Origin of the sequence: Chryseobacterium sp. CP-77 (assembly GCF_036362765.1) — a bacterium.
Lineage (GTDB): Bacteria > Bacteroidota > Bacteroidia > Flavobacteriales > Weeksellaceae > Chryseobacterium > Chryseobacterium cupriresistens.
The window spans coordinates 2,998,916-3,056,586 of the sequence record NZ_CP143637.1; the positions used below are offsets into that span (position 1 = coordinate 2,998,916).

Annotated in this window: 33 protein-coding genes, 2 tRNA genes and 3 rRNA genes (2 of these 38 running past the window's edge); 11 read left to right on the forward strand and 27 right to left on the reverse strand. The window is 37.9% G+C overall.

What is annotated here, in order from left to right; all coding sequences use genetic code 11:
* From V0410_RS13370 to V0410_RS13385, 4 genes are all read right to left on the reverse strand, one after another.
* On the reverse strand, positions 1-1,375 hold the 5' portion of the coding sequence (locus tag V0410_RS13370) for an alkaline phosphatase (protein WP_330744015.1). 452 nt of this gene lie to the left of the window's left edge; only the first 1,375 of its 1,827 coding nucleotides appear in the window; its start codon is at positions 1,373-1,375; its stop codon lies beyond the left edge, outside the window.
* A 112-nt stretch (positions 1,376-1,487) separates the two neighbouring features.
* Positions 1,488-2,996 carry a RagB/SusD family nutrient uptake outer membrane protein gene (locus tag V0410_RS13375; RefSeq protein ID WP_330744017.1) on the reverse strand — a complete coding sequence of 503 codons (1,509 nt, stop codon included), beginning with the start codon at positions 2,994-2,996 and terminating at the stop codon, positions 1,488-1,490.
* Between the two features lie 25 nt (positions 2,997-3,021).
* Complete coding sequence (locus V0410_RS13380; protein ID WP_330744018.1) at positions 3,022-5,910, reverse strand: SusC/RagA family TonB-linked outer membrane protein; 2,889 nt, start codon at positions 5,908-5,910, stop codon at positions 3,022-3,024.
* 297 nt (positions 5,911-6,207) lie between these two features.
* On the reverse strand, positions 6,208-6,903 hold the full coding sequence (locus V0410_RS13385; RefSeq protein WP_330744020.1) for a hypothetical protein: 696 nt from the start codon (positions 6,901-6,903) through the stop codon (positions 6,208-6,210).
* Positions 6,904-7,154: 251 nt separating this feature from the next.
* Between V0410_RS13385 and V0410_RS13390 the strand changes: the two genes are divergently transcribed.
* From V0410_RS13390 to V0410_RS13435, 10 genes are all read left to right on the forward strand, one after another.
* Positions 7,155-7,949 carry an SDR family oxidoreductase gene (locus V0410_RS13390; protein ID WP_330744022.1) on the forward strand — a complete coding sequence of 265 codons (795 nt, stop codon included), beginning with the start codon at positions 7,155-7,157 and terminating at the stop codon, positions 7,947-7,949.
* Positions 7,950-8,071: 122 nt separating this feature from the next.
* On the forward strand, positions 8,072-9,676 hold the full coding sequence (locus tag V0410_RS13395; RefSeq protein WP_120232918.1) for an autotransporter assembly complex protein TamA: 1,605 nt from the start codon (positions 8,072-8,074) through the stop codon (positions 9,674-9,676).
* Between the two features lie 324 nt (positions 9,677-10,000).
* Positions 10,001-13,159: a SusC/RagA family TonB-linked outer membrane protein gene (locus V0410_RS13400; RefSeq protein WP_330744024.1), complete on the forward strand. Its 3,159-nt coding sequence runs from the start codon at positions 10,001-10,003 to the stop codon at positions 13,157-13,159.
* A gap of 20 nt (positions 13,160-13,179) precedes the next feature.
* The gene (locus V0410_RS13405; protein ID WP_330744026.1) at positions 13,180-14,700 is read left to right on the forward strand and encodes a SusD/RagB family nutrient-binding outer membrane lipoprotein; all 1,521 of its coding nucleotides are present in this window, start codon (positions 13,180-13,182) and stop codon (positions 14,698-14,700) included.
* 83 nt (positions 14,701-14,783) lie between these two features.
* Entirely contained in the window at positions 14,784-17,129 is a 2,346-nt protein-coding gene (locus V0410_RS13410) for a phosphocholine-specific phospholipase C (RefSeq protein ID WP_330744027.1), read from the forward strand.
* Between the two features lie 173 nt (positions 17,130-17,302).
* Positions 17,303-17,881 (forward strand): hypothetical protein, encoded by a 579-nt coding sequence (locus V0410_RS13415; protein ID WP_330744028.1) that lies wholly within the window; start codon positions 17,303-17,305, stop codon positions 17,879-17,881.
* Between the two features lie 104 nt (positions 17,882-17,985).
* On the forward strand, positions 17,986-18,786 hold the full coding sequence (locus tag V0410_RS13420) for a WxL protein host-binding domain-containing protein (RefSeq protein WP_330744030.1): 801 nt from the start codon (positions 17,986-17,988) through the stop codon (positions 18,784-18,786).
* Positions 18,779-21,532, forward strand: coding sequence for a COG1470 family protein (locus tag V0410_RS13425; RefSeq protein WP_330744033.1), 2,754 nt, complete (start codon positions 18,779-18,781; stop codon positions 21,530-21,532). The genes V0410_RS13420 and V0410_RS13425 overlap by 8 nt, the downstream gene beginning before the upstream one ends.
* Complete coding sequence (locus tag V0410_RS13430) at positions 21,529-22,062, forward strand: hypothetical protein (RefSeq protein ID WP_330744035.1); 534 nt, start codon at positions 21,529-21,531, stop codon at positions 22,060-22,062. The genes V0410_RS13425 and V0410_RS13430 overlap by 4 nt, the downstream gene beginning before the upstream one ends.
* Positions 22,063-22,069: 7 nt before the next feature.
* Positions 22,070-22,636, forward strand: a complete 567-nt coding sequence (locus tag V0410_RS13435) for a hypothetical protein (RefSeq protein WP_330744037.1) — start codon at positions 22,070-22,072, stop codon at positions 22,634-22,636.
* A 136-nt stretch (positions 22,637-22,772) separates the two neighbouring features.
* Here V0410_RS13435 and V0410_RS13440 read toward each other — a convergent pair whose 3' ends face one another.
* Together V0410_RS13440 and V0410_RS13445 are read right to left on the reverse strand one after the other, a co-directional pair.
* Positions 22,773-24,668 (reverse strand): SusD/RagB family nutrient-binding outer membrane lipoprotein, encoded by a 1,896-nt coding sequence (locus tag V0410_RS13440; RefSeq protein ID WP_330744039.1) that lies wholly within the window; start codon positions 24,666-24,668, stop codon positions 22,773-22,775.
* 15 nt (positions 24,669-24,683) lie between these two features.
* Positions 24,684-27,581: a SusC/RagA family TonB-linked outer membrane protein gene (locus tag V0410_RS13445; RefSeq protein WP_330744041.1), complete on the reverse strand. Its 2,898-nt coding sequence runs from the start codon at positions 27,579-27,581 to the stop codon at positions 24,684-24,686.
* Between the two features lie 1,081 nt (positions 27,582-28,662).
* On the opposite strand from V0410_RS13445, the gene V0410_RS13450 reads away from it, so the two are divergent.
* Positions 28,663-29,658, forward strand: a complete 996-nt coding sequence (locus tag V0410_RS13450) for an IS110 family transposase (RefSeq protein ID WP_330744043.1) — start codon at positions 28,663-28,665, stop codon at positions 29,656-29,658.
* 486 nt (positions 29,659-30,144) lie between these two features.
* Here the strand turns inward: V0410_RS13450 and rrf are convergent.
* From rrf to V0410_RS13555, 21 genes are all read right to left on the reverse strand, one after another.
* Positions 30,145-30,252 (reverse strand): 5S ribosomal RNA (rrf, locus tag V0410_RS13455).
* Positions 30,253-30,388: 136 nt separating this feature from the next.
* Positions 30,389-33,143: ribosomal RNA gene (locus V0410_RS13460) — 23S ribosomal RNA — on the reverse strand.
* 153 nt (positions 33,144-33,296) lie between these two features.
* A tRNA-Ala gene (locus tag V0410_RS13465) sits at positions 33,297-33,370 on the reverse strand.
* 81 nt (positions 33,371-33,451) lie between these two features.
* Positions 33,452-33,525 (reverse strand) — tRNA-Ile (locus V0410_RS13470).
* Positions 33,526-33,746: 221 nt separating this feature from the next.
* Positions 33,747-35,263: ribosomal RNA gene (locus tag V0410_RS13475) — 16S ribosomal RNA — on the reverse strand.
* The 16S, 23S and 5S rRNA genes sit together here with 2 tRNA genes alongside, the layout of an rRNA operon.
* A 585-nt stretch (positions 35,264-35,848) precedes the next feature.
* Positions 35,849-36,529 (reverse strand): hypothetical protein, encoded by a 681-nt coding sequence (locus V0410_RS13480; RefSeq protein ID WP_330744045.1) that lies wholly within the window; start codon positions 36,527-36,529, stop codon positions 35,849-35,851.
* 5 nt (positions 36,530-36,534) lie between these two features.
* A complete protein-coding gene (gene rfbD / locus V0410_RS13485) occupies positions 36,535-37,398 on the reverse strand; it encodes a dTDP-4-dehydrorhamnose reductase (protein WP_330744047.1) in 864 nt (287 codons plus the stop codon).
* A 47-nt stretch (positions 37,399-37,445) separates the two neighbouring features.
* Positions 37,446-37,931 carry an acyl-CoA thioesterase gene (locus tag V0410_RS13490; protein ID WP_110009820.1) on the reverse strand — a complete coding sequence of 162 codons (486 nt, stop codon included), beginning with the start codon at positions 37,929-37,931 and terminating at the stop codon, positions 37,446-37,448.
* Between the two features lie 70 nt (positions 37,932-38,001).
* Positions 38,002-38,505 (reverse strand): OmpH family outer membrane protein, encoded by a 504-nt coding sequence (locus tag V0410_RS13495; protein WP_110009821.1) that lies wholly within the window; start codon positions 38,503-38,505, stop codon positions 38,002-38,004.
* 65 nt (positions 38,506-38,570) lie between these two features.
* Entirely contained in the window at positions 38,571-39,125 is a 555-nt protein-coding gene (locus tag V0410_RS13500) for an OmpH family outer membrane protein (RefSeq protein ID WP_110009822.1), read from the reverse strand.
* A 9-nt stretch (positions 39,126-39,134) separates the two neighbouring features.
* Entirely contained in the window at positions 39,135-41,669 is a 2,535-nt protein-coding gene (gene bamA, locus V0410_RS13505) for an outer membrane protein assembly factor BamA (RefSeq protein ID WP_330744054.1), read from the reverse strand.
* 28 nt (positions 41,670-41,697) lie between these two features.
* A complete protein-coding gene (locus tag V0410_RS13510; RefSeq protein ID WP_110009824.1) occupies positions 41,698-42,447 on the reverse strand; it encodes an isoprenyl transferase in 750 nt (249 codons plus the stop codon).
* Position 42,448: 1 nt separating this feature from the next.
* The gene (gene porG / locus V0410_RS13515) at positions 42,449-43,339 is read right to left on the reverse strand and encodes a type IX secretion system protein PorG (RefSeq protein ID WP_330744056.1); all 891 of its coding nucleotides are present in this window, start codon (positions 43,337-43,339) and stop codon (positions 42,449-42,451) included.
* 213 nt (positions 43,340-43,552) lie between these two features.
* Positions 43,553-46,057, reverse strand: coding sequence for a polysaccharide biosynthesis tyrosine autokinase (locus V0410_RS13520; RefSeq protein ID WP_330744059.1), 2,505 nt, complete (start codon positions 46,055-46,057; stop codon positions 43,553-43,555).
* A gap of 2 nt (positions 46,058-46,059) precedes the next feature.
* Complete coding sequence (locus tag V0410_RS13525; RefSeq protein ID WP_110009827.1) at positions 46,060-46,944, reverse strand: polysaccharide biosynthesis/export family protein; 885 nt, start codon at positions 46,942-46,944, stop codon at positions 46,060-46,062.
* A 36-nt stretch (positions 46,945-46,980) separates the two neighbouring features.
* A complete protein-coding gene (locus tag V0410_RS13530) occupies positions 46,981-48,099 on the reverse strand; it encodes a glycosyltransferase family 4 protein (RefSeq protein WP_227942575.1) in 1,119 nt (372 codons plus the stop codon).
* Positions 48,100-48,202: 103 nt separating this feature from the next.
* The gene (locus V0410_RS13535; RefSeq protein WP_330744064.1) at positions 48,203-49,204 is read right to left on the reverse strand and encodes a glycosyltransferase family 2 protein; all 1,002 of its coding nucleotides are present in this window, start codon (positions 49,202-49,204) and stop codon (positions 48,203-48,205) included.
* 3 nt (positions 49,205-49,207) lie between these two features.
* Positions 49,208-50,278 (reverse strand): formimidoylglutamase, encoded by a 1,071-nt coding sequence (locus tag V0410_RS13540; protein ID WP_330744067.1) that lies wholly within the window; start codon positions 50,276-50,278, stop codon positions 49,208-49,210.
* A gap of 147 nt (positions 50,279-50,425) precedes the next feature.
* A complete protein-coding gene (gene topA, locus V0410_RS13545) occupies positions 50,426-53,002 on the reverse strand; it encodes a type I DNA topoisomerase (protein WP_330744069.1) in 2,577 nt (858 codons plus the stop codon).
* A 271-nt stretch (positions 53,003-53,273) separates the two neighbouring features.
* A complete protein-coding gene (locus V0410_RS13550; RefSeq protein WP_330744071.1) occupies positions 53,274-56,690 on the reverse strand; it encodes a T9SS type A sorting domain-containing protein in 3,417 nt (1,138 codons plus the stop codon).
* A gap of 206 nt (positions 56,691-56,896) precedes the next feature.
* On the reverse strand, positions 56,897-57,671 hold the 3' portion of the coding sequence (locus tag V0410_RS13555; protein WP_330744073.1) for an EpsG family protein. The gene runs 365 nt beyond the window's last position; 775 of the gene's 1,140 nt are visible here — the last part of the coding sequence; its start codon lies beyond the right edge, outside the window — the gene reads right to left on this strand; it ends in the stop codon at positions 56,897-56,899.

The following is a 57,671-nucleotide window of genomic DNA, read 5'->3' on the forward strand; positions in this document are numbered from 1 at the left end:
GATCAATAACCAGCGTACGGTTATTGATTTTCGTTACTGATTTCAAATCCTGATAGAGATCGATTCCGGCATCTTTAAATTTCTGCATATTTTCCTGAGACAATCCACTTGTAGGGCCACCGATCAGGATTTTCGTTTTTGAAGCTGCAAAATCTTTCAGAATAGGTTCCGAACTGTTTCTGTTATCCGAATGAGCGTAGAAATCAGCTGGCGTTGCATCTGTAACATCTCCGGTGGAAATCAGGCCTGAAACCATTCCTTTTTCAGCAATGATATCAGGGATTTGTGCCAGTGCTTTTCCCATGTTGTCAACTCCGACAAAAGTGTTTTTGGTTTTCACTCCTGTTGCGAACGCTGTAGAACCCGGTGCTGAATCTGTAATATAGGCATTGGATGAATTGGTCTTGGAAAGCCCTGTGGATTTCATATTGAAAACATTCAGTTTCCCTTTATTAGCTGTAAAGGCAGCATAATATTGTGGTAAAGAAGTTCCGTCCGGAATAAGAAGGATGACATTCTTTACTTTTTTCTCCACACCATCTGACTGATACGTTGGAGTATAAGTGGCATATTCCTTTGTATTCTTATAAAAATTTTTCGGAATCGTGTTCATGAATTTTTTAAGATCCGGAATATGATCGGTATTGATATAATCTACTCCCAAATCCATCAGATTTACCCATGCATTCGGAAAATCCGGAGCTCCGTAAAAACGAACAGGTTTTTGCTTCACATGAGCTTTGTCAACCACACTTTTAATTTTTGCGGTTTCTTCATCCCTTGGAATTCCTTTCCCGTTCCATTTTACCAATCCCGGAAGATCTGCACTGAACATTCCGATTCTTTTCAACTGATCTGCAGAATAATTTTGGTCAATATCTCCGTCAAAGTAAAGATAGTTGGGATAGCTCTTAAAATCTGCAGGCTGAGGTCTTCCTCCGGTAATGACAATTTTAATTCCGGTGTTCCCGGTAATCTCCGGGTATTTTTCCAGTGTACTCACTAAAGCTGCCAGTGAAGTTTTATAATCCTGCTTAATATCAATCAGCAACTGAAGTTTCTTACCAGCATCAGGATAGACATTTCCTTTGTTCAGCTTAATCTGTTTTGAAATATTATCGAGATAAAGACTTTCCAGTGTTCTGTCCGGAGAAAGTTCTTTTTCAGTATGAGCAACCCAAAGCTGGCCTTTTACCGGAAAAACATCTGCTTCTATAGAACCGAAATTGGCATAATATGCCTGCCAGAAAGGGATATCCTGCATATAGTCATTATGCGAATGCGCATTCCCTACATTATACTTTAAATAATTCTGTGCCTGATTTTCAGAAAAAACAGCCAGGGCCAGTACAGCCCATATTTTTGATAGTTTCATTCGTTTAACGTTATTATTTTACAGACCAGATGGAAAGGCCTGCCTTTGAAAAAACTATATCATCACAGAAAGTTCTGCAATGATATAGCGGCTTGTAGATAAAGATTAAATTTTACCAGCCTTCATTTTGTTTAATGATCCCATGACTGTTTACGATTTCAGCCTGTGGAACTGCCCAAACATTATGTACAGCCGGATTAAAGTTTCTTGCGGCCCAGACTACCTGTCCGTTGATACCATGCAGAGGTTTAGCATAAGCCGCCTGCGCATCTCCCCAACGTACAAGGTCTCTGTGTCTGTCTGCCCATTCACCCGCCAGCTCGCAACGTCTTTCATGTTTAAGATCAGCCATTGTACATCCGTTTTTAGCAGATAAACCTGCACGTGCTCTGATCATATTGATCTCCTGATCAGCAGATTTTCCCTGCATCAGTAAAGCTTCTGCTTTGATCAGGATCACCTCAGCGTAACGCATGATCGGAACGGCAAGGTCTGTACACGGATAATCTCCGTTGGCACTCACGTGACCACTTTTCAACTCATATTTGAAGGCATCCATATATTTATTGAACTGATATCCGGTAAGGGAATTGGTAGAAGCGTATGTTCTTTCTTTTCCGTTGAAGGTAAATTTATCTCCAATTTTCAGAATGGTAGCACTTCTTCTAAGGTCTCCGGTTTCATATTCATCAAATAACTCTTTTGTTGGCTGGAAATATCCCCATCCGTTATATTCTCCCCAGCCTTTATTTTCAAGCATTACCCCCGGAAGAATACTTCCCCAGGCAGTAAACTTTGTAGTTCCGGGAACAGACCAGATGTATTCTGAGCTGTAGTTATTTTCAGCTTTAAAAACATCTGCAAAATTACCTAATAAGGCTCTGTTTCCTTTGGTCATTACTTCATTAGCCCAGAATTCTGCATTCTTCCAGTCTTTCATAAACAGGTATACTTTTGCTAACAATGCCCAGGCTGCCGCTTTATGAGGTCTTCCGTAATCCTTTGCAGGAAGTTCTGCCTGTGCAGGTAATAATTCAGCAGCTCTTTTCAGGTCATTGACAATGTACGTGTAATTTTCCATTACGTTGGCTGCTCTTGGAATCGGGTTAGGATCAGGATCTTTTGAACGGTCGATGATAGGAACACCTGCTTTTTCATTTCCATAAGAATAGGCAAGTTCAAAATACATTCTGCTGCTCATGAACAGAGCTTCTCCCAGATATTTATTTTTTGTTGCCTGAGAGGTTTGAATATTATCAACGTTACGGATCACACGGTTCGCAACTCCAATCACATTATATCTTTTGTTCCATTGGGTTTCAAGATCACCTGCCGCGATATAATTGCTGCTGAAGTTTTTGGCGTTATCCGCCTCACTTTTTGCTCTTCCGGTTACCATATCATCACTGGCATTGATAAACCAGAACAAACCTCTGCCGTAAAATTCACCATCGAATAAAGGCTTGTACATCGCGTTTGCCCCGGTAATAAGATCGTTTTCTGTTTTCCAGAAGCTGGCTTCGGTAGGTGTTCCTTCAGGTTGAACATCCAGTTCGCCTGTACATGACAAAAGCATTACGGATATTCCTGATACTAACAATATTTTATTGAAAAATTTCATTTTTTTACTTTTTGTTGGTTAAAAATTATAATCCGATCTCTACTCCGAAGATGAATGAGCGTGCCTGGGGATATCTTCCGGTATCAACTCCGTAAGAGTTCATTCCTACTTCAGGATCAAATCCTGTATATTTCGTTATGGTAAACAGGTTGTTGGTGGTTACATACACTCTCACTTTGTTTACATCCAGTTTATGGTACAATTCTTTTGGTAATGAATATCCGATGGTAAGGTTTTTCAGCCTTAGGTAAGATCCGTCTTCCACATAGAAATCTGATACTTTGGAATAATTACCACTCGGATCACCGTGTACAAGTCTTGGGATATCGGTATTCGTATTCTGAGGCGTCCATGCATTCAGGATATCTCTGTCCATATTATAGTTTTGTCCCGTTCCGCCCGGATTCAAAGAAATAAACTTCATTCCGTTGAAAATTTTATTTCCGTAAACGCCCTGGAAGAATAAATTCAGATCAAAGTTTTTCCAGGTCATGTTGTATGAAAAGCCATAGGAGAACTTAGGATATGGACTTCCAAGATTAACAAAGTCATTATTATTAAGCACTCCGGTATTTCCTTCTTTTTTCAGGAATTTGATATCTCCCGGCTTGGCATTGGGCTGGATAAGATTTCCGTTGGCATCTTTATAATTGTTGATTTCTTCCTGAGTCTGGAAAATTCCTCCGGTCTTATAACCATAGAAAGAATACAAAGGATCGCCTACTTTCACACGGGTTGGCTTTAATACACCTCTTACTCCGTTATCATTGATAAAGATCTCATCCACATTGGCAAGCTGCTTCACCGTATTTTTTAGTTGACTCATCGTAGCTCCTATTGAGAACGTGAAATCACCTGAAACTACTTTGTTATAATTAATTCCCAATTCGTATCCTTTATCCTGGAATAATCCGGCATTCACATACTGATTATTATACGTTGCCGTACTTGGTAAGCTTACATTGAAGATCTGATCTTTGGAATTTTTCACGAAATAATCGAACTGTAGGGAAAGGCTGTTGTGAAGGAATGAAGCATCTACTCCAAAGTTGGTTTGCTCAGATTTCCCCCATTTCAGATCGGGATTCGGACGTGTGGTTGCGTAATAAGCAATATTCTGAGAAGGATCCTGACCGAAAATGACATTATTATCTCTGGTCATCAACGGATTCACAGCCTGTGGTGAAATTCCTCCAAGATTCCCCAAAATACCATAACTTCCTCTCAGTTTCAGACTTGAAAGCCATGAAATCTCCTTCATAAAGTTTTCTTTCGAAACCACCCATGCACCGGAAACCGCATAGTAATTGGCAAATCTGTTCTGTTTTGCTACGAGTGAAGAACCATCACGTCTTCCCAATAAACTTACAATATATTTCCCTGCAAAGTCATAGTTTACTCTCGCCAGATAAGAAACTAAAGATTGTTTGAATCTGTAACTGGAAACATCTTTATTGGTATCCGCAGCATTCTGAAGGTGCTGGAAAACCTCAGCTTCACTTCTGAAGTCATACGATTTTGCCACAAAACCATCATCAATCGTTTTCTGAAAAGTAAATCCTCCAAGGAAATCGAAATTATGCTGTCCTGCTGAGATTTTATAGGTTAACAATTGTTCTGCAAGTGCTGTAGATGAATTATTGGATTGGTATTCCAGATTATTGGTATCAAAAATTTTTCCTACTTCAAGTACTCTGTATGTAAAGTTTTTTACATCCCCCAGCTTAAAAGTCTGTGAGAAATTGGAACGGAATTTTAAATCTTTTGCCAGTGTAATTTCAGCATAAGGATTAATTAAAATCTCGTGGGTAGGATTTCTGATGCTGATTCTTTTAAGATAAGCAACAGGATTGATCATATCTCCGTAACCACCTGCCACATCAATCGGCAGTCCTGAAAAAGCACCGCTGGGTGTATAGACCGGAACATTGGGCGGATAGTACATAGCCGCCACCAAAGCACCTGTATATCCACTTTTGGTATCAGCTGTATTGCCGTCAGAATAGTTATAGTACATATTTTCTCCGATCGTCAGCCAGTCTTTTACTTTATGTTCAGAATTGACTCTGAAATTGTATCGTTTTGCCTGAGTATTCAATAAAATTCCCTCAAGACTTCTGTGGTTCATGCCCACAAAATATCTGGACTTTTCACTTCCACCACTCAGATTTACATTGTATTCCTGAATAGTTCCTGTTCTGAAAATTTCTTTCATCCAGTCTGTTCTGGTAATTCTTCCGTCCGGATATTGATTAGGATTAAAAGCCATGGGTAAACTTCCCAGTTTCCCAGCATTTTCATAGGCTTTGTACATCACATCCTGAAATTCTGCCGCATTCAGGGATTCTTTCAGCCTCCATGCCTGGTTTACACCGTACTTAACATCAAAATCTACTGTTAGATTCCCTTTCTTCCCTTTTTTAGTGGTAATCAGAATAACCCCGCCGGAAGATCTTGCTCCATAAATGGCCGCAGAGGCATCTTTAAGTACAGAAATATCCTGAATATCATTCGGATTGATAGAGGGTGTTCCGTTGAAAACCACTCCATCCACCACATACAAAGGTGTTTCTCCATTGATTCCTCCCAGACCACGAATATTGACCTTCGGTGCTCCGTTAGGATCTCCACCTTCGTTCACTACAGTTACTCCGGGAGCTTTCCCCTGAAGAACTTCTCCTACTCCGGATAAAGATCTGGAGGTTAGCTTATCCAGCGAAGCCTCCGAAACGGCTCCGGAAACTTTACTTTTTTTCTGTGTTCCATAGCCGACAACAACAATTTCGTCGATGGATTTTTCTTTTAAGCTGTCTTTTTTCTGAGCGAGGAACATCGGTGAAGCCGATATTGCACCAATAAGTAATACCCTTCCCGTTAAATACGTTACGGATACAGGGATTTTAAATACATTCATGATCTCCTTTTTGATTAGGTGCAAAATTAGATCAGTCTGCTTCCATGCCTCATTAAGGTTTTCTTATGTTTTTATTAAGAAATTTTAGATTTTTTCAGGTACCATCTACCACAAAATAAAATTAAAACCCTGTTTTTCAGAAACATATGTAATTAAAAGTAATCATTCCTCCGATGATGAATAATGAATTAATATTAAGTTTGTCTTAAATTTATTCCATGATAGAATAAAAAAACGCATTCAGCGGTTTGAACGAAAAATATTTTAAGAATCTAATTCTTAAAACACAAACTATACTTATTTTTCTGTATAAAAGTTAACTGTTTTTTTCACAAGATTCAACTTAACAATCCCACTTCTTATACCCATAAAAATATTCTCTTCATCAAATACTACGACAGAATTTGGATACAGATTATCCCAAAACTGTTTTCTGAAAATAAGAGTTGCTTTTTCATCCGCTACCTTATAAAAGCCATGGTAAGAGGCAATATAAATACTGTCATCAAATACGGCTACAGCTTCTAAGGCATCCCCAAAAGATTCGATTTTATTATAAGTGAAAGCTGAATCTTTATTTAATTCATACAAACTTCCCCAAATCCCTGAGCCTTCTGTGAAATAAATTTTATTTTGGAATCTGAAAATATCAACAATGTTTCCAAATTTTATTTTCACAACTTTGTCTTTATCTTCCTTAGGCTGAAAGTATAATGCTCCCCCAAATTCCCCTTTGTTTTCTCCAATCAATTTTCCATCTTCGATTTCTAATTCAGAATCTTTTTTGTAATAGCTGGTTTTTTCCACAACCAATCTACCATTATCTTTTTTGACAGCATAACAGTCTTTAGAATGAATAAGAACGAACCATTCTGGAGATTCTACTTTTGGAATAGAATGTTCAGTGAAATTCTCCGGAATTTTAATTTCTTGTCCTGTACAATAAAAGCTAAAATTGAGTATGAATAATATTAGCAGTTCTTTTTTCATCATTAATTTAAAACGTAATTAATTACTAAATTTTACCGGAGTTAAAATATAATAACTTTTCCAACACTGATGGATTATTTCTAAATATTTTAAATCAGTTAGAGAATACATCCAACTTTAAAGCTTTATCCATAACAAAGTTCATTTTTCTTTTTTTACATTTGCTGAAAATAGATTTTACTTTTGAACACAGACCATTAAAAACGTCTCCCTGGTATCAGAAGAAATAAAACATTAAAAATCATACGAATTCAATGACCATCATTATAACAGGAACCTCATCAGGAATCGGGTTTGCTTTGGCAGAATATTTTGGTAAAAAAGGACATAAAGTATACGGATTAAGCAGAAAACATACAGAAAGCCAATACTTCAAATCTATCCCAACTGATGTGACAGACAATACTGCAGTTCAAAATGCTGTAGCTGAGGTTTTAAAAACAGAAAGCAAAATTGATGTTCTGATCAACAATGCCGGAATGGGAATGGTAGGTGCAGTGGAAGATTCTACGAAAGAAGATATTCTGAAGCTTTTCAGCCTGAATCTTGCCGGACCTGTGCAGATGATGAGTGCCGTACTCCCGAATATGCGTGCGCACAAATTTGGAAAAATCATCAATGTTTCCAGTATCGGAAGTGAAATGGGTCTGCCTTTCCGTGGATTTTATTCGGCTTCCAAATCCGCATTGGATAAAGTAACTGAAGCGATGAGATATGAAGTTTACCCATGGAATATTGACGTATGCTCTCTGCATCTGGGAGATATTAAAACCAATATTGCAGACAACAGAGTCATTGCACAGGTCTCCCAGCCTTATAAAAATGTTTTTGACAAAGTATATGCGCTGATGAATTCTCACGTGAATGACGGAACAGAGCCTTTGGAAGTGGCAGAATACATTGAAAAACTTTTAGCAAAAAATAAATGGAAAGCGCATTATTATTTTGGTAAATTCGGACAGAAAATCGGGGTTCCTTTAAAATGGATTCTTCCGCAGGGAACTTATGAGAATTTGATGAAGAAGTATAATAAACTGGATAAAAATTAGTTGATTGATAAGGCGCATTGTCATTCTGAACACTGACTGAAAGTCTGCGAACGTAGTTCAGAAATGCAGTGAAGAATCTTTTGTATTTTATAGAGATTCCCCTTCATATTCAGAAGAATAAATTGAAATTACTTTTAAAAATATTTTTTGTACTGTTCTGCGTTTTTACACAAGCGCAGAAAAAGCAGTATTGGCTGATTGATACGGAAACCAAGGTCAGGAAAAAAGTAAAAGATTCTACTTCTGCCGTAAAGTTTCTGGATTCCTTAGCCCAGAGTAATTATTTCTTCACTCAACTGAAAGACGTAAAAGTAAAAGGTGACAGCACAGAAATTTTCTACGATAAAGGAAAGAATTTCAACGAAACGTATGTCAACCTTACAGATTCTCTTGTTCAGAAATTAAAAATCCAGAAAGATTTTTTCACTAAAAATTTAGACTCAACCAAGAAAAGTATCAACAAGACTTATATTGATGAAGGGTATTCTTTCAGCAGGATCAAATCTAAATACAAAGGTCAGAAAAACGGCTATCCGATCGTAGAGCTTGACATCAACAAGAATGATAAAAGAACAATCAACGGATTCGTAGTAAAAGGATACGAAAAAGTCCCCAAAAGATTCATCAAAAACCTTGAAAAGGAGTTTAAAGGTAAAAACTATGATGACAAAAACCTTTTAGCCATCAACAAAACCTTTCAGAGTCATCCTTTTCTGACCCTTGAACGGCAGCCTCAGACTTTATTTACAAAAGATTCCACCAGTATTTACCTGTTTCTGGAAAAGAAAAAGACAAATACCTTCGATGGGGTAATCGGCTTCGGGAATGATAAAACTTCCAAGTTTACCTTAAACGGGACAATGAATGTCAATTTCAGGAATATGTTCAATGGTTTTGAAACTGTGAATTTATACTGGCAGAGAAACCCTGATAAAGGACAGACTTTCGATCTTAGAGTAGATATTCCGTACCTTTTCAAATCGAATGTCGGGATGGATACAAAAGTAAATATCTATCGTCAGGATTCTACGTTTGCCAATGTAAAATTCCTGCCTGCCTTTTATTACCACATCAACAACCGGAATAAAATAGGTCTGAGGGCAACTCTCGAAACCTCTACTATTATTGATACGCTATACGTTCAGGGAAAAGACTACAACAAAAAAGGGATCGGGATATGGTATGAAATGACTGAGCCTACAGATATTGACCTTTTCCTTTACAAAACAAGGATCAATGCCGGATATGATTTCTTAACAACCACTTATTCAAAAGATAATATTAAAGCCAATCAAAATCAGTTTTATTTCTTTGGAGAACATAATTATCATATTTCAGGAAATCACTTTCTGAACATCAAAGCGGAGGGTGCCATGATGGATTCTAAAATAGAATTCTCTGCCAATGAATTATACCGTTTCGGGGGCTGGAATTCCATGCGGGGATTCAATGAAAACTCGCTCGCCGCCGACTTCTATTATTACGGAAGTTTGGAATACAGATATCTGATTGGTAACCAGGCTTTTTTTGATGTCTTTGGCCAATATGGTCAGCTCAACAATAAATCTTTAAATGTAAAACCCAAGCTCTACAGTGTCGGGCTCGGTTTCAATTTCTTCATTCCTATCGGTTTGATGAGCTTCCAGCTGTCTAATGGTAATGAGTTCGGAAATCCTTTTAAATTTAATGATATTAAAATCCACTGGGGAATTCTGAGCAGGTTTTAGAAATAGAAAGGAAGAGGGAAGCTTGAGGCTGGATGTTATCGAAGTAACAGTTTTACTATCCTATTATTATTAGAAGGCTTTTCTTCAAAAATTTATTACTGAGGGGCTTCAAGAAGTTAAAACCACCATAAAACTTCCAGCCTCCCTCCTCTCCCAGCTTCCTAACTATATTTATATAATAAAGCAAAAGTCTCCATACAAAAGACATTTTCTATTTTACTTTTCTATTAATTCTTCATGTTAAAAAATATTAAATCGTATTTTTATTTTAATACATCATTAAAGTACAGGTAACAGTGCTCTGCTAAATTTGCCTTCAAAAAAATGAAGAAAACTCTAGCCACTTTTGCCGTTTTTTTACTTCCTCTTTATTTTTCTGCACAGGAAATCAATATTTCAGGAAATGTAAAATCAGAAAACGGTTCTAGTGTTTCCGGTGTGAACATCACCGACAAAAACACAGGAAAGACTGCTACTACAGATGAAAATGGTAATTTCACTATTTCTGCAAACCCAAAAGATATTCTTGAATTTTTTGCTCCTGATTTTTCTGTTTATACCGTTGAGGTTTCTTCCAAAAAACAGTATTCCGTTGTCTTAAAAAAGCAAAACGAAAAACAGATTGAAGGCGTTGTGATTACCGCATTAGGGATTGCCAAAAAGAAGGAGAAAATCGGATATGCTACTCAGGAAGTGGGAACGAAACAGTTTGAAACTATTACTACGCCGAGTATCGGGAACTTATTTTCCGGACAGGTTGCTGGTCTGAATGTTTCCAATCCAACGGGAATGCAGCAGGCGCCACAGTTTACATTGAGAGGAAACTCCAATCTTGTTTTTGTGATTGATGGTGTGATTGTGGAAAAAGAGGTTTTCCAGAATTTAGACCCTAACAATATTGAAAACATCAACGTCCTGAAAGGTGCTACCGCTTCTGCTTTATATGGTTCAAGAGGTCGCTACGGAGCTGTTTTGATCACCACAAAAAATGCTAAAAAGAAAGGTTTCTCTGTAGAATTTTCCCAGAACACCATGATTACGGCAGGGTTTACCAATCTCCCGAAAACCCAGACTGAATATGGTAACGGTTCCCATGGAAAATATGAATTCTGGGACGGAGCTGATGGCGGCGTGAATGACGGAGATATGATCTGGGGACCCAAATTCGTTCCCGGTTTACAGATTGCACAGTGGAACAGCCCCATCAGAGATAAAGTAACAGGGCAGGTAGTTCCGTGGTATGGAGCTGTAACAGGAACTCAGTATGATGATAAATCAAGGTATGAAAGAGTTCCGATTGACTGGAAGTACCATGATAACTTAAATACTTTTTTAAAACCTGCGGTTATCAACAATAATAACTTTGCGATCAGCTACAGAAATAACAAAGACGTATACAGATTCTCGGGGAATTTCATGAATTATGATGACAGGGTTCCGAATTCATACCTTCAGAAATACGGAATCAACTTCTCTTCTGAAAACCATCTTGGTGAGAAGTTAATCTTTGATACAAAATTCAACTTCAATCAGGCCTTCACCCCTAATATTCCCAACTACGATTACAACCCAAGCGGACATATGTACACCATCCTGATCTGGATGGGAGGCGATGTAGACGGAAAGGCTCTGAAAAATCACATGTGGATTCCCGGAAAGGAAGGAAGAGCACAGGCCAACTGGAACTATGCCTGGTACAACAACCCATGGTTCGGAGCTGAGTATTATAAAAATCAGAACAGAACCGATATTATCAATGCACAGACAGGCTTAGAGTATAAAGCAACACAGGATCTATCGGTAAAAGGGAAAATATCTCTTGTGGAAAACCACAGTAAAACGGAAATATTAAGCCCTTATTCTTACTTCAATTATAGTGCGCCGAGAAGCGGAGGTTATATTTTGAAAGATAATAAGACATGGAACCTGAACTATGATGTTTTAGCCACTTATAAGAAAAAAATATCTGAAAACTTTGATTTTACGATCAATGCCGGAGGTTCCGCCTTCTATTATAAAAACAACAACAATGAAAGGTCTACGGACGGATTAAAAATTCCTGAAGTGTATACCTTCGAAAACTCTATCGGAGCGCTGAAAAATTATACCTACCTGAAGGAAAAACTGATTTACAGTGCTTATTCTACCATTGATATCGGATTGTATAATGCTTTCTTCATCAATATTTCCGGGCGTAATGACTGGTCTTCCACACTGCCTAAAGCCAACAGGTCTTACTTCTATCCTTCTGCTTCCATCAGTGCGGTTATTTCAAACCTGGTAAAATTGCCGGAATCTATTAATCTGTTGAAGCTTTCCGCTTCCTGGGCAAAAGTAGCCTATGACTTCCAGCCTTATTCCATCAGAAATTATTATCTGAATAACCAGGGAATCACATTCAACGGAAATCCGACTTATTATTATCCAACGACTCTGAATGTGGAAAACTCTTTGAAGCCCGAGCAGACAAAATCTTATGAATTAGGGGTAAGCGCAGGTTTCCTGAATAACAGGATTACTTTGGACGCTACTTATTTCAGAACTTTGGATTATAATAATATCCTTCAGTTCCCTGCCGCAGAATCATCCGGTTTCACCTCACAATATGTAAACGGGAATGAATATACCACAAAAGGTTTTGAAATCACTCTTGGTATGATTCCGGTAAAAACAGCGGATTTCAGTTGGAAAACCTTAATCAACTGGAGTACTTATGAGCAAAAGCTGACTTCTATTTATGATAATATGCCCAACTACCAGAACATTAAGTTAGGGGAAAGAATGGACAGCTATTATGATTATACCTGGCAAAAATCTCCGGACGGGAAAGTCATTCTTGATGCCAATTCAGGAATGCCGACAAGAGCTAATGCTCCGACTAACTTAGGACACTTCAATCCGGACTGGACTTTCGGTTTCAATAACTCCTTTAAATATAAAAAATTCACTTTAAATATCGGAATTGACGGAAGCATTGGAGGGATAATGAGATCGCAGGTCGTAGAAAAAATGTGGTGGGGCGGAAAACATCCTAATTCTATAGCGTACAGAGATCTTGAATACGCGAATCCGGGAACCTATTATTTTGTACCGGATGGAGTCAACTACAATCCTGCAACCGGTCTTTATACTCCGCACACGAAAGCCATCAGCTTCCAGGACTGGGCACAGAATTATCCATATCAGGCAAGAGTAACGCAGGATGAAAGTGAAGAATTTGCCAACGTTTTCGACAGAACCTTCGTTAAGCTGAGATCGGTAGTGCTGGAATACGATTTCTCTTCATTACTGAATCCGAAAGGAATGGTAAAAGGTTTCACGGCCAATATTTCTGCTTATAATTTAGCGATGTGGAAAAAATCAAAGAACCTTTACTCCGATCCTGATTTCCAGATCAGATCAGGCAGAAGCGGAGATGTCGCTAATGATATCCAGGATCCATCCAGCAGATGGTTTGGAATCGGTTTTAATCTTAAGTTTTAACTAAAAAGTACGTCAAGACAATGAAAAATACTATAAACAAAATGAAAGCGCAAAAAGGTAAAACGGCAAAATGGCTGATGAAATCTCTGTTTGCTGCAGGATTCCTTACCTTGGCTTCATGCGAATCCAACCTTGATACCATCAATGAAAATCCTAATGACCAGGCCAGCATTGATCCTAAATACCTTTTGACCTACGTAGAAAAATACACTTTCCAGGTAAATGGAGATAATATGTATGCCTCAAGGATGATGATTGGTACCGATGGTGAAAATTCATATCAGTATATGAAATGGAATGATGCTTCTTTTGAAGTTTATACCAAAGGGCTGTTAAATACAGGGAAGATGATGCAGGAAGCAGAGAAAAGAGGAAATAAAAATTATCTGGCCATCGGAAAATTCTTGAGAGCCTATCATTTCTTCAATATCAGTTTAAAAGTCGGAAGCGCTCCTTATTCTGAAGCAGCCAAAGGTGAATCCGGAATTACACAGCCTAAATATGATTCACAGGAAGCCATCATGTCCGGAATTTTATCAGAGCTCAAAGAAGCTAATGATCTTATTAATACCAGCGACAAAATTGAAGGTGACATTGTATACAACGGAGATGCTTTAAAGTGGAAAAAACTGATCAACTCCTTCCGCCTGAAAATTCTTATTACTTTATCTAAAAAAACCACAGTAGGCAATTATAATATCGCTACAGAATTTGCTTCCATTGCAGGAAGCCAGTCTATCATGACTTCCATTGCTGATAACGGTGAACTTAAGTTTGCTGATGCTGCAGACAGCCGATACACCATGTTTAACAACAGTGGATATGGTTCTAGTTTGTATATGGCAGATTATTTTATCAATATGTTCAAAGACAGGCATGACCCGCGTCTGTTCACCTTTGCGGCACAAACTACCGGAGCGAAGGAAGCCGGAAAAGCAATTACAGATTATACAGGATATAACGGAGGAAATCCTACTTCTCCCTATTCTGATAATGCTGCTTTGATCACTGCAAAAAATATTTCTAAAGTAAACGACCGTTTTTATAAAGACCCTACTAACGAACCTGCTTCTGTACTAAGTTATTCAGAACTTGAGTTTATCCTGGCTGAAGCTGCGGCCAGAGGATGGATTTCCGGATCTGCCAAAACACATTACGACAATGCTGTTAAGGCAAGTTTCAATTTTTATCAGACTTATGTAAAAAATCCGGGACAATATTTCTCAGGCTTTGATGTAAACCAATATCTTGCAACTCCTTTGGTAGTGTATAATGATGCTGATCCTTTACAGACACAGCTCGAAAAGATCATGACTCAAAAATACATGACGATGTTCCATCAGGCACAGTGGACTTCTTATTATGATTATCTGAGAACTGGCTATCCAAATTATCCTTTAAAAACAGGAGTTCCGGCGCCTTTCAGGTTCAGATATCCGCAGTCTGAATATAATTACAACAGCAATAATTTAAAAGCTGCTTTAAACGCTCAGTACGGAGGAAATGATAATATCAACTCCAAACCCTGGTGGTTACAATAAAAATCTGATTATTTTTATATAAAAACAAAGAAACCGCAGGAAAATCCTATTAACTTGCGGTTTCTTTCTTATTACGATTGAACATGAACAGAAGAGAATTTTTAGAAAAATCAAGTCTTTTATTAGCGGGATTAGGAACGTCAGGAGTTCTGCATCCTTCCATTTTAAAAGCTTTAGCCATTGATCCGGCTGCCCAGTCTACATTTTATGATGCAGAACATGTTGTGATCCTGATGCAGGAGAACCGTTCATTTGATCATGCTTTTGGCGCTCTTAAGGGAGTAAGGGGCTTTTTAGATAAAAGAGCTTTTGTAAAACAGGATGGACATTCCGTCTTTTTCCAAAAAAATGACGAAGGGAAATATGCTTCTCCCGCCCGCCTGGATTTAAGAAATACAAAATCTACCTGGATGAGCTCTTTGCCTCATTCATGGGCAGATCAGCAGAAAGCACTGAACAAAGGGAAATTCGATCAGTGGCTTCAGGCAAAAGCCTCAGGAAATAAAGATTATAAAAATATCCCGCTGACATTAGGGTATTACAACCGTGAAGACCTTCCGTTTTATTATCAGCTGGCAGACGCCTTTACCATATTCGACCAGTATTTCTGCTCTTCACTCACCGGAACAACTCCCAACAGGCTATTCCTTTGGTCCGGAACATTAAGGGAACAGCAAAACGGAAAAGTAAAAGCCAATGTTGTTAATGAAAACATTGACTATGATAAAGCAAGGCAGGCCAAATGGAAAACCTTCCCTGAGATTTTGGAAGAACAGAATGTTTCATGGAGAATTTATCAGAACGAAATCAGTCTTCCAAAAGGAATGTCCGGCGAGCAGGAGGCCTGGTTAAGTAATTTTACGGATAACCCGATTGAGTGGTTTTCAAGATTCAATGTTAAGTTTTCAAAAGGATATTATGAAAACATTCCCAATATCATAAACTATCTGAAAAAGGAAATTGAAAAAAATCCTGATCAGAAAAAAAGACTGGAAGCCATGCTGGCTGAAGTTCAGGAAGATCAGGTGAAGTACCATCCTGACAATTATTCAAAACTTTCAAATGAAGAGAAAAACCTGCACGAAAAAGCTTTCACCACCAATGTACATGATCCTGATTACTGGAAACTGGAGATCGGAAAAGATGAAAATGGTGAAAGGCTTGTCGTTCCCGAGGGTGATGTATTATTCCAGTTCCGTAAAGATGTGGAAGAGAAAAAGCTTCCATTGGTTTCCTGGCTGGTAGCTCCGGAACATTTTTCTGATCATCCGGGATCACCATGGTACGGAGCCTGGTATATTTCTGAGGTTTTGAATATTCTCACCAAAGATCCTGAAACCTGGAAAAAAACAATTTTCATCATCAATTACGATGAAAATGACGGGTATTTTGATCATGTACTTCCTTTTGCCCCGCCGGTAAATCCAAGTCAGCCTGTTGATATGAACGGAAAAGAAGGGGTGGAATATGTGGATAAAACTCAGGAATATATGAGCAATCCTTCTTTGAAAACCTATGAAAAAGTAGAAGGAACTGTCGGATTGGGTTACCGAGTCCCTATGATCATCGCTTCTCCCTGGACGAAAGGAGGTTTCGTAAACTCTGAAGTATCGGATCACACTTCTGTACTGCAGTTTCTGGAGAATTTTATTATGAAAAAATTCAAAAAGAATGTTCATGTTGACAATATCAGCGACTGGAGAAGAGCAGTATGCGGTGATCTTACATCGGCTTTCAATTCTTCCAGTGTAAAAGTTCCTCAGATGGATTATCTTGATCAGAAGGATTATGCTAAAACCATCAATGCTGCCAAAAATAAACCGGTTCCCAACCTGAAATGGTATTCGGAAAATGAACTGAATGAAAATTTACTTGATATTCAGGAAAGAGGCTTGAAACCATCCAATCCGCTGCCCTATCATTTCCATGTCAATCTGGAAGGGGAACAGATAAAAATGACCAATTTAAAAGAGAATGGAGTTCCGCTTTTGGTATATGACAGAACTCAATTCGACAATAATAATTATCATTTTTCATATGCTTTATATGCAAAGCAAACGCTATCCCATACTGTGCATCCGGGAGCTTATGATTATGAAATTTTCGGTCCCAATGGCTTTTTCAGAAAATTTAAGGGAGATAAAACTGCAGAAACAGAGGTGATCTTGACGAATATGGTCTCAAAAAATCAGATTGAATTAATCATCAGAAATCATAAAAAGGAAAATTTTTCCATCCGTCTGGAAGATCTTTACACAAGAAGTGAAAGAACAGTTTCTGTACAAAAAACGGAAGAAAAAATCATTATTGATCTTGATAAATATAAAGGCTGGTATGATTTGAAGCTAAAATTAGACGATCATCTGTGGCACTTTGCCGGAAGAATAGAAACCGGAAAAGTTTCCGTTTCTGATCCGCATTGGGCTTAAAAACGCTTATAATATTGATAAAATACTGCACAAAGTTGTGCAGTATTTTTTTTGAGTTATTTCATCTTATAATGCATTACATATGATAAATAAGCAGTTATAAAAAAATTGTGGTATATTTTTTTCAAAACATGTTGAATTTTATTATCTTCACTTTACTAATTAACAGTGTCATGAAAAAACTAAATTTAACTATTGCAGCGTCATTATTTGCGTTTGCTCTATGCGGGAATCTGAGTGCCCAAGACCTCGCTACAGATAACCATACGGTTACCATTTCTATTCCCGAAGTTGCATTGGTAGATATTGAGCCATCAGCAACAAAAAATATTACCCTTGGATTTACAGCACCTACTGAAGCAGGAAATCCCATTATTCCAGCTGCAGCCAACACGACTTTGTGGCTTAATTATTCTTCTATCAAATCTGTGGCAGATCCTACCCGTAATGTAAGTGTAAAAATGAATGCTATCATTCCTGGAGTAGATCTTCAGGTAACTGCTGCTGCCGCCACAGGAGCAGGAGCCGGGACACTGGGAACATCTGCAGGTCTACTAACATTAAGCGCTGCTGACCAGACAATCATTTCTGGAATTGGGAGTGCTTACACTGGAAACGGAGCTAATAACGGTCACAATCTTACCTATGCAATCGCTGCAGGAAGCGGCCCCGGAGGCGTAGCAGCTTACGCAGATTTAGAGGCAACAGCCACTGTAGCAGCTACTGTTACTTATACGATATCAGATAATTAGAATTTAAATAAGGTTCTATAACTGTCCTTCAAAAGCAAGGAGAAATTGTTACTCAGTTTCTTCCTGGTTTTGTATTATTAATGTTTTAACTCCAAACTAATATCATGATAAAGCGTATCCTTATCCTGATTACCCTGATTTTGCAGTTCAGCTTTTTACATGCCGGTATTGTGATTCTCAACGGGCTTACGCATTCTTACAAAATAGAAAACGGAAAGGTGTATAAAGGAAAAGTTGCTATTGAAAACACAGGCAGCAACCCTCAAAGTGTAAAAATATTTTTACAGGATTACACCTACCATGCCGATGGAACCATCAATTATACAGTATTACGTACCAATAAACGCAGTAATGGAGAATGGCTGAAGCTTAATACCAATCTTGTTACGCTTAAAGGTAAAGAAAAGACTGAGATATTCTATGAAATAACGGTTCCCAATCAGGCAATGGATCCGGGAAGTTATTGGAGTGTGATTATTGTAGAGCCGGTAGAAGAGATAAAACCCAGCGACGGTAAGCCGGGAGTAAGTATCACTTCTGTTATACGATATGCCATTCAGGTCATTACAGATTTTGAAACAGAAAAGGCCCAGCCGGACCTTAAGTTTGAAAGTGTAAAGGTGGAAAAACAGGAGGGAAAACAAACTGTAAAGGTAGCAATAGCCAATAATGGCAATCTTTACTGTAAACCTACAGCTTCCATTGAAATCTATAACCGCAAAACGGGTGAAAAAGTGGGAACTTATTCGAGTTTAACCATGGGTCTTTTGCCAGACACCTCCAAAACATTTTACATTGATATCAGTAAATTACCCCCTGATAAATACAAAGCAGCTATTATAGCTACGGATGAAGAAGAGAATGCTTTTGCTCTCAATGTGGAATTAGAAGTAAAGAATGATTAGAAATTGGACTTTATTTATTATCATATCACTATTCCCGGTATTTATTTTTTCCCAGGAGCAACCCAACCGGTTGATCAGTAAAAAAGATAGTTTAATGCCGGGAATGTCTACTTCTATTCCCTTCACCTTAGAAAATAATTCGAAGGAAACCAAAACATATGATATTTCAGTTGTCACATCAACTTCCTCAATTAATCCTATTTTACCAAAAGGAGAATTTCAGATTTTTCCGTATGAAACATCAGTATATCTGGTTCCTCTACGCATCGCAACAGAAACAGGACAGGGTACTTATTCTGTAACTCTGAACATTATGGACCGCAGTAATGGAACAACATTTACAAAAAATTCAAAAATCGTAGTTTCCGGAAACAGAAAGCTTCTGGTTACTGCGTTGAATACCCCTGAATTTGTAAGGGCAGGAGAAACAATACGTGCTTCTTTCCTTTTGAAAAATAATGGTAATGTTACAGAAAGCATTGTTCTTGAAAGTAAAAATGCTGTAGTTGATAACGAATCATCCCTGGTTCTTGCACCCAATGAATCACAAATTATTACGATTCACAAAATAACAAGTCCTGAACTTAGCCAAAATGAATTTCAGAACCTAAATCTTTCGGTACACCCGAAGAGCCACCCCAAAGAAATTCAGGATGTCTACGCAACTACTCAGGTAATTTCAGTAAAGCCATCTGAAAACGATATTTATCACAGACTTCCTGTTGCCCTCTCCCTATCTTTTATCGGAATGCAGAATATGGGAGTTTATAATGATGGTTTTCAAGGTGAAATCTATGGTAAAGGAACACTGGATAAGGATCATAAAAACCAGATCGAATTCAGAGCGGTTACACACAATCCTGTAGAACTTAATACATTCACCCAATATGAAGAGTATTTTGTGAATTATAAAAGGGATAAATTGTTTATTCATCTTGGTGATAAAACCTATTCTTCGTCCTATCTTACAGAATTTGCAAGATATGGCCGGGGGGCAGAAATCCGCTATGATTTTAATAAAGTAAGCTTTGGGGGATTCTACAATCATCCCAGATTCTTCAGAGATATTAAAGATGAATTTAATATGTATTCAGCTTTTAAAATCCGGAGAGAGTCCGAAATTTCTGTAGGTTATCTCTACAAAACTCCGAGGAAGGAAGAAATCAGATTTGGAGATGTAAGACTTGATTCAGATGCTCATCTACCATATGCTAAAGGAAAATTCAAAGTTTCAAAAAATATCAATCTTTCCGGAGAACTGGCATATAGTACAACGAAGAACACTGATGGAACAGCTTATTTATTACAGGCAGAAGCTGTATTTAAAAAACTAAACGGAAGTCTGATGTATATGAAAGCCAGCCCTGATTTTGCCGGATATTTTACCAATACCAATACCTTTAACGGTAATATTTATTATAACATCACCAAAAAAATCAGCGTATTTGCCAATTATATGCAGGATGCCAAAAATTTCCAGAGAGATACATTGTTACTGGCTGCCCCGTACAGAAAGTATTTTCAATATGGGGTACAATACAAATATTTTCCTACTGGTTCCATCATCCTGAATAACGGTTATCAAACTTATAAAGACCGTTTGGAACCAAAACAGTTTGATTATTACGAACGTTATTTCAAGGTGAGTATTAATCAGCAAATAGGAGTTTTCCAGGTCAATCTGGATGGACAATTCGGTAAAACAGATAATTATCTGACCGGATTTAGTGGAAATTCCAGTTTTTATTCTGCAAATCTTTCATTTCAAAAATTCAGAACGTCATTTAACATCTTCGGAAGTTATGCTATAAGCTCAAGATATCAGCTTCAAAACCAGAGAAGTCTTTATTACGGAGCGAGAATCTTCAGTCAGTTTTCCAATAAGACCAGCTTAAGTATCTTTTATCAGAACAATTACATGCCCGAGGAATATTTTAAAGACAGAAATCTGTTTGAGCTTCTTTTCCATCAGCAGCTGTTTCCGGGGAACGAACTTGATCTTTCCGGAAGGTATTCACTACAAAGAGGAGAAATCGGAGATAAAGATTTTATATTTTCCATGCGTTATACCTGGCGCCCCAACATTCCTGTACAGAAAATTGCCGAGTATATTTCACTGTCCGGAAATATCAGCGGCTCAGGATTAAAAAAAACAGAAGGAATAAGACTAATGCTTGGAAGTTATCTGTCTGTTACGGATAAGGATGGAAATTATATGTTTAAAAATGTTGTTCCCGGCAACTATTTTCTTGAAATAGACCGCTCCACGACAGAAATCAATGATATTCCAACCCAGACTTTTCCTGCAGCGCTTTCATTACTTAATAAGGAAAATACTTTTAATTTCGGGTTAACAACAGCGGCGACTGTTCAGGGGCATGTTAAGTTCCTGGAAACCGGAGATAAAGATCAAAATGATTTTGGCCAGCTGCCATCTGCCAAAGGAAAGAAGAAAAAAGAAAGTATCATTGTAGAAGCTTCCAATAATGATCAGACTTTCCGCAAAGTATGCTCCATAGGAGAAGATTTTGATTTCACCTATTTGCGTCCGGGAGACTGGACTGTTAAGGTTTACCGAAATGGACTGGATAAGCGTTATAAAATTTCAACGGACAAATTTATATTTACTTTACAGCCTTCGGAAACAAAGAAAATAACGATCAATGTTGTCAAACAGCAGGTAGAAATCAAGTACCAGCAGGAATCCTTAAAAGTAGGATATAATGAAATAAAAAAGAAGAGATGATGCTAATCCGTATTATATTGTTAATGGCGTTGTGTGCTTTGTCCGGTTCTGTTTATTCTCAGACCGCAAGCACAACTGTCAGTCTAACACTGCCTGTAGTAACTTTAATGGATGTTGAACCTACAGGAAGTATCACATTAAATTTCACACCTCCTACCGAGGCTGGAAATGCTCTGGTAGCACCAACTCCCAATACATCAAAATGGATCAACTATACTTCTGCCATTTCTCCCAGCGGACTTACCAGAAGAATTACAGCCTCTGTGAATAAAGTGATCGCAGGAGTCAATATAAGACTTCAGGCCGCAGCAGCATCCGGAGCCGGTGGAGGAACGTTGGGAACATCTGCAGGACAGGTTACCCTTACTACCACTCCAACTACAATTATTAGTGGTATTGGAGGAGCTTATACAGGGAATGGGGCCAATAACGGACATGCACTCACCATTTCACTGACCACAAATACTTATGCGAATTTAGCAGCACAGGCTAATACAGCTATTGTCATCACCTACACCATCACAGAGTAAACCGAAAATGAACACTAAAAATCCCATCATAAAACCATCCCTGAAAAGATTTCTATGCGTTATTATTTTAATAATGGGAAGCAATCTTAATGGACAAACCATAAATATTACGGGAACCAGCTGGACTGCAACTGTACCCACTATTACAGAAGCCGGAACTAATTATGCCGGAACTTACAACAATCCCAGTCTATTAACATTATCAGGCCATTTACCCGGATCTTTTCTGAATCTTCTCACAAGTTCCGGGGCCAGAATCAGCATGCAGCTTGCTCCTACTTCCTGGAACAGCTCTCTGAAACTTTATGCAAAAAGAAGTGGCGGTACAGCAACAATCAATGGCCTTTGTGTTTTGTGTACGGCTACAATTAATGGCGGTACGGCTAATTATATAGAAATACCGCAAGCTAATGCCGCAACCCTTTCAACAATTACTTTTACCGGAGTTCTAGGACTTAGTAACAGTGTAGATTATTCAGGCATTAATGTACAGCTGGAAATAGGCGGCGTTTCCGTGACAATTCCTGCGACAGCATATAGTACACAGGTTGTTTTTACCATTGGAGCCAATTAAAACTCCTAGGCTAATCCATACAGTACTTTTAGCAGAAATTGAACAATACATTAAAGAGATATTCAGTCCATTTGTATCTAAAAAAACAATCCTTTTCAAAATCAGAAAAGGATTGCTTTTTAATATTTAAACTTAATTAATGTTTGGCCCACCAAAGAGGTGTCAGGACAGCATCTGTACCACCAAGTAATTGTACAGCTTTATCATATCCAGGCTGATCCGTATTTCTGAAAGTACTTGGATATCTTAATCTCTGAGGGAAATTCTGAATAGAATTTGTCATATAGTTCCCTGAGCTCAGATTAGGAAGGTTGGGCAATGGAGTTTCGATGGCTGGATTTTCAAAAAACGGCAGCCCAAGTCTTCTCTGATCATTCCAGGATTCTAACGGTAGCCAAGGCATATTGGCAATATATTTCTGGGTAATAATCTTTGTCAGTTTATCATTTTTTACCGATCCGTTCTTATAAATGGTATTCACAGGATATTTAATTTCAACAGAAACTAAGTTCCCGGTTACAGGATCTTTATATTTCATGGTATGGCTTGCTCCCGGTTCTATAATATGACTGTAAGAGACAGAAGTACCGTCACGGTTATAATCTGTTGAAGCAATATATTGACCATAGAATTGTGAAACTCCATTATAAACAAAACTTTCCTGAATTCCTTTATTATAAGCAGCTTCATCACTCATTGGAACGGTCCAGCCTTTCAATGCAGCTTCTGCCAGAAGGAAATAGGTTTCCCAGCTTGCAAAAAATATTCTTGCATTCTTACTTTCCCTGTACTGCTTACCTAAAGCCGGCATACATCCTACTACATTTCTTAAGCCGTTTCTCTGTCCTTTTACTCCCCAATTTCCAATAGTATAGGCGTTCCAGGTATTTACGGTATTTATTGTTATTTTAGAATTGTCTTCAAAAGTAAGATCTCCGTGATTGGTAGTTGCCTGGTTGGTATAAGTAGGATACAATGAGTAAACCGGGCTTGTAAGATCCCCCGGAATATAGAATGTCTTATAGGCTCTGGGATCAATTTTATTAGGTAATCCGTCCAGCCAGTATCCTGCACTTGGGTCGTTAGTCATTGTAGTGAACTGTTGATCATATTTTATACCAATATAATCAGATGCTTTTACCTGTGTATGTTGAGCTGCTGGTAATTGGTCTGTAGAATTTACTCCTCCCAGGCCAATGTATAAATTATTAAGGGTTGCTGATAAAATTTGAGAGTTCCATTCTCTGGACATTACACCTGTTAGCGCATCCCATCCTGGTTTTTCAGCAACTTTAAAATTATCTGCACTTGTAGCAATAAACATATTTGAACTTGCCGCTGCTTCAAACTCTGTTTTTGCTTTTGAAGGATCAACTTCGGCAATTCTCATGGCAATTCTCATCCTCATAGAGTTGGCATATTTGACCCATTGATTCCAATTAAACCCATACACCATATCATAGGCATTTTTATTGGATGGTACTCCTTGGGTTGTGTCCATTTTTGCGACTGCATCTTTCAATTCTTCCAAGATAAAATAATACACTTCTTTTTCAGAATTAAAAGTAGGATTCGTTCCCTGAAAAGCCTGAATAGGTTGAGGTCCGAAATTGTCCGAAAATTCACTCATTAAATAAGCTCTCCAGATTCTGGAAACCTGAATAACATTGTCATGATAAGGTTTTCCCTGCCCGGCCGCCTTTTTTTCATTAGCCAACTGAATGGCTGCATTCGCATTATTCAGCCAATCTGAAATGTATTTCCAGTATTCGGAAGTCCAGGAATCATCGTAAGTTCCACCTGCAATTCCGGTTGTCAAGTGCTGTCTTGCTGCCGTTTTCCAGTATAAAACAAAAACACGTTCTGCAATATTAGGATCCTGCTGGGCACCGAGAATTGAGTTATTTAATAAATATTCGGGTTCTGCCTTATTAGCGTCTACGGCAAACGGGTTATTATTAATGTCTTCAAAATCATTGCATGAAGTACATAGTAAACCAATCGTAAAAAATGATAAGATATATTTTTTCATTGTTTCAGTTGTTAATTAAAAGCCTAAAGTGATTGTAAATAAGTAAGATCTTGAAGTAGGAAAAGCGAGGTTTTCAAATCCTGTAGCATTAGAATTAATTGCGAATACAGATTCCGGGTCGACTCCTTTAGCTTTACTATAGATCATCCATACGTTATTGGCCGTAAAAGCTACTTTAGCACTCTGTAAGGCTAGTTTTTGGAAAATACTTTTAGGAAAATTATAAGTCAGCTGAATATTTCTTAAACGAATATTGGTAGCATCATAAATGTTTTGCTCTGTAATTCCTAAATTTCCGGATGTTACAGCTCCCCAATAATCCTGTTGAGTAATTTCTTTTGTATTTGCTGTATAACCGCCATTTCCCTCCACTACGGCATCCAAAATCATATTATCACGTTTTCCTCCGGGCGCGGTGTCTGCAGCAAGTCCGTTCGCTTGTAATGCAGCTTGTGTTGCAGAGAAAAATTTACCTCCGATTCTTCCGTCAATTAAAAATGAAAGTCCGATATTTTTATAAACAAAACTGTTTGTAAAGCCAAACAAAGCTCTCGGGGTTTGATCTCCTAAATAATATTGATCAGGCGTTGCCTGCGGTAATCCGTTTTGATCCACAATCAATTTTCCGTAATAAGGACTGCTGGTATCTTCTACTCTTAAGAATTTTGTTCCGTAAATGGCTCCGTAAGGCTTTCCTACTTCTGCGAAGAAAGCAACGTTATCAAAACCTGATAAAGGATATTTTGAAACAATTCCATCAATTTTATCGATGTTGCTTTTTAACGTTGAAAAATTGGCATTGACATTCCACACAAAGCTTTCCTTCTTAAAGATATCCGTATTCATTACGAATTCAAACCCTTTGTTATGCAACCCTCCTGAATTAATTTTCTTTTTCTCATATCCGGAAAGAGGATTTATTGGTAAATCTATCAGTTGCTCTGTCGCATTATTACTAAAATAACTTATGTCTAAAGAGACTTTGTCAAAAAACTTCATATCTGCACCGACTTCAAAACTTTTAAGCTTCTCGGCATGAAGATCTGAATTAAAAAGAATTTTATTTCTTGTTAGCACTACATGTCCGCTTGGATCTGTGGAAGCGGTATAGGTATTATATAACTGTTGGGGTTGTAAAGAATTTCCTGTAGCTGCGTATGCCGCGCGAAGCTTAGCAAATGTTAAGGCATTTAAAGTAGTACCATTTAATTTTTTCAGCATATCTGTCAAAACTAATGAAGTACTCACAGAAGAATAAAAATAAGACCTGTTATTTATATTCAAAGTAGAAGACCAATCATTTCTTGCCGTAGCATTCAGAAACCAATATCCGTCATAATTAATTTCAGCAGCAGCAAATACTGAATTAATTTTTTTCCACATATCAACTTCGGTTGTTGTAACAGAAGCAAGATCACTCGTATTAGACGTACTGAAAACATTGGCAACAACGAGATTTTGTGTGGAAAAATATAATGCTTTATCCCTGCTTTCCATCATCTGTCCATAAACTGAAAGCGATCCTCCCCATTTACCAACAATATCATCTTTTTTAGCATTAAGACTTATGATATAATTATTTTCATAAAACTTTTCCTGACCGGTAGAGTAAGAATTATTACGTCTGGATCCCGTCCAAACCCTGGTATCCGAATTTAAGGAATAGAAATCCGTTCCTAATCTTACATCTGCGCTCAGCCAGTTATTAAATTGATATTTAAGATAACCGTTTAATAAAAACCGGTCTTTTTTATCAGCGTTCAATGCATTATAGGCGGTCCAATAGGGATTAATTCCATTTGAGGTTATCCAGCGCGATGTCACTCCATTTTGCATCTGCCCCTCACGATAATCTCTTATATCAACATTTTGAGGCATCAGAAGGATTCCCGGGTAGTAATTCCCGTCACCTTGCCCTGCAGAGGGTCTGTTTGTACCTTTAACACTCATATACTGAGCTTTCACCTCAGTTGTCCATCTTTTATTAGCCCCAAAATTAGAATTCATTTTCGCCATAAAATTGAACCTCTCATATTTTGAGTTCGGAATCTGGCTATTACTGCTTAAATAATTAGCAGAAGTGTACAAACTTGATCCTTCACCAATGTTCTCCTGAAAGCTCAATGTATGCTGAGAATTAGTTCCTGTCTTAAAAAAGCTTTTTAAGTTATCGTGGACTGTCATATTTGAACCTTCAAAAGTTGGTCCCCAGGATGTTGTATTGTCGGTCCCCGTAGGATTGACCAAACCATTACTTCCTTGTGCGAAACTATGCTGCAAATCAGGTTTCATAAAAATATTTTCAAAACCTAAGCTTGTAGAATATGTAATTCCTAATCCCCCTTTTCTTTTACCGGTTTTTGTAGTAATCAAAATAACACCATTTCCACCTCTGGAACCATAAAGAGCAGAAGCAGCACCACCTTTCAAAACAGAAAGACTTTCAATGTCGTCCGGATTGATATCACTTAAACCATTACCCATATCAAGATCCGGATTCCAGAAATCGTTATTAGAATCCTTTCCATTCTGCTTAGCCTTTGATCCTAAACTATTACTTAACGGAACTCCATCTACCACAATAAGAGGCTGATTATCTCCTGTAAACGAATTAAACCCCCGCAGGTTAATTTTGGAGGAAGAACCTGGTCCAAAACTTCCTTTAATCACTTGTAACCCGGCAACTTTTCCTGCCAATGCATTGGTAACATTATTTTCTTTGGCGTCGACAAGGGTTTGTCCTTTCACATCCTGGAAAGAATATCCCAGCGCTTTTTTTTCTTTTTTTACACCATAAGCTGTAACAACTACTTCATCAATCTTTGACGCTTTAGTTGAATCACTTTGTGCATACAATCCACCGAAAAAGAATAAGGATTGGAGCAGCCCAACCTTTAAAATGGTTTTCTTCATAAAAATTAGATTTGGTATATATTTAACAATATCACTAGATATTTCAACAAATAAACGTAATTCTTATTAAATTAATATACAATCATTAATTATTTATGCTAAATCCATTAATAAAAGCAACCAAATCTTTATAATTACAATATCTTAAATCATTACTATGAGTGTAAAGCTTTTGATACTTAAATAATTAAGTGAAATCTAAAGTTAGAAGAGCTCCAGTTTGAATCTGGTACTTTGTGGGGATTGAGTTGAAGAAAATAATGGATTTGTTGAAACTCCTGCGGAGTGACAGATGGTTGGAATAAACGATAGTAGTGAAATCAAAGAAGATATCAGCTGTAAGAATGAATAATTTTATGCTGAACCGGGGTAATGATCTTCAACAGTCTTAAATATCCCTTCCCAATTGATCTAGTGGTTCCAATGACGTCTTTCTTTTTCATTTACGCCGCTTCTTTCTACTGTGTCATTCCGCAGGAATCCAGCCTCCTTTATTAGAGTCTTTATGATTCCTTTAATTCAGACGATTTAATACTATAAATTATTTGATGATACTTTGTTGAGACTCCTACCGGAGGGACAATGGATGGGATAAACGATAGCAGCGAAATCAAAGAAGATATCATATCAGCTGTAAGAGTGAATCATTTTACGCTGAACCGGGGTAATGATCTTCAACAGTGTCTTAAACATTCCTTCCAATTGATCTGATGGTTCCAATGGCGTCCTGCTCTTTCATTTGTACCGCTTCTTTCTACTGTGTCATTCCGCAGGAATCCAGCCTACTTTATTAGAGTCTTTATGATTTAAAGGTTAAAAAGCAAAAGTAATACTGGTTATCTGATAATACTTTGTTGAGACTCCTGCCTTTAGATTAGTTCTATGAAATAAATGATTACATTTAGAAAAGAGCAAGCATTTAGTTACACTATAGATTCCTTAGAATATGATTCATACTCCGATAAAGAACTAAATGCTTTTTCATCAAAAGACTTAAATAGAAATTCGGGATTTAAAGCCCATTATCAAGGTGTTAAGAATCAGATGAATTGCTCTTACATTTATAACTTAAACCAAAAGTATGGAAAAAATTGTAATAGGTATTGACATTAGTGCCAAGACACTGGATATCTGTATTAAAAAGTGTGGTTCTTATTCTTTTAATGTTATTGCCAATGAAGCTAAGGCAATCAAAGTATTCTTCAAAATTTTTCAAGAGCCGAAATCTGAGATTATAGTTTCCATGGAAAATACAGGAAGATATAATTGGGAATTATATCAGGTTCTGGAGTATTTTAATTTTAAAGTTTTTGTACTTAACCCCTTACACTTAAAGAAAAGTATAGGCTTAATAAGGGGTAAAAATGATAAAATTGATGCTAAAAGGATCTGTGAGTTCACAGAGAAACATGAAAAAGAGCTTATAGAATGGAAACCATGCTCTGATAACATAAAGAAAATTAAAGTGCTGTTTTCTGAGCGAAATTCTAAGATAAAGCTAAGAGCTTCTTTATTAAAGCAAAGACATCTTTATTCACAACTTGAAAGTATAGGATATGATTCTAAATTTTTAAAAATGAATAAAAAGGAGATTGAAGTTTTAGAAAAGCATATAGATTTTTTAGAAAATGAAATAGAACAACTCATTGATAATGACTCAGATTTATACTCCAAGAAGCAATGTATACAAAGTATTCCAGGAGTAGGAAAAGTATTAAGCTGGATGATTATTGCTAAAACAGAAGGGTTGACAAAGATTAATAACCCCAGAAAATTAGCTTGTTATGCAGGTGTGGTCCCCTTTGGCTATCAATCTGGAACATCAATAAAATGTAAACCTAAGCTTTCTTATTATGCGGATAAATCATTGAAAACAGTACTTCATATGGCTGCAATGAGAGCTGTGAGACTAGAAAATGATTTAAAAATATATTATCACAGAAAAATAAGTGATGGTAAAAACAAAATGGCAGTTTTAAACGCTGTGAGAAACAAAATTATTCATAGAATTTTTGCAATAATCAGAACAGGGAAACTTTATGAAAAAAACTATAATAATTCTTTGTTTTTGTCATAGAAATCGGAGTGACAATGGGTGGAATAAACGATAGTAGTGAAATCAAACAAGATATCAGCCATAAGAATGAATAATTTTATGCTGAACCGGATAATGATCTTTCAACAGTGTCTTAAACATTCCTTCCAATTGATCTAGTGCTTCCAATGGCGTCTCTCTTTTTCATTTACACCGCTTCTTTCCACTGTGTCATTCCGCAGGAATCCAGCCTCCTTTATTAGAGTCTTTATGATTCCTTTAATCCAGACGATTTAATACTGTAAATTATTTGATGATACTTTGTTGAGACTCCTACCGGAGTGACCATTGGAGGGTGTACTGTCCGTTATCATTGATAAGTGATCAATGATGGATGATAGATGATGAATGATAAGTGATGAATGATGAATAATCGATGTATTACTCATTACTCATACATTGAGCTGGGTATAAAACAAAAAAAATCCTTTATCGTTATGATAAAGGATTTTTTAAAAATAAAATAAAAACTGGCGGCGGCCTACTCTCCCGCGTTAGCAGTACCATCGGCGCTGGTGGGCTTAACTTCTGTGTTCGGAATGGGAACAGGTGAGCCCCACCGCTAAAACCACCCTAAAGAAGGTATATAGCTTTAAGCATCAGGCTTGAAGCCTTAAGCTTATTGCGTTTTAAGCGATAAAAACTTTCACAAAGACAAAACCTTCGCTGCGCATAAAGAACTTGTCATTTATTATATGATATAGCAACCAAAGGCTATAAATCTACGGGTAATTAGTACTACTTGGCTATGACATTACTGTCTTTACACCTATAGCCTATCAACGTCGTCATCTACAACGACCCTTAAAAGATGTCTCATCTTGAGGCGAGTTTCGCACTTATATGCTTTCAGTGCTTATCTCTTCCAAACGTAGCTACTCAGCGGTGCACCTGGCGGTACAACTGATACACCAGAGGTTTGTTCAATTCGGTCCTCTCGTACTAGAATCAAGCCCTCTCAAACATCTAACGCCCGCAATAGATAGAGACCGAACTGTCTCACGACGTTCTGAACCCAGCTCGCGTGCCACTTTAATGGGCGAACAGCCCAACCCTTGGGACCTTCTCCAGCCCCAGGATGTGACGAGCCGACATCGAGGTGCCGAACCTCCCCGTCGATGTGAGCTCTTGGGGGAGACTAGCCTGTTATCCCCGGAGTACCTTTTATCCTATGAGCGATGGCCCTTCCATACGGAACCACCGGATCACTATGTCCTGCTTTCGCACCTGATCGACTTGTTGGTCTCACAGTCAAGCACCCTTATGCCATTACACTCTACGCACGGTTACCAAGCGTGCTGAGGGTACCTTTGAAAGCCTCCGTTACTCTTTTGGAGGCGACCACCCCAGTCAAACTACCCACCACGCAATGTCCTTCTGAAAGAAGTTAGGCTCCAAGTAAGTAAAGGGTGGTATTTCAACGTCGGCTCCACAAACACTAGCGTGCCTGCTTCAAAGCCTCCCACCTATCCTACACATTACTTACTCAAAGTCAATACGAAGTTATAGTAAAGGTTCACAGGGTCTTTTCGTCCCATTGCGGGTAATCGGCATCTTCACCGATACTACAATTTCACCGAGCTCGTGGCTGAGACAGTGCCCAGATCGTTACACCATTCGTGCAGGTCGGAACTTACCCGACAAGGAATTTCGCTACCTTAGGACCGTTATAGTTACGGCCGCCGTTTACTGGGGCTTCAGTTAATGCCTTCGCTTACGCTAAGCACCTTCCTTAACCTTCCAGCACCGGGCAGGTGTCAGACCCTATACAGCATCTTTCGATTTAGCAGAGTCCTGTGTTTTTGATAAACAGTCGCCTGGGCCTCTTCACTGCGGCCACCATTGCTGATGGCGTCTCTTCTTCCGAAGTTACGAGACTATTTTGCCTAGTTCCTTAGCCACGACTCACTCGAGCACCTTAGGATTCTCTCCTCGACCACCTGTGTCGGTTTTGGTACGGGTTGCTTCACTTCGGCTTTTCTTGGATCAGATTACACTACAGCAGCTTCGCCCGAAGGCTAGGCCTTGACTATTCCGTCAGTCTCCAGCAGCTACATCCAACCGTCCCCTTTTATTGTGAGCAAGTATGGGAATATTAACCCATTGTCCATCCACTACCCCTTTCGGGTTCGCGTTAGGTCCCGACTAACCCTCAGCTGATTAGCATGGCTGAGGAAGCCTTGGTCTTTCGGTGAGCAGGTTTCTCGCCTGCTTTATCGTTACTTATGCCTACATTTTCTTTTCTATCCGCTCCACAATACCTCACAGTACTGCTTCGGCGCAAATAGAATGCTCTCCTACCAGATATATCTAAAATATAAATCCATAGCTTCGGTAATATGTTTATGCCCGATTATTATCCATGCCGGACCGCTCGACTAGTGAGCTGTTACGCACTCTTTAAATGAATGGCTGCTTCCAAGCCAACATCCTAGCTGTCAATGCAGTCCAACCGCGTTGCTTCAACTTAACATATATTTGGGGACCTTAGCTGTTGGTCTGGGTTCTTTCCCTCTCGGACATGGACCTTAGCACCCATGCCCTCACTGCCGCAGAACATTTATTAGCATTCGGAGTTTGTCAGGAATTGGTAGGCGATGAAACCCCCGCATCCAATCAGTAGCTCTACCTCTAATAAACTTATATACGACGCTGCACCTAAATGCATTTCGGAGAGTACGAGCTATCTCCCAGTTTGATTGGCCTTTCACCCCTACCCACAGGTCATCCGAAGACTTTTCAACGTCAACCGGTTCGGTCCTCCACTCTGTGTTACCAGAGCTTCAACCTGCCCATGGGTAGATCACAAGGTTTCGCGTCTAATCCTACTAACTATACGCCCTATTCAGACTCGCTTTCGCTCCGGCTCCGGTACTTAATACCTTAACCTCGCTAGTAAAATTAACTCGTAGGCTCATTATGCAAAAGGCACGCCGTCACAGCATTACGCTGCTCCGACCGCTTGTAGGCGTACGGTTTCAGGTTCTATTTCACCCTTCTATTCGAAGTGCTTTTCACCTTTCCTTCACAGTACTTGTTCACTATCGGTCTTTCAGGAGTATTTAGCCTTGGAGGATGGTCCCCCCATATTCAGACAGGATTTCACGTGTCCCGCCCTACTCATTTATCATCTTATTATGCCTTTCGAGTACAGGATTATCACCTTCTACGATTGTTCTTTCCAGAACATTCCTCTAAACATAAAAAGACTTTTGGGCTAATCCGCTTTCGCTCGCCACTACTTACGGAATCTCTTCGATTTCTTTTCCTCCGGGTACTTAGATGTTTCAGTTCTCCGGGTTTGCTCCTCTTACGAGGTGACATATCTTCAATATGCCGGGTTGCCCCATTCGGATATCTGCGGATCAATTCGTGTGTGCCAATCCCCGCAGCTTTTCGCAGCTTACCACGTCCTTCGTCGCCTCTGAAAGCCTAGGCATCCGCCATACGCCCTTAACGATTTCTTTCCTATTGGTTACTCAAGCGCTTTATGCGCTCGGTTTTCTCTTTGTGATGTCTTTACCGTTAATGTCAATGATCTTAATTTCTTCTTTTCCAACTGATGAACAAATGTTGTTTTTGGCTCCATTCGTAACTTTTAAATCAGTCTTCCAAAACTGTGGAGAATAAGGGAGTCGAACCCTTGACCTCCTGCGTGCAAGGCAGGCGCTCTAGCCAGCTGAGCTAATTCCCCTCTAGGTGCTGCAGGCTTTACGCTATAAGCTTTAGGCGTATTGCCTACTGCTTCCAGCTTAATGCTTACCGCTTTAATTAGTAGTCTCGGGCAGGCTCGAACTGCCGACCTCTACATTATCAGTGTAGCGCTCTAACCAGCTGAGCTACGAGACTGTCTTTTAGACGTAAAAGATGATAGACTGATTGATAATAGACTAATTTCTTCGTCTTTCTCTCTCTGCTTTTATCTTCTTTGCCTCTCTCAATCCCTTTACTAATTTCTAGTGGGTTTTGTATTTTTATATAGCAACCAAACAAAAAACTAAAGCTATGCTTTAAGTAAGTATAATGTATCTTACGATACTGATTTTGTTTAACGTCTTTAAGACGCTCTAAAATGAGATGTTCCAGCCGCACCTTCCGGTACGGCTACCTTGTTACGACTTAGCCCTAGTTACCTGTTTTACCCTAGGCAGCTCCTGTTACGGTCACCGACTTCAGGTACCCCAGACTTCCATGGCTTGACGGGCGGTGTGTACAAGGCCCGGGAACGTATTCACCGCGCCATGGCTGATGCGCGATTACTAGCGATTCCAGCTTCATAGAGTCGAGTTGCAGACTCCAATCCGAACTGAGACCGGCTTTCGAGATTTGCATCACTTCGCAGTGTAGCTGCCCTCTGTACCGGCCATTGTATTACGTGTGTGGCCCAAGGCGTAAGGGCCGTGATGATTTGACGTCATCCCCACCTTCCTCTCTACTTGCGTAGGCAGTCTCACTAGAGTCCCCAACTTAATGATGGCAACTAGTGACAGGGGTTGCGCTCGTTGCAGGACTTAACCTAACACCTCACGGCACGAGCTGACGACAACCATGCAGCACCTTGAAAAATGTCCGAAGAAAAGTCTATTTCTAAACCTGTCATTTCCCATTTAAGCCTTGGTAAGGTTCCTCGCGTATCATCGAATTAAACCACATAATCCACCGCTTGTGCGGGCCCCCGTCAATTCCTTTGAGTTTCAAACTTGCGTTCGTACTCCCCAGGTGGCTAACTTATCACTTTCGCTTAGTCTCTGAAGCTTGCGCTCCAAAAACGAGTTAGCATCGTTTACGGCGTGGACTACCAGGGTATCTAATCCTGTTCGCTCCCCACGCTTTCGTCCATCAGCGTCAGTTGTTGCTTAGTAACCTGCCTTCGCAATTGGTGTTCTAAGTAATATCTATGCATTTCACCGCTACACTACTTATTCCAGCTACTTCAACAACACTCAAGACCTGCAGTATCAATGGCAGTTTCACAGTTAAGCTGTGAGATTTCACCACTGACTTACAGATCCGCCTACGGACCCTTTAAACCCAATAAATCCGGATAACGCTTGCACCCTCCGTATTACCGCGGCTGCTGGCACGGAGTTAGCCGGTGCTTATTCGTATAGTACCTTCAGCTACCCTCACGAGGGTAGGTTTATCCCTATACAAAAGAAGTTTACAACCCATAGGGCCGTCGTCCTTCACGCGGGATGGCTGGATCAGGCTCTCACCCATTGTCCAATATTCCTCACTGCTGCCTCCCGTAGGAGTCTGGTCCGTGTCTCAGTACCAGTGTGGGGGATCACCCTCTCAGGCCCCCTAAAGATCGTAGACTTGGTGAGCCGTTACCTCACCAACTATCTAATCTTGCGCGTGCCCATCTCTATCCACCGGAGTTTTCAATACCGAATGATGCCATTCAGTATATTATGGGGTATTAATCTTCCTTTCGAAAGGCTATCCCCCAGATAAAGGCAGGTTGCACACGTGTTCCGCACCCGTACGCCGCTCTCAAGATCCCGAAAGATCTCTACCGCTCGGCTTGCATGTGTTAGGCCTCCCGCTAGCGTTCATCCTGAGCCAGGATCAAACTCTCCATTGTATGTTTGTCTGACTCACTCAAAGTTTTTAACGCTTTAGTTTTTCCTTACTTGGTTGTTATATTGTATGTCAATGATCTTTATATCTTCCGCTTTGTAACGAAGCAATCTCTCTGTCAGTGTCGCTCCGTATTTGCGAGTGCAAAAGTAAAACTTTATTTTTTAATGACCAAATGTTTTTGAAGAAAATTTTAAAGTTTTTTTAAGTAACCTTAATCCTTCTCAAAACCTCAATCTCTATACTCCTGCGCTCCCTCTAATTGGGACTGCAAAGATACAAACTCTTTTTAAACTGGCAACTTTTTTTATAAAAAGTTTTAAAGTTTTTTTCGTCTGTTTCTTTTTTGAAGTAATATCGTTTATGCCTATCTAAAGGCGCTTCTGCGCTACTGTTATACTCTCGTTTTCAGTGGGGCAAAGATAGCAACTTCCTACAACGCAAAACAAGTTTATTTAACATAAATTTTACATTACGGTGATATTTGTTCCTAAAGGACTGGGTAGCAGGGGGAAAAATTTTAAACAAATCACTATTATATTCAGTGTATTTAAAGTTCAATCCGAAATAAGGTAATTATAATGGAGTTTTATGGGGTGTTTTCTTTATATATTACACTTAAAAATTCTGCATAAGACTTCTCAAGGCCAATGATATCTCCGGATTTCAGATTCAAACCTCCTACTCCTGAGTTGTCTGATTTTACTTTTAGAGAGGAAACCTGAAAATAAAGATTGTCATCATTGGCTTTTGGTTGAACTTTCACTGTAGAGCCTAAAAGCTTTTTGGTTGAAATCGTATAGATTTCCCCCGGAACCACTTTTAATTTTAAAAATGATCTGGGAGAAATAATATAGTCTTTACGGTTAACATTTATTTTCTGATCTTTTTCAGAAGAAGCAAATATATACATCTCCCCATGCTTAGCCGCCAATTTTTCTTTAGGTGTGTAATATAAAGCGATTTTATAATTGGCAGCATTGAATGCCTGAGGGGTACCATCAACATTTTCGAAAGGTTTTAATTCGAATGTATTGGCACCAATCTCTTTTGCTTTTTTATATACCAGGGAAAATACGAGTGCATCATCTTTTGAAAATCCCTGTACTTCTACTTCTCCTAAATAAACAGCATCTGCAGCGGCAACATCTTTTCTGTAGAAGAATTTATCTGCATTGTCATTTGTTTTTTCAACTCTGGTCATATAAACATTCTGTGCGCTCCACAGCTGGATGCATAATACAGAAAAGAGGATTGCAATATTCTTCATATATATTATTGGTGTGAAAGGATTTCAACACATTCTTCAAGACTGTTTTCCCAATGTTTGGGTTCTATTTTATAAACTTCTTCTATTTTATCCAGAGACATAGTACTTCTTACTGGTCTTTTGGCAGGAGTTGGATACTCTTCGGTTGTCAATGGATTTAATTTTACTGATGATTTTGAAAACTCAGCAATTTTTTTGGCAAATTCAAACCAGGTTGTCTCCGGATAGTTTGAGAAGTGGAAAATGCCATAGGTTTTCTTTGGTGCTTCGATAATTCTCATCATAGCTTCTGCCAGATCATTGGCATTGGTTGGCTGTCCAAACTGGTCAGCAACAATTCCCAATTCTTCTTTCTGAGAGAAAAGATTCAACATTGTTTTCACAAAGTTCTTATTAAACTCGGAATACAGCCATGACGTTCTTATAATGATCGTCTTTGGATTGATTTCCAGTGCAAGCTCCTCTCCTTCTCTTTTTGATGAACCATATACTCCTATTGGATTTGTAAAATCATCTTCAGCATATGGAAGATTTGTGGTTCCATCAAAAACATAGTCTGTAGAAACATGTATCAGAACGGATTTATAATCTGCGCATGCCTGAGCAAGATGAGACACTCCACCAGCATTTACGGCAAAGGCTTTTTCTTTTTCCTTCTCTGCCAGATCAACTGCGGTATATGCAGAGGCATTGATGCAATAATCAGGTTTGTTATCATAAAAGAAATCGTTCACCTGCTCTTCATTGGTAACATCCAACGTAGATGAGTCTGTAAACAGGAACTCATACAGATGTTCAAAATCCGGGGCAATTTTTTTTATGCAGTTTCCCAATTGTCCGTTACTACCTATTACTGCTATTTTTTTCATTTGTTTATTATTAATTTTTAAATTGGAACCTTCAATAAGAAATGGAGTTAAGAGTTCTTGGCATTCTGAGATCTTAAGAACTTCACCCTTGACTGGAAGTCCTTCTGGATAAGATCTACATAAAACTGATCAAAAATCTCTTTGATATCTTCTGGATGAACTTCTGATTTTCTTGTTTTAACATTAAAATAAATAACAGTCACCCAAAGTACAGCATGAATTGTTTTTTCATCCAGGCTCTTCATGAGAATTTCCACTTTTGCCGTTCTATCCTGTACATCAATGGTCTTGCTGCTGATCACTACCTGTGTATTATATCTTACTTCTTTGAGATAGGCTATTTCGTTCTGAATAGCAATCCAGGTACAGCCGGTTTTCTTGGTATATTCTTCATAAGTGAATCCATAAAATGTTTCCACATGATCTTCTCTGGCATTGAACATATACTCAAGATATTTTACATTATTCAAATGTCCGATCGGATCACAGTCACTAAACCTAACTTTGACCGTAGTTGATACTTCTTTTTCCATTCCGCAAAAATAAAAAAACCACCTCTAAAAGAGGCGGTTGGTTTTATAAATCTTTGTTAATTTGCTGAAATTATTGAATTCCTAATTCTTTCTTCACAGCTGGAGTTGCGTCTGGTCCTCCTTTATAAAGGAATGCTGTTGAGTTTGCATCCATAATATAATCGTATCCGCCAGCTTTAGCTACTTTTTCTACTGCATCGTTTAGCTTTTTCTCAATAGGACCGAAAGCTACGTCTTGCTTAGCCTGTAGATCTTTTTGAGCTTTTTCCTGCATTTGCTGGATTTCTTCAGCTAATTTTTTCATTTCCGCTTCTCTTGCGTTGTTTTCGTCAGCTGTTTTCTTAGGAGCTTCAGTTTGGTATTGCTGATATTTAGTTTGAGCTGCGTCAGCTTTCTTCTTGATCTCAGCTTGTTTAGTATCTAAGAATGTTTTAAGATCAGCATCTGCTTTCTTTTTCTCCGGCATCGCGTTAAGAACTCCCATTACATCTAAAGTAGCAATTTTTTGAGCTTTTGCCATACCTACAGATACAACCATCATTACTGCTGCAAATAATACACTTAATTTTTTCATAACTGGTAAATAAATAATTTAATTTGTTTTTAGATTTTAAAATATAGCAAAAGTTAATTCTTTTATTATTTTTTGCCTTTACTATTTGTTTTTTCCTTCTTGTCTGTTCCTTTTAATAAGATAGACAATACTTTTTCGGTGTAATCATATTTTGACTGAAGGAAAATAACACTAATGTTATTGCTTTTATCAAGAACTATGCCCAAGCCATTTTTTTCGGACATTGTTTTGATGGCTCCCCAGATCTGATCCTGAAAGGGCTGAACCAGATTTGTTCTCAGTTTTGTAATTTCACCATTCGCTCCAAAACGTAAGCTTGTTGTCGTTTTAATATTTTTATCTAGGTCTGTAACTTCTTTTTCTCTAAGTTTAAGCTGATCACCTATCAATAAAACTTTTTCACTTTCAAAAGCAGCTTTTTTTCTTTCATATTCAGACTGAAGGTTTTGAAGTTCAGACTCCCAGGTATCGATCTGAGAATTTAATCTTGCTTCGGCTTCTTTATACTGAGGTAATTTATTTAAAATTTCATTAGTATCCACTACTCCGATTTTCTGGGCATTGTTCAACCCGAAAAGCAAGAGTAATGCGAATGTGAAAATTATTTTAAAGTGCTTCATATTTAATAATTATAATGTTTGGTTCATCAAGAAGTGGTTTCTCCATCCGGACTTGTCACCTGATAATGTTTTATCAAGACCCAGTGCGAAGTCGAATCCGATCAATCCAAATGCTCCCATATAAACTCTTACACCAACACCGACTGATCTTTTCAACTGGAATGGGCTGTAAGAACTCCATGAATTCCATACGTTACCACCTTCTGCGAATGTCAGGGCATAGATTTTTGCAGTCTGGCTCATTGAGATCGGGTATCTTAATTCTAAAGTAAATCGGTTATAAATGGTACCTCCTCCTCTTTGAGTAATATCATCAGCCTGACCTCCTTCTGTACTGGCATTTTCATATCCTCTTAAAGGGATCAATTCTCTACCGTCATATCGACCTCCGAAAAGACCTGTACCTCCCATGTAGAATCTTTCAAACGGCGGCGCTCCCAGCTGGCTGTTATATCCGTCCATGAATCCCATTTCAGCAGAAGACCTTAACACAAGTTTTCCAATGATCTCATTGTAAACATCTGCTTTGAATTTAATCTTATAGAATTCCATCCACTTATATTTGTCAATAGGTGACATTGTGGAGTAATCTTTTTTCTTAAACAATGAGTATGGAGGAGTCAGTTTTGCTGAAAGCTCAATATTGGATCCCATTGTTGGGAAAATAGGGTCAATACCTGCTGAGTTTCTGCTCAGTCCTAAGTTGATACTGAAGTTATTGGCAGTACCGTTATTTTCTGTGGTATCTCCAAACTGGAATGGATAGTTATTAAAGTCATACTTCTGGAACTGTAAACCAGTGTAAAGTGAGAAATAATCATCCGGCCAGTTCAACAGTCTGTTTAATCCTACTGAAGCGGAGAAGATATTCAACTTCTGAGCTGCTCCGTACTGATCTGTATATCTTACTCTGGAGTTATTCAAACTTACAGAAAGAGCTGTTGGTCTTGTACCAAATAGCCAGGGTTCTGAGAATGATACTCCGTAGTTCTGGAAGTACTGTCCTGCCTGCACCTGAATAGAGAACGTTTGTCCGTCTCCCTGAGGTACCGGTTTGAAATCTTTAAACTTAAGGAAATTCTTTAATGAGAAGTTATTAAATGTTAATCCTAAAGTACCGATAAAGCTGTTACCCCCGTAACCTGCCTGTAACTGAACCTGTGAAGATCCTTTTTCTACAAGCTTCCAGTTGATATCTACGGTATTATCTACCTGATTTGGCTGGATATCCTGCCCGACCTGCTGAGGATCAAAGAATGACATCCCTGCTAAATCGAAATAGGTTCTCTTGATTTCTGTTTTCTTGAACAGCTCTCCCGGTTTTGTTCTAAGTGCTCTAAGAATTACATGGTCATGGGTTGTAGTATTCCCCTGCCATGTTACTTTATTCCAGGTAGCCTGCTCTCCTTCATTAATTCTGACTTCAAGGTTTACGGCATCTCCTGACACTGATTTCTCAACCGGTGTTACATTAGAGAAAAGGTAACCGTTATTCATGTAAACAGATTTAATATCCGAATCATCTTCTTTACCTCCGTCTTCCCCAACTTTTTTGTTGAATCCTACGGCATCGTAAATATCTCCTTTCTTATATCCTAATAATCTCTGTAAATATTCTGTTGAATAAACTGTATTTCCCGTGAATGTAATATCCCCGATATAATACTTTTTACCCTCGTTAAGCTTTACATTGATTTCGTAGTTATTTCTTTTGTTTCTCCATACTGAATCTGAAACGATTTTAGCATCTCTGTATCCAAGAGAGTTGTAATAACTGATAAGGCTTTGCTTATCTTCCTGGTATTTATCTTCAATGAATTTTGAGGACTTCAAAATACCACCGATTCCGAAACGTTTTTGTTTGGTTTCTTTGAAAGCTTTATTTCTAAGTTTGCTATCGGTTACATTATCGTTTCCTTCAAATTCGATATGGTCAATTTTAATTCTTTTACCCTTATCTACATTGATTGTCCAGTCTACCAAAGCAGGATCTCCTGCATTTACTTTATCCTGGATAGTAATTTTGGCATCTGCAAAACCTTTTTTGATGTAGTCTTTAGGGACATTGGTTTTAAGGCTTGAAACCAAGTTCTGAGTGATCTTAGTTCCTGGTTTTAGGTTGTTATCCTTTGCCAGTTTTTCACTTTTAGATTTACCGATTCCTTTTCCTGTAAATTTCACTTCTCCAAGTTCTTTCAGATCCTGCAGATAAAATTTCAGAACAATCGTCTGTCCTTCAATGCTTTGAACATAAACTTCCACTTCAGAAAAAGATTGGGTATCCCAAAGTTTTTTTACAGCGTTGCTGATTTTCTGTCCCGGAATGTCTACACTTTCTCCTTTTGTAAGGCCCGTAAATCTTAAGATCTGAGCTGGTGTATATTTTTTTACCCCATCTACAACGATGTCTTTAAGAGTATAAGTTCCTGCCTCATTTTCTGCATGTACAGCATTATTTACTTTTGTGCTGTCTTGTGGAGTTACTTGTCCATAAAAATGTGCAGAAGCAGCAAACATAATGATGGGTAATAGTCTAAACTTCATTTTATCGAGTCTTTCTTTTCTTAAAAATTTATTGGCCTTTTACCTGTTCACCGGTTAAACCATACCTTCTTTCCTTGTTTTGATAATCCACAATACACTGGAAGAAAATATCTTTGGTGAAATCCGGCCACAGAACATTTAAAAACTGTAATTCAGCATAAGCAATCTGCCAAAGCAGGAAGTTGCTTATTCTTATTTCGCCGCTGGTTCTGATCAGTAAATCTACAGGAGGAAAATCTTTTGTATAAAGATAATTTTCAAATAAACTTTCGTTTATATTTTCTATCTCTACTTTTCCTTCTTTTACATCAGAACTTATGTTTTTTACAGCTTCCAGTATTTCATTTTGTGAGCCATAGCTAATAGCCAATACAAGGTTTCCTTTTGTGTTTTCTTTTGTGAGTTCTACCACACGTTCCAACTGCTCTCTTACTAATGCAGGCAACTTCTCAAGATTCCCTATAACATGCATTCTCAATCCTTTGCTGAAAATCTCTTCTGCTTCCAGCAGTAAGGTTTCTACCAACAGATTCATAAGGGTATTCACTTCTTCGCTTGGACGATTCCAATTCTCTGAAGAGAATGTATACAATGTTAAGTAAGGAATATTAATCTCATTACAAGCATTAATAGCATTTCTTACTGCATTAATGGCATTTTTGTGACCGAAAGTTCTTTCTTCGCCACGAGATTTTGCCCATCTTCCATTACCATCCATAATGATGGCTACGTGTTTTGGTAAATTCTCAGAATTTATTTTTTCTTTAATCAACGACATATTATTCACAATAACACGGAGGTCTTCCGAACGAATATGTAAGTCCTAAACTGAAAGTATTTATCCAGTCTTTGGATCTTCCATCTCCAATATTTCTCTTTTTAATAAACTCTGCTTCTCTTTCTTTAGAAACCGCATAATAATTTCCTGACTGTAATAATGAACCGCCTGTGGCAGGATCCAAAATATCAGCATTATAAGAAGTTTTTACATCTTTGGAAAGGATCTTGCTGTGATCCAACTGATCCGTCAATGTATATCTGAATGTAGCTTCTGCAAATATTGCCCATGAATGGTTGAATTTATACTTTAAACCCACCCCAAAAGGGATATGCATTGTTACTTTTTTGCCCAATGAATAATCTGTGGTGGTTGTAAAATCCAATTCATTGACCGGAGCCTGTGCCACACCATCAGCATCTCTTCTGAAATCATTCACCAGAGTAGCTTTAGGAGCATCAAACATCAAAGCACCAACACCTCCGAAGATGTAAGGGCTCAGCATGCTTATCTGCTCATTATTTACCGGGAAAAAATTATATTCAAACATTAAACTCGCCTCATACACATTATTTTTTCCGTATGAATTTCTATTTCTTCTATAATCTTCCTTTGCCGCTTTATCACTGAACTGGATCTGGTTGTATCCTAAATCCAATCTAACAGTCTGATGCGGGTTAAAATTAAATCTATATAATAAACCACCATAAAATGGAACTCCCCAATCTGACGCTCTGCTTAAATCCAACGGCTTTTGTAAAATATAATTTGTCCTTCCTACATCTCCCACTAGGTTACTCATACCTAGACGAACTCCCAATTCGTTTCTTTGTGCTTTAACACTTACCACTCCAAGGAAGGCAAGGAAGCTAAACAATAATTTTTTATTCATAAAAGAATATGGATTTATGGTTATTTTAAAATTTAATTTTTGCAAATATAAAACATTTTTATATTAATGATAATCTTAATGTTTAGTTAAAAATAAACAAAAAAACATAATTTGTTATAAAGTAAACGGCAAAGTGGCAAAAATATTCTTTTTTTCATAGAATGAAAATACTTTACATATGAAAAAACCCCCATTAAATGAGGGTTTAATGCTTTATTTTTTATTAAATAATACCTGTACTTTATTTCTGATCCTTATCAGTAAAGGCTCTTTATAATTTTTATCTTCATCGAAATAACCATAACCATAGCCATACCCGTAACCATAGCCATAGCCATATCCGTAGCCTTGTTTGGTATTATAGTCATTATAGACAAGTCCCAGATTATTGACTTCATCGTTATGATACTTTTCAGTAATCATTTTCAGCATATACTTTTCTGTGTATTCGTGGCGTACAACATATATATTAGCATCAGAATACTTCATCAGCTCGTAGGAGTCTGCTACAAGACCTACAGGTGGCGAATCTATAATAATGAAATCGTATTTTTCTTTGAGTTCTTCTATAAATCTGATATTTCTCTGACTCATCAAAAGCTCAGATGGGTTTGGCGGGATAGGACCCGAAGTAGCAACATCCAGATTAGGGATCTTGGTCTTGTTAATAACCTGGTCAATATCTACTTCTCCTGTAAGATAATTTGAAATCCCATATTTATTATCAATCTTAAAGTCTCCAAAGATTTTTGGTTTTCTAAGATCCATTCCTAACAAGATTGTTTTTTTATCACTTAATCCTATTACAGATGCTAAATTGATAGAAATATAAGTTTTTCCTTCTCCTCCAATGGAGGAAGTAATCAAAATAACTTTTCCTTTTTCACCTTCATTATCCATCAGGAATCTCATATTGGCTCTTATTCCTCTGAAGGCCTCTGAGACAGATGATTTTGGCTGCTCCAGAACGGTAAGCATATTTTCATTGCTGTTATTTCCTATTACCCCAAGAAGCGGAATTTTTGTAGCACTTAAAAGTTCTTTAATGTTTCTGATTTTACTGTCTAATACTTCACCTACAAAGATAAAAAGTAACGGAAGCAGCAGCAATCCTGAAATAATGACAGTTTTTGCCAGCTTGACATTAGGCCCGATAGGTCTTTGTCCCAGATTTTTAGCCGGGTCAATCACCGTAATATCGGATTGATTGGTGGCCATTCTCATTTTAGTATCGCTCTGTCTTCCCAGAAGACTATTATAAGTGGCCTCAATCATATTATATCCTCTTTCTGCATCCAGATATCTTCTTTCTTTTTCAGGGTAAGAAGCTAAATCCGAGTTGGCTCCTGAAATATCACGATCAATTTTGTTGATCTCGTCATAATATCTGTTATAGTATCCTCTTAAACTGTTCGATGATCCCATTCTTGCCTCATCAATAAGCCTGTTGATCTCTCTCATGGGCTCTGATGAAGGCTTATAAATAGAAGCCATTTCTGCCCTTTTGGTATATAGAGCTTTTAGCTCAGTAACTGTTGCTGAGAATACTCCATCTTCAAAACCTGCAGCATTGGTTCCGATCATTTTATCAAAATTCTGAGACTGCAGCGTGTTTTTTATATTGTTAAGAGAATTGATCTTGCTTATGATATCTGCTTTTTTAGCCTCGAGCTCTTTTATTTTTTCAAGAGATTTTTCGTCTCTGTCTTTAATATTATAAAGTTTTTCCGAAGTTTTTAAATAATTGAGCACACTCGCACTTGAATCAAGTTTTTTACGGATGTTATCAAGATTATCCTTTAAAAAGATATCGGTATTCTTATTGACTACGTTTTTATCAGCCAGTCTCTTTTTTTGTAACTCTGCAACAGATTTATTAAGGAAATTCACTGTGCTGTTGAGATTATAGCCTTTTTTGGTAATAATCATAATGGACCTGATTTCTTTATCAAAATCAACACCTGTAGTAGAAACAATTTCGTTTACACTTTCATTGATCGATTTCAGGTTTACAATGATATTATCCAACTGAATTTTAGAAGGAACAGGATTTTTAAGTAATCTGAACCTCAGGTTCGGAGCATTGTACCATTCATTGATTTTAATGATTTTATCAGCAGGTCTGCTATAACGATTGATAGTCTGAAACCCTTCCACTTCATAATTATACAGGTTGGTGGATTCTCCTTCTTCCGGTAAAACCACCTGATATGCTCCATCACCCTTAGGAATCAAGGTAATAGGATAATCTATCTGCTGAAGATGTTTTTTATCAATCTGAAGAAAAACCGGTGAATCATCTTTATCCAGGTAAGTGGATTTTATCAGTCCTTTGGTAGAATAATTAACAAAAAGATCCAGTTCTTTTACCAAAAATTCGTTGTGGGATCTTGATAAAAGCATTTTTTTCAGATAAAGCCCATCCTGATTTCCGGTATCACCCCAGATGAAGTTGATGGACTGGTTAGACTGTGTTGGTAAGAACTCAGAACCTTTACTGGAGGTACTTAATGATAAATCTGATGCATAAATATTTTGTGCATAGTATTTACTGTATACCCATGCAACGGCATAGCCGATAAAAAACATCAATACAAACCAGTACCAGTTTTTAAGGACTCTTCTTAAAAAGTGTTCTAAATCAAATAACGCAAACGACCCATACTTTTCTTTCTGAGAATTATTCTTCTCTACAGCGGTTACTCTTTCTGGAATCATGACTAAAGATTTTTAAGAAGTAAATAAATAGACAATGCCGTAGTAATTACCGAAACTCCTGTTGTTAAAGTCTGAATTGGATCTTTTCCGAATCCATTCAAGCTTTTTGCTCTTGTGCTCAGATAGATTTCATCTCCATTCTGCACATAATAGAAAGGAGAGTTCATAAGATCTTCTCTGGTAAGATCTATTTTGGCAATTTTGATTCCTTCCGGAAGCTTTCTGTGGATCACGATCTCTTTCTTATCAATCGTTCTGTTCAGCCCGCCATTAATGGCTAAAGCTTCAGTAATGGTAAGTGTATTTTTATGAACTACTTTCTCTCCTGAAAGACCTGTAGTTTCAACATCACCAAGAATATAATAAGTGATACCGTCCGTATTGAGTCTTACTTCAGATTTACCTTCCTGGAAATTTTCATTTACCTTTTCCTGAATTTCTTTTCTGATATCCTCTAATGTTCTTCCCTCAGCTTTTACATAGCCAATTCCAAAAACATTGATATCACCATTGGAATCTACCTTGAGTCCGTTAAAATAGAAATTCGTATTTCCTCCTCTGCTCATCCCGGAAGTAGTACCAACTCCTCCCCCTACAGAACCACCACCAGACATGGCCGGACTTGTTACAGCTCCGGTTCCAGTTCCTCCTGAGGAATTGTAAGAAGAATAAAACTGTGCAGCATCTCCCTTGGGAGTTGTTACAATGTTAAGATTGAGGATATCATTTTTGGTAATCCTGTATACAGGGATATTGTAGGGAACAAGACCTTCTTCATTAATTACAAGGCTCTCACTTGGCTGTAAGTATCTTACATCCTTTGTTGTAATACATGAGGTAACTAAAAGAGGGAATATTAAAAATAAATATTTAAAGTTTTTCATCATATATATAATATTGTTTACAAAAGTAATATTTAATTGTTAATTTTTGTTATTTCTTAATCGATATAGTAAATCCGGCAAATAAGCACCAAAAAAACCCAGTGAAATAATCACCAATAATAAAAGATTGACATTAATATGTCTTAAATAATAAGCCACTCCAACAATCATCAGATAGTAGAGAATAATATAAAAAGTTGATCTCCTATGAGTAAGATTCAATTTCAGCAGTTTGTGATGAATATGGTTTTTATCAGCATCAAATGGTGATTTTTTGTTGTAAAGCCTGATCATAATGACATTCAGAGTATCTACAATCGGAAGAATCAGAATAGCTACCGCTACTACAGGAGCAGACTGAAGGTGATATCTGGGAACATCGATCAGTTTTTTATCTATAAAAATATCTATAAAACAAATGGATGTAAAAGCCAATAAAAAGCCAAGGAGCATAGAACCTGTATCTCCCATAAATATTTTGCGGGTACGGTAGTTTGACAGATTATAATACAAAAATGCCAATACAGTCCCAATGATAACAACAGATAGTACTACCAGCGGATAGTTATATTCTCCCAAACGGTAATAGCTAATTCCAAATAAAGCACTACAGATAACGGAATAACCGCCTGCAAGCCCATCTATCCCGTCAATCAGGTTGAATGCATTAATCAGAATAATAAATGTTACGATACTGAATATCACACTTACAAAATACTCCAGCTCGTATACGCCGAAGATTCCGAATAAACTTCTGATTCTGATATCGGAGCCAATAACAATCAGGGAAGATACAACAATCTGTGCAACAAGTTTTTTGTAGGCTCTCATTACGACAATATCGTCCATTACTCCCACATAGAGCAGGATAATTAATGAAGCAAATAAAAATTTGTAGAGATCAAACAATTCATAGGCAAAAATAGAGGCACAGATTCCTATTGAATAAAAGATGGCAATTCCACCAAGATTGGGAATTTCTCTAAGGTGTGAGCTTCTTATTCCAGGCTCATCCATCAGATTCTTTCTTCTTGAAATCTTGACAATGGTAGGAATAGAGAAAAATGTAATTAAAAAGGAGAATACGAAGCCTAATCCTATTTTTATATAGAAAATAGGTATCCCCGATCCGCTTAAGAACAATTCAAAGTTTTTCATTCTTTTCTAATTCAGCACTTGTATCTCAAAAATAAAAAATCATAATAGGAACTTTATTATCATTTTCTACTGACCGAAACAATAGTACTTACATTTGTGTTTACTAAATCAACTTTCTTATCAATCTTTTTTGTCCTGCAAAAAACAACAGATAAAAAATCTTTTTCTTCAAAGGCAAAGATAAAAGATAATTCTTACCAAAACGACTATACTTCAATATATCTTGAATTTTTATTTGTCTTTCCTTCATAAAAAGGTCTAACTGATCAGACATGCTGTAAAATATTTCGTCTTTTTTCACATACGCCAGGTAGGCCAAAAACGAATAAACGCCCTCAAAAATCTGAAAATTTTTCAATTCCTTCCTTTTATTGGAATAGGAAGATTTACCAAATACCTGCTCTACATCAGAAACAGCCTTTAACATATCAAGTCCTTTTTCTGTGTGGGTTTTTGTAATAGAATCAGTACGTTCAAGATACTGATAATGAAAGCTCTGAGTTTGTGCAATGGTTTCACATTCCAGCAAAAGCTGAGGAATCAGCTGAATATCTTCAAAATGAACTCCTTTTTTAAATCTTTTCTGATTAAAAAGTTCTTTTTTAAACAGCTTATTGCATGCAAAATAGCTGATATCAGAAAATACAGAAAAGTTATGTTCAAGGGCTATTTTCTCCGGCATATCGGGCAGCTGTGTCAATTTTTGGACAATTTTTCCGTTCTCATCCACCTTCTGAATATTACAGATGACCATTTTTGCATGATGCTTTTCCGCCAAAAGAAGCATTTCTTCAAACATGTTTTCAGTAACATAATCATCACTGTCTACAAAACCTATATAATCTCCGGCCGCCCTGTCGATTCCAAAATTACGGGCATCACTCAGCCCACCGTTTTCTTTGGTAAAGGCTTTTATTTTTTCAGGATATCTTTGTGCAAATTCTTTAATTATTTTTTCAGAGTTATCTTTACTTCCGTCGTTTACTACAATAATCTCAATATCAGAAAGGCTCTGCTTTACCAGAGATCTGAGGCATTTTTCCAGATAGTTTTCGACATTATAAACGGGAACAATAACGGATACTCTTGAGGGAACATTTGTCATACATTAAATTTTCGTCAGTCTTGCATTCAGCCAGCCCTTCTTAGCTTCATCAAAATCTTTTCTGGAGCAGGGAATGCAGTTTTCTATATTTTCATCATCACCAAAATACCACAAATTGCTGAAAGTATCACGCCTGAATGCATATTGTCTGTCATCTATCAAAACGTAGAACAGCTCATAATGCCTTTCTTTCGGATGGGAATGCTGGATATTGATTCCTTCGATCAGGTACCACAGCATCTGTGCTAAAAGCTGATGGTTCAACTGGTTTTCAGAATAAATATTATAATTAAAAATTCCGACAGATTTCAGGTTTTCACTCAATCCGATTTCCTTCATATAGGCACAGATTTCTCTTCTGTTCAACCCATTTACCTGTGGATTCATTGAAAAGGGTTCACTAAAGCTTTCAATTGCATCACAGTTTACAGTCACCAGATCTGCTTTTCTGAAGAACGGCTCTGTCTTTTCTGTAGAATTCATCATTTCAGCCAGCCGGATAATATCAAATTCTACCTCTTTGATCAGCCTTACGGAATCCATTTCATTCAAATGTTTCTGGTAGCCCAGATGATGGTAGTTTTTAATGGAGAAATTTTTGGCTCCGAAAATTTTACTTAAAAAAGTATTTTCATTGATGGTTTCACCTTGCTGAAGGGAAATAATATTACTGATCTGGGTATAATTGATGCTTTTCTTATGGAAATTCAATGCTGAAAATAATGAGAAAGCAAAGTCATTGGAACCCCCGACAATTACCGGAATAGCTCTTTTATAATGACATGCCGACAGAACTTCCTGTAAGATATAGTGAGTATCCTGAACAGATTTCCCCGACACTAGATCACCAAGGTCTACAACAGGAATTTCGAAATCCATCTGTGAAAGCTTGTAAAATTCTTTTCTTACCGCCGTAAAATCCTGCACTTCCGCATCGCCGCCCGCCCCTCTGTAGTCTGATATAAACAAAAGAACAATACTGTCTTCCCTGATATCTTTTGTAATCCGATTTCCTATCTGCCAGCTTTCTGTTTTAAAATTTCTTGGTGAAATGATAAAGTCTTCGAAATCCATATTTTAATTTAAAATGTAATAATTGATTAATTGCTTGATATAACAAACATACAAAAAACATAGAAACTGAGAAGACATGTTTCTATTTGTTCATAAAAAAAGCCGTCAACAGGTGTTGACGGCTTGTATTGTAACCTTAAGGATTATTTATTTTTTCGCTGCAGGTTTCTTAGCTACAGTTTTTTTCGCTGTTGCAGTAGTCTTCTTAGTTGTGGCTGCTTTTTTAGCTGCAGGCTTTTTCTTTTCTGCAAAAGCTTTCGGATCCTGATCTGTAATCCACTTTTTAACCTCATCAAGAGAAAGTTCTTTCAGTTCCTCAGCTTCATATTTTGTATCGTCAGCTTTTTTCGGAATTTTGAACATGGCTTTTCCAAACTTGATGAATGGTCCCCATCTTCCGTTTTCAATGGAAATTTTTTCTTTTTCCCACTGCTGGATATATCGGTTGGCTTCTTTTTCCAATTTAGCATCAATCAGCTCATTGATATCGCTTTGCGAAAGGTTTTCGAAATCATATCTCTTGGGAACATTTACAAAGATATCTTTGTACTTGATAAATGGTCCGAATCTTCCGGATCCTTTTGTTACCGGTTCACCTTTATAGGTTGCAATCGGAGCATCAGCAATTTTCTTTTCATTGATAATTTCTTCAGCACGTTTCTGATCTACAGAAAGCGGATCTTCGCCTTTCGGAATACTGATATACGTTTCTCCCCATTTTACATAAGGTCCGAATCTTCCCACTCCTACAGAAACCGGCTGTCCGTCAACTTCACTTAAGTCAAACGGCAGCTTGAACAGTTCCAGCGCTTCTTCAAAAGTAATCGTTGCAATATTCTGTCCTGACATTAATGATGCAAAGATTGGCTTCTCTTCATCATCAGTTTCTCCGATCTGGATCATCGCTCCGAATCTTCCGATCCTTGCATGAACATTTTTACCGGTTTTTGGATCTACACCTAACAGTCTGTCTCCTGTCGCGCGGTCTGCATTTTCTTCTACATCTTCAATTCTGGGGTGGAATTTGGAGTAGAAATTGGTCATCATTTCCTTCCATTTCTGATCACCGCTTGCAATTTCGTCAAAACTTTCTTCTACTCTTGCCGTGAAGCCGTAATCAAGGATTTCTCTAAAATTATCTGTTAAGAAATCGTTGACAACTTCACCAATATCTGTAGGAACGAATTTATTTTTATCACCGCCAAACTTCTCCTCAAGAACTACTTTTTTGATCTTATCTTTTGTCAGAGACATTTTGATCACTTCGCGGGTGTGTGGTTCGATTTCTCTTTTATCCACATACTCTCTGTTCTGAATAGTCTGAATGGTAGGCGCATACGTAGAGGGTCTACCAATCCCTAATTCTTCAAGTTTTCTCACCAACCCGGCTTCAGTATACCTTGCACTTGGTCTTGTGAACTTTTCAGTAGCAGTAATGGTTTTATAGCTCAAAACTTCTCCCACGCTTACTTTTGGCAGCAGCTTATCGTTGTTTTCATCATCATCGTCCTCTGTTTTTACAATTCCGTAGGCTTTCAGGAAACCGTCGAAGATGATAACTTCTCCCTGTGCCTCAAAATGATGCGGTAATGATGTATTTCCTATTTCGATCACTGTCTTTTCAATTTTGGCATTAGCCATCTGAGAAGCAAGTGTTCTTCTGTATATTAATTGATAGAGTTTGTTCAGCTGTGCATCTCCTATGCTTTTCACTCCAAAATCCGTAGGTCGGATCGCTTCGTGCGCTTCCTGTGCAGAAGCTGATTTTGTTGTATAGTTTCTTGGAGAAGAATATTCCGCACCGTATTCTGAGATGATCTGTTTCTTAGCTCCTTCAATAGCTTCCTGGGATAGATTTACAGAGTCTGTTCTCATATAGGTAATATACCCTTCTTCATATAATCTCTGTGCCAGACGCATGGTATTGGTCACATTATATCCAAGTCTTGACGAAGCTTCCTGCTGTAAAGTGGAAGTTGTAAACGGAGCTGAAGCGGAACGTGTACCTGGTCTGGTTTCAACATTGAGAACTTTAAATTCTGCAGTTTTAGCCTGTTCCAGGAATTTTTCAGCCTCTTCTTCCTTTTCAAAATCTTTTTTAAGCTTAGCAGCAATTTCCTGCTCTGTTTTATTTAAAAAGATTCCGTCCAGTTTAAAGCTTGCTTTTGGCGTAAATTCACGGATCTCTTTTTCTCTTTCAACAATTAACCTTACTGCTACAGATTGTACTCTACCTGCAGACAGTCCCGGTTTTACTTTTTTCCATAAAACGGGAGACATTTCAAAACCTACGATTCTGTCCAGCACTCTTCTCGCCTGCTGGGCATTTACTAAGTTCTGATCAATATCTCTTGGGTTGTCGATTGCTTTTAGAATGGCGTTTTTGGTAATCTCATGGAAAACAATTCTTTTTCTGTTTTCAGGCTTCAGCTTCAACTCATCCGCAAGATGCCATGCAATAGCTTCTCCTTCGCGGTCCTCATCGGAAGCGAGCCATACCATATCGGCTTTCTTTACGGCAGCCTTTAATTCGGTTACCAGTTTCTTTTTGTCTGCTGAAACTTCGTAATCAGGACTGAATGTGGCAAGGTCTATCCCCATTCCTTTTTTAGGAAGATCCCGGATATGTCCGAAACTGGATTTCACTTCAAAATCCTTTCCTAGATATTTCTGAATAGTTTTTGCTTTTGCCGGGGACTCTACGATTACTAAATTTTTCGACATTCTAACTAAAAATTTTTGCAAAAGTAAAGCTTTTTTATTATATACTTTTTGTTAAAAGGGTTTAATTTAATAATCAGGGCGCTTTATACTCTCTTTCAATACTCATTTTTTGGATAAACAAATCCTTTGTAGTATAGGTTTTAGACTGTTATACAATAATCAGCATTTATTGATATAGAATTTTTCATCATCCATAATAGATGTAAGAAATATGCTGGTTTAAAAAAAAGCAGAACAAGAAGTCTTATTCTGCTTTTTACTATTTGTTTACTTATTGTTTTACAATTTTAACATTCGCTTCAGAATTATTTATCCTTATTAAATACACTCCTGCGTTTAAAGATGAAAGATCTGTCTGATTATTGATAAAATGCCCAGATCTTACAAGCTGTCCCAGCGTATTAAAAATCTCAAATTTGTACTCTTTATTTTCTGCAGCCCGGATGTAAAGAATATTGGAAAAAGGACTCGGATAGAGAGAGATTTTGTTATTGGCCACCGTAGATTTTGCATTCTCCTTGGTCAATTTATAGCTATTGGGTATAACTGCACTTCCTGATGCTGGACCCTCTTCATTACCATTGGCATCATACTTTATTTTCACACATCGGCATCCTGTTCCAAAGTAGGGATCATTATTATCATGAAAGACTATCATTCTGTTGGTGGCAGAAGCCGCATCAAACAGCAGATTAATAGATCTTCCGATGTAATTTGAGTTTAAAGCAGCGGTCCATACCGCAGGATACTGAAAATTGAGCACATTAAACGTTCCCTGAGGCGTCTGATTGGCTGTTACACTTCTGAATCCTCTTGAGCCGGAATCAGGATAATTTCCTATGGAATATGCCGGATTATTAAATACATATCCTACTGTAGCATTGGCAGAATTCCTTACTCTTATTCCTGAATAATCTGTGACAATACTGTATGAGGTTGCTACGTTCTTATCTTTTTTATACCATGGTGTCTGTCCGAAATCCGCTCCGGAAACCAGCGCCACACTTGTGAGGTCCGGAATTCTCCAACCTTCAGGACAGGGATCAAAAGGTGATTTTTCACCTCCTCTTCCCCATCTGTCAGGAGCTAAATTAGGCTCCTGTGCCAGCCAGTCTGTACCGTTGGTATAATTGGGCGTTGTACTGTTGTAAGGAGCAAAAGTACTTGGAATCATATATACCAGAGGATTCTTCACAGAGTAAGATATGATCTTGGAAACCCTTTCTGACGGTTTATCGGTTAACTGCACATTGGATAACGATGCATAGGTGCTGTAAGGCACAATATAGTTTCCTGAAAGATTATTATAGTCGGACTGATCAAGTGTAGTGTACGAAACAGCTCCCTTGGGAGCAGGAGTTCCCAGAAATATGTTATAAAAACTCCTGTTATCTGCATACTGGAATGGAGGGATAGGATCTTTCCTTCCCCATTGATAGTGCAGTCCTGTAGAGGCACGGATTTTTAACAGTTCATCAGCAGTTGGGGCCTGAGGATTGGCAACGTTGGGAAAAGTATCTGTTGCCCCCAGATTACGATCCATAAAGACGGTCTGTAATGCAACATCAGCTTTGTTGACATAATTCACATAATTTGTAACTGCTGCAGGAATTTCTGTAGTATAAGAATAAGATCCCACAGGAGAATCCGTCACCCAGATATGCCAGCTCCAATATACCGGTGAAGATGCACTGCCGTTATGCAATGTAACTACAGCATTTCCACTTTCATTGGGAGCAATTTCTACAGATATTTTAGAATTGCTGATATCCTGTAGTGATAAAGGCGAAGGATTCACTATTAAGACCCTGCTGATTAAAGCTGCATTGGTCGTCCAGAGAACATTAGTTTTTAAATTATTAAAATTGGAAGGATTTAATATCTCAATATTATCCAGCAACTGGCTTTGCACAGAGAATGCTTTACTGACCGGAATTTCAATAGTGGTACCCGTTTCGCTTTTAACAACCTGGTAGGTATTCGGATTGTTCAAACCTTCGTTATATTCTGTAACTGCGGGCAGATATTCTGTTGGAAAATCATAATCATTAATGGTGTAGAGCGGGTCTTTTATACATCTGCAGCCGTTTGCATCTGAAGTATACATTCCGGCCATAGGAAAATAATAATACCGTCCTTTAATATTGGGATAATTAGGGTCCGGAATATCAGGCTGTGTTTTATCAGGAATCATGGAAAGTCCTCTCACAGTAACAGCAGGAGAAGTATCGAATAACCTAGCTAAAGTTGCGGTCCACAACGCAATATGATGCTGATCACTATACTGCCCTAAATGAGCTCCTCTGATAAGCTGTCCGTTTCCGGGAAAAATCCCCATATTAAATCCGCCTACTGCTGAAAGATCAAAGCCAAGATTAGGATAAACTCTAAATCCTGTCATAAAGGAAGGAACTCCAGTATCAGTAGGCTTTATGATATGATATTTATTCGTTTCAAAAACATTTTTTGCCATGCTGGTTCTTACACCGAAAGGCGAAAAGTCTATTCTGATATCATCCACATAAGAGGGAGAAGCCAGATTTGCCACCAGCATTGACGGGACACGCCATCCATTTGGGCAAGGATCATAAGGAGATTTATCTCGATAAGGTTTTGTTTTATCATTGGTATTGTAAACGGTTTCAATTTTCCCTTGTGCATTATCCGACCACAGATTGAGTTCTGAAAGCCTGTTATTAGGCAATGTTGTAGATTTTCCAAACCAGTTGACCGGAAGATTGAGGTTATTGTTATAATAAGCCTGTCCTGAGTTATCATCTTTATTGACATAAATAAGGCTCATAGGATTTTTTACAGAAAGCCTTATATTATTGGTAACTTCTGCAGCGGAAAGCAGAACAAATTTCCTGAGATCATCAATACTCACAGCATTGGTCATATTTTTGGCCCCTCTATGTCTTACTCTGCCTATCGATCCGGAAGCTTCATAAAAATCATTTCCTCTTGTAACCAGGGGTGGAATTGGATCTTTTCGTCCCCATTGATAAAGAAGTCCGTTACTCCGGTTCCAGTCTGATGTCGTGATAGAATTCGTGATTGCTCCCAGATTTCTGTCCATCCATTTCCAGTCGGAGTCCGGAATAATTTCCGTTATTCCGTCAGATCTCATTCTTTTTACGCTGCTGAAACTTTTATAGGAAGCTCCATTGGTGGGATCATCCGTTACCCAGATATGCCAGCTCCAATAAATCTCACCGTCTACCCTGAAAGCAACCACAGCATTTCCTTTTTTTGTCTTATTGACAGGCACTTTAATCTTAGCATCCTGCCCTGTTCCTATTATTTCAAGGGCGTAATTCAATCCGGATTTTATAAGTCCATGAACATCTTCCCATAAAACATCAGCAGTTACCGTCCCTGCAGGTATACCACTCCCGTTAAGATATCCGCCACCCTCCCACATCGCATAAGCTTTTTTTACGGGAACCAGCAATCCTCCGCTATTCTGAGCGGGATCAAAAATGTAACTGTTGGGTGCTTTTTTCCAGTCTGGAAGCAATAATCTCATCGGTTCATGAACCGGTTTCAATGAGTCTGTATTCTCACTAAGCCATATTGCTTTTACATGTCCAATCGAGGGAAGATTCCCTCCGATATTACCTTTGGAAGTGATTCCAAATAATATCAGGCATATGACTGCCGCTAATTTTCCAGCTAATCTTTTCATACCTTAGGTTTTAGTGTCTTTAGCAGAATACAATTATTAAGCCCATTTCTATAAAAAGTGATTTATTATACAAATAAAAACACACATATTTGAATTATGTTATTAATAATGTAAAATAAAACACGATAAACAATATAAAAATCAACAAGGTATTTACATAAAAAAAGACAGCCCCAAGCTGTCTTTATATTTTAAGATTCAAAATTCTAAGGAAGAATATGGTTTTGATACCGGTCAATCGAAAATCGCCCGGCCGTGATATTATTAAATATAGAAAAGACAACAAAATTGAAGACGACAAGTGCGATTATAAATGCATAGATAATATTCTTAACTCTTCCTGAAACCACATACATGGCATTTGGAATAATAATATATGAGAATCCGATAAACGCTCCTGCCAGTCTGGATGAAAAGATAGGGTTGTTTCTGAAAATAAAATAAAGACATATCCCGATTACAGCATAGTTTCTATGGTATTCATAGTAAGGATAAAGTTCTTTCATTTTAGTATCAAAAACGAAAAGGAAGAAAGTAAGGATTGCCATCATCACCTCCGGAATTCCGATACCACCATTAAGTCGTTGTACCGTTTCATCCATATATCCATTAAACCCTTCTACAAGTGTACTATTAGAGGCCATCCCATCTAAGAAACCACCGAAACTTCTATATATTTCAAATGGGGACAGAAAAACAGAACCAATAATCATAATCAGCATTACCGTTTTGTTTAACGGAACGCGGGCCAGCCAATACATCGGCAGGAATAAGTAACAAACACTGTGTATACCCGACCCTATGAATATAAAAAACAGGTAATGCCAGAGTTTCCGCTCTTTAATATACCGTATTGCAAAATACACGATAAAAGTCCCGAGGTTTTGTCTGATCTGCCCACTTTCCCCGATAAAGAAATTGGGAATAAACATGAAAAGGGTAAAAGTAAAGGGATAAAAAGTATTATCCTCAGTATATTCT

Bases quoted from the DNA above. Each gene is read 5' to 3' on its own strand.
- V0410_RS13540 (WP_330744067.1), bottom strand. From the start codon at position 50,278: ATGGATTTCGAAGACTTTATCATTTCACCAAGAAATTTTAAAACAGAA.
- V0410_RS13375 (WP_330744017.1), bottom strand. From the start codon at position 2,996: ATGAAATTTTTCAATAAAATATTGTTAGTATCAGGAATATCCGTAATG.
- V0410_RS13385 (WP_330744020.1), bottom strand. From the start codon at position 6,903: ATGATGAAAAAAGAACTGCTAATATTATTCATACTCAATTTTAGCTTT.
- V0410_RS13535 (WP_330744064.1), bottom strand. From the start codon at position 49,204: ATGACAAATGTTCCCTCAAGAGTATCCGTTATTGTTCCCGTTTATAAT.
- V0410_RS13405 (WP_330744026.1), top strand. From the start codon at position 13,180: ATGAAAAATACTATAAACAAAATGAAAGCGCAAAAAGGTAAAACGGCA.
- porG (WP_330744056.1), bottom strand. From the start codon at position 43,339: ATGAATAAAAAATTATTGTTTAGCTTCCTTGCCTTCCTTGGAGTGGTA.
- V0410_RS13525 (WP_110009827.1), bottom strand. From the start codon at position 46,944: ATGATGAAAAACTTTAAATATTTATTTTTAATATTCCCTCTTTTAGTT.
- V0410_RS13420 (WP_330744030.1), top strand. From the start codon at position 17,986: ATGATAAAGCGTATCCTTATCCTGATTACCCTGATTTTGCAGTTCAGC.
- topA (WP_330744069.1), bottom strand. From the start codon at position 53,002: ATGTCGAAAAATTTAGTAATCGTAGAGTCCCCGGCAAAAGCAAAAACT.
- V0410_RS13410 (WP_330744027.1), top strand. From the start codon at position 14,784: ATGAACAGAAGAGAATTTTTAGAAAAATCAAGTCTTTTATTAGCGGGA.
- V0410_RS13415 (WP_330744028.1), top strand. From the start codon at position 17,303: ATGAAAAAACTAAATTTAACTATTGCAGCGTCATTATTTGCGTTTGCT.
- bamA (WP_330744054.1), bottom strand. From the start codon at position 41,669: ATGAAGTTTAGACTATTACCCATCATTATGTTTGCTGCTTCTGCACAT.
- rfbD (WP_330744047.1), bottom strand. From the start codon at position 37,398: ATGAAAAAAATAGCAGTAATAGGTAGTAACGGACAATTGGGAAACTGC.
- V0410_RS13445 (WP_330744041.1), bottom strand. From the start codon at position 27,581: ATGAAGAAAACCATTTTAAAGGTTGGGCTGCTCCAATCCTTATTCTTT.
- V0410_RS13530 (WP_227942575.1), bottom strand. From the start codon at position 48,099: ATGAAAAACTTTGAATTGTTCTTAAGCGGATCGGGGATACCTATTTTC.
- V0410_RS13510 (WP_110009824.1), bottom strand. From the start codon at position 42,447: ATGTCGTTGATTAAAGAAAAAATAAATTCTGAGAATTTACCAAAACAC.
- V0410_RS13450 (WP_330744043.1), top strand. From the start codon at position 28,663: ATGGAAAAAATTGTAATAGGTATTGACATTAGTGCCAAGACACTGGAT.
- V0410_RS13425 (WP_330744033.1), top strand. From the start codon at position 18,779: ATGATTAGAAATTGGACTTTATTTATTATCATATCACTATTCCCGGTA.
- V0410_RS13550 (WP_330744071.1), bottom strand. From the start codon at position 56,690: ATGAAAAGATTAGCTGGAAAATTAGCGGCAGTCATATGCCTGATATTA.
- V0410_RS13520 (WP_330744059.1), bottom strand. From the start codon at position 46,057: ATGATTCCAGAAAGAGTAACCGCTGTAGAGAAGAATAATTCTCAGAAA.
- V0410_RS13500 (WP_110009822.1), bottom strand. From the start codon at position 39,125: ATGAAGCACTTTAAAATAATTTTCACATTCGCATTACTCTTGCTTTTC.
- V0410_RS13380 (WP_330744018.1), bottom strand. From the start codon at position 5,910: ATGAATGTATTTAAAATCCCTGTATCCGTAACGTATTTAACGGGAAGG.
- V0410_RS13495 (WP_110009821.1), bottom strand. From the start codon at position 38,505: ATGAAAAAATTAAGTGTATTATTTGCAGCAGTAATGATGGTTGTATCT.
- V0410_RS13390 (WP_330744022.1), top strand. From the start codon at position 7,155: ATGACCATCATTATAACAGGAACCTCATCAGGAATCGGGTTTGCTTTG.
- V0410_RS13400 (WP_330744024.1), top strand. From the start codon at position 10,001: ATGAAGAAAACTCTAGCCACTTTTGCCGTTTTTTTACTTCCTCTTTAT.
- V0410_RS13435 (WP_330744037.1), top strand. From the start codon at position 22,070: ATGAACACTAAAAATCCCATCATAAAACCATCCCTGAAAAGATTTCTA.
- V0410_RS13430 (WP_330744035.1), top strand. From the start codon at position 21,529: ATGATGCTAATCCGTATTATATTGTTAATGGCGTTGTGTGCTTTGTCC.
- V0410_RS13440 (WP_330744039.1), bottom strand. From the start codon at position 24,668: ATGAAAAAATATATCTTATCATTTTTTACGATTGGTTTACTATGTACT.
- V0410_RS13490 (WP_110009820.1), bottom strand. From the start codon at position 37,931: ATGGAAAAAGAAGTATCAACTACGGTCAAAGTTAGGTTTAGTGACTGT.
- V0410_RS13480 (WP_330744045.1), bottom strand. From the start codon at position 36,529: ATGAAGAATATTGCAATCCTCTTTTCTGTATTATGCATCCAGCTGTGG.